The sequence below is a fragment of the uncultured Thiodictyon sp. genome (assembly GCF_903946935.1).
Classification (GTDB): domain Bacteria; phylum Pseudomonadota; class Gammaproteobacteria; order Chromatiales; family Chromatiaceae; genus Thiodictyon.
In genome coordinates, this window is record NZ_CAJAXH010000144.1 from 1 (window position 1) to 40772 (window position 40772).

26 protein-coding genes, 1 tRNA gene and 3 pseudogenes are annotated in these 40772 nt (G+C 62.7%); 19 read left to right on the forward strand and 11 right to left on the reverse strand.

Features of this window, described 5'->3' with window-relative positions; translation table 11 throughout:
* Window positions 1-178 precede the first annotated feature (178 nt).
* The 6 genes and pseudogenes from QZX93_RS12875 to QZX93_RS12895 form a co-directional block, all read right to left on the reverse strand.
* The gene (locus QZX93_RS12875; RefSeq protein ID WP_295388572.1) at window positions 179-814 is read right to left on the reverse strand and encodes a hypothetical protein; all 636 of its coding nucleotides are present in this window, start codon (window positions 812-814) and stop codon (window positions 179-181) included.
* Window positions 811-3501 (reverse strand): DUF927 domain-containing protein, encoded by a 2691-nt coding sequence (locus QZX93_RS12880; protein WP_295394647.1) that lies wholly within the window; start codon window positions 3499-3501, stop codon window positions 811-813. Before QZX93_RS12880 ends, QZX93_RS12875 begins: the two co-directional genes overlap by 4 nt.
* A gap of 114 nt (window positions 3502-3615) precedes the next feature.
* A pseudogene (locus QZX93_RS27365) lies at window positions 3616-4095 on the reverse strand (CHC2 zinc finger domain-containing protein); the annotation flags it as partial.
* 9 nt (window positions 4096-4104) lie between these two features.
* Window positions 4105-4353: an AlpA family phage regulatory protein gene (locus QZX93_RS12885; protein ID WP_295392848.1), complete on the reverse strand. Its 249-nt coding sequence runs from the start codon at window positions 4351-4353 to the stop codon at window positions 4105-4107.
* Window positions 4354-4702: 349 nt separating this feature from the next.
* The gene (locus QZX93_RS12890; RefSeq protein WP_295392847.1) at window positions 4703-5914 is read right to left on the reverse strand and encodes an integrase arm-type DNA-binding domain-containing protein; all 1212 of its coding nucleotides are present in this window, start codon (window positions 5912-5914) and stop codon (window positions 4703-4705) included.
* 162 nt (window positions 5915-6076) lie between these two features.
* Window positions 6077-6153 (reverse strand) — tRNA-Arg (locus QZX93_RS12895).
* Window positions 6154-6307: 154 nt separating this feature from the next.
* Here QZX93_RS12895 and QZX93_RS12900 point away from each other — a divergent pair.
* Together QZX93_RS12900 and QZX93_RS12905 are read left to right on the forward strand one after the other, a co-directional pair.
* Complete coding sequence (locus tag QZX93_RS12900; protein WP_295392846.1) at window positions 6308-6721, forward strand: DUF2177 family protein; 414 nt, start codon at window positions 6308-6310, stop codon at window positions 6719-6721.
* Between the two features lie 83 nt (window positions 6722-6804).
* Window positions 6805-7872: an SPOR domain-containing protein gene (locus QZX93_RS12905; protein ID WP_295392845.1), complete on the forward strand. Its 1068-nt coding sequence runs from the start codon at window positions 6805-6807 to the stop codon at window positions 7870-7872.
* Window positions 7873-7951: 79 nt separating this feature from the next.
* Here the strand turns inward: QZX93_RS12905 and QZX93_RS12910 are convergent, their stop codons facing one another.
* Window positions 7952-8662, reverse strand: coding sequence for an SDR family NAD(P)-dependent oxidoreductase (locus QZX93_RS12910; protein ID WP_295392844.1), 711 nt, complete (start codon window positions 8660-8662; stop codon window positions 7952-7954).
* Window positions 8663-8860: 198 nt separating this feature from the next.
* Here QZX93_RS12910 and QZX93_RS12915 point away from each other — a divergent pair, with 198 nt between their 5' ends.
* The 17 genes from QZX93_RS12915 (at window position 8861) to QZX93_RS12995 (ending at window position 34748) form a co-directional block, all read left to right on the forward strand.
* Window positions 8861-12151, forward strand: coding sequence for a DEAD/DEAH box helicase (locus tag QZX93_RS12915; RefSeq protein WP_295392843.1), 3291 nt, complete (start codon window positions 8861-8863; stop codon window positions 12149-12151).
* 510 nt (window positions 12152-12661) lie between these two features.
* The gene (locus QZX93_RS12920) at window positions 12662-13123 is read left to right on the forward strand and encodes a methylated-DNA--[protein]-cysteine S-methyltransferase (protein ID WP_295392842.1); all 462 of its coding nucleotides are present in this window, start codon (window positions 12662-12664) and stop codon (window positions 13121-13123) included.
* A 73-nt stretch (window positions 13124-13196) separates the two neighbouring features.
* A complete protein-coding gene (xerD, locus tag QZX93_RS12925; RefSeq protein ID WP_295392841.1) occupies window positions 13197-14093 on the forward strand; it encodes a site-specific tyrosine recombinase XerD in 897 nt (298 codons plus the stop codon).
* A complete protein-coding gene (locus QZX93_RS12930) occupies window positions 14068-14280 on the forward strand; it encodes a hypothetical protein (RefSeq protein ID WP_295392840.1) in 213 nt (70 codons plus the stop codon). The genes xerD and QZX93_RS12930 overlap by 26 nt, the downstream gene beginning before the upstream one ends.
* A gap of 19 nt (window positions 14281-14299) precedes the next feature.
* On the forward strand, window positions 14300-14782 hold the full coding sequence (locus QZX93_RS12935) for a YajQ family cyclic di-GMP-binding protein (RefSeq protein ID WP_295392839.1): 483 nt from the start codon (window positions 14300-14302) through the stop codon (window positions 14780-14782).
* A gap of 83 nt (window positions 14783-14865) precedes the next feature.
* The gene (locus QZX93_RS12940; protein ID WP_295392838.1) at window positions 14866-15615 is read left to right on the forward strand and encodes a DsbC family protein; all 750 of its coding nucleotides are present in this window, start codon (window positions 14866-14868) and stop codon (window positions 15613-15615) included.
* A gap of 152 nt (window positions 15616-15767) precedes the next feature.
* Window positions 15768-18359: a hypothetical protein gene (locus tag QZX93_RS12945; protein ID WP_295392837.1), complete on the forward strand. Its 2592-nt coding sequence runs from the start codon at window positions 15768-15770 to the stop codon at window positions 18357-18359.
* 27 nt (window positions 18360-18386) lie between these two features.
* Window positions 18387-19616, forward strand: coding sequence for a hypothetical protein (locus QZX93_RS12950; RefSeq protein ID WP_295392836.1), 1230 nt, complete (start codon window positions 18387-18389; stop codon window positions 19614-19616).
* Between the two features lie 120 nt (window positions 19617-19736).
* A complete protein-coding gene (locus tag QZX93_RS12955; RefSeq protein ID WP_295392835.1) occupies window positions 19737-21509 on the forward strand; it encodes a glycosyltransferase in 1773 nt (590 codons plus the stop codon).
* A gap of 195 nt (window positions 21510-21704) precedes the next feature.
* A complete protein-coding gene (locus QZX93_RS12960; protein WP_295392834.1) occupies window positions 21705-23639 on the forward strand; it encodes a glycosyltransferase in 1935 nt (644 codons plus the stop codon).
* A 20-nt stretch (window positions 23640-23659) separates the two neighbouring features.
* Window positions 23660-24424, forward strand: a complete 765-nt coding sequence (locus QZX93_RS12965) for a class I SAM-dependent methyltransferase (protein ID WP_295392833.1) — start codon at window positions 23660-23662, stop codon at window positions 24422-24424.
* 45 nt (window positions 24425-24469) lie between these two features.
* Window positions 24470-26332, forward strand: coding sequence for an asparagine synthase (glutamine-hydrolyzing) (asnB, locus tag QZX93_RS12970; protein WP_295392832.1), 1863 nt, complete (start codon window positions 24470-24472; stop codon window positions 26330-26332).
* A 228-nt stretch (window positions 26333-26560) separates the two neighbouring features.
* On the forward strand, window positions 26561-27439 hold the full coding sequence (locus QZX93_RS12975; RefSeq protein WP_295392831.1) for an ABC transporter permease: 879 nt from the start codon (window positions 26561-26563) through the stop codon (window positions 27437-27439).
* Window positions 27429-28790, forward strand: a complete 1362-nt coding sequence (locus QZX93_RS12980; protein ID WP_295392830.1) for an ABC transporter ATP-binding protein — start codon at window positions 27429-27431, stop codon at window positions 28788-28790. The genes QZX93_RS12975 and QZX93_RS12980 overlap by 11 nt, the downstream gene beginning before the upstream one ends.
* Window positions 28791-28828: 38 nt before the next feature.
* Window positions 28829-32875 carry a class I SAM-dependent methyltransferase gene (locus tag QZX93_RS12985; RefSeq protein WP_295394650.1) on the forward strand — a complete coding sequence of 1349 codons (4047 nt, stop codon included), beginning with the start codon at window positions 28829-28831 and terminating at the stop codon, window positions 32873-32875.
* Window positions 32872-33954, forward strand: a complete 1083-nt coding sequence (locus QZX93_RS12990; RefSeq protein ID WP_295394652.1) for a methyltransferase domain-containing protein — start codon at window positions 32872-32874, stop codon at window positions 33952-33954. Before QZX93_RS12985 ends, QZX93_RS12990 begins: the two co-directional genes overlap by 4 nt.
* A gap of 71 nt (window positions 33955-34025) precedes the next feature.
* Window positions 34026-34748 carry a class I SAM-dependent methyltransferase gene (locus QZX93_RS12995; RefSeq protein WP_295394654.1) on the forward strand — a complete coding sequence of 241 codons (723 nt, stop codon included), beginning with the start codon at window positions 34026-34028 and terminating at the stop codon, window positions 34746-34748.
* A 724-nt stretch (window positions 34749-35472) separates the two neighbouring features.
* On the opposite strand, the gene QZX93_RS13000 is transcribed toward QZX93_RS12995, so the two are convergent.
* From QZX93_RS13000 to QZX93_RS13015, 4 genes and pseudogenes are all read right to left on the reverse strand, one after another.
* The gene (locus tag QZX93_RS13000) at window positions 35473-37005 is read right to left on the reverse strand and encodes a hypothetical protein (protein WP_295394657.1); all 1533 of its coding nucleotides are present in this window, start codon (window positions 37003-37005) and stop codon (window positions 35473-35475) included.
* 11 nt (window positions 37006-37016) lie between these two features.
* On the reverse strand, window positions 37017-38558 hold the full coding sequence (locus tag QZX93_RS13005) for an MBOAT family protein (RefSeq protein ID WP_295394660.1): 1542 nt from the start codon (window positions 38556-38558) through the stop codon (window positions 37017-37019).
* 524 nt (window positions 38559-39082) lie between these two features.
* Window positions 39083-39232: pseudogene (locus tag QZX93_RS13010) on the reverse strand (IS3 family transposase); the annotation flags it as partial.
* A 714-nt stretch (window positions 39233-39946) separates the two neighbouring features.
* A pseudogene (locus tag QZX93_RS13015) lies at window positions 39947-40273 on the reverse strand (DUF6399 domain-containing protein).
* Window positions 40274-40772: the final 499 nt, after the last annotated feature.

Genomic DNA, 40772 nt, shown 5'->3' on the forward strand with positions numbered 1-40772 from the left:
AATCTCAGGTCTTCGATTTGCGTGGGAAGCAAAGGCAGCACAACCGTTTCGGTCTCGGATAACATAGATGCACTTGGTGGGTCGATCTGTTGGGAACATTGCTATTCTAGCAGGGAAACTATTATATGGAAATCGCCTAAGCCGGACTTGCGCGCGGCGTCCAGCACGGCGGCGGCGTTCACGATTTCACCCCGGGCCGCGGCGTCAGGGCGCCGGAAAGCTCGACTTCAAACCGCCAGGGCCGCTTGCCGGTCTTGGGTGATGCAATGACCAACCCCCAAGCGCCCGCGCACGCGCGGTAGCCGGTGGGTAACTCAACGCTTCCAGCGCAATCGGCCAGGTCCACGTCAGGGAATCGCTTGATGTCGTTGCGGTGCCGCTCCTTGGCCCACCACAGGACGGCCAGCTCGGGATGGGTGAGTAGCTTCTTGGCTCGCAGTGCTGGCAGCGCGGCCAACACCAGCGGCTCAGGATCAACAGGCAGTGCCCAGCGCTCGGCGTAGACCAGCAGGACGGCTACCTGTACCGCGGTCAGTCCGTCCCCGCCCCATGTGTTGCGTGCGGATGCGCTCGGGCGCCAGTACAGGGTATGGACAGGGATTTGGGCCAGCAGCGCCAAGTCCCTGCACCCGACGTGACCGATGTCGAGGGCATAAAGCAGGTCGTCCACAACATGCACCATCGCCCCGCCGTTCTTGATGATGTCTGCCGTGTTCGCTGAGACACCCCGCGGGCGTGGCGATGCACCCCGGTCGGCCACTTCCCGGATCGCGCTCCACAGGTGGCGGGCGGCGGTTTCTTTGGCAGGGGTCACAGGTCCACCTCCGCATAGGCGGTTTCCGTCTCGAAAAGTTGGCTGTCTCTGTTTTTTGCCTGGACACCCTGGACACCCTGGACAGAGCTAGCAACCACGCGGGTTTGTGCCTGTCCAGGTGCCCTATGCCCTACCTGGACAGCCTGGACACAACCGGAATAAACGGGCGGCTTTTCCTGCCCTGTCCAGGTGTCCTGTCCAGGCTGTCCAGGTTGCATTTCGTCTACCTGGACAGGCTCAGAGCCAGCAACGGCGCGGGTTTGTCCAGGCTGTCCAGGTTGTCCAGGCGTTTTAGAGAGACAGCCAGCTTTTTTTTCGTCCAGGATGTCCCCGCGAACGGCGTATAGCCGCTGGCGACCCTCTGCGCCTCCGGTGCTGAGTCGTGCCTTAAGCGATCCGGTCTTTGCATCGTCATTGCAGAACAGGTATCCAGCCGCCCGTAAAACCCGCGCAACCGCGGTCTTATCGTTGCCGGGCGCGGCTTCGGTCAGTCCGGCGTCGGTGAACATCCAAAGGTCCTCGGCCTTGCTCCGCCACCCTGCACGGTTAGGCACCGGCTCCGGCTCCAGCGTCGGCTGAAACCGGGCCTCATGCTTCTGAATGAAACCGCGAACGCTGGCGATGATGCGCAAATCGTCGGTTTCGGCGCCTGCTACGAGCCAGGTGCTCACGACTGCGCGGGTCGCTTCCCGTACATTTTCGGCGGTGGTAGGGATTAACCCGTGGTCGGCTGCAAACTCGCCTGCAAGGCAAATAAGGGCGAAGCGCCGGACGGCGCGCGCAGTCTCAATCGGTAGGGCCTCATTGGTGAGTGTCGGCATAATGGCCTTGACCTGATCCCGTGCGTAAGCGCGGACCTCGGCAGCCGATCCGAAGCGCTCAATCATCACCCGAATAAGCTCAGGTCCAGCCGTCCCGTAATAGCGAGCGCAAGCCGTCTTGATGCCAGACACAACCGCCTCCCGGTCGGCCTCTGGCGCCCCCTTGGCAATGTCGGTCAACTCCACATCGAGGGCGCGATGCGTCAACCCGCCCTTTACCGTGCGGGTGTGTATTCCGTCCCCGTCCGGGTCGCTCATGCGGGCGTGAATGGATAGCTCGCCGGTCGATATGGCGATGGTCCGCCAGGCGCGCGGCTCTTTCATTTCGCGGGCGCTATTCAGAGCGGTCTTTCCCTGCCCTCCAGATAGCTGGTAGATCAGCGGACGAATGTCCCCGCCCGTGTGCGCCCCCAGCTCATCGAGCACCAAGGGCATATCACTGTGCGCCTCGGCCAGTCCCTCAAGTCCGTTGCCGGTCAGGTTCCAGCGCCGAACAAAGGTCAGGCTCGGTGCGTCGTTCGGATCGGCAGCACAGCCCCATGGTGACGCGGCCACCTGTCCGAGCGTGGTCTTGCCGCGGGAAGTCTTACCCCAAAAGTGAATGATGAAGCTGTCGGCGGCCTCAGCGAAGGCCAGGAACGCGGGCGCCAGTCCAGCGCACAGCGCGAACAGCATAGCCGGGTGCTCGCAGACAGATGCCGCAACGTGGGTATTCCACTCAGCAATCGATCCGCAGGAATGGACGGTCTTGATGGTGGGTGAGAACCGTTCGGGCTGAAATACAACCTCTTTTGTCCCGTCGCGTGCTATTACCCGATCAGGCATAACGAACGATAAGGCTCCGGTCTTATCTTCCAACCATCCAAGCCGCTTTGCAGAAAGGATGCGGTTATCGACCTCCCAGGCGTCCAAGTATTCGAGCATCCGCTTTTCTTTGCCAGGGACTACCCGCAAGCCTTGGGTCGCCAATTCCCGAGCGAGTGCGGTAGCGTCCTCATGCAGTCGGCTAGCCGGTATTGCCGCGCGCCGCTCCTGTTTGTCGTGGTCCTTGAAGGCGAGCATCAGCCCCCAATCGCCATGGGGGCCGGTGGTCCGTCCGATAATCCACAGTGCCCCGCAGATGGGGATGTATTCGTTGTCCTTGTCCTTCTCCTTGACCTGAAATACCTTGCTCTTGGTCAAGCTCCACCCGGCGGGGGCTACGATCTTCGCGGGGTTGGCCTCTTGGTCGTCCGGGATGATGTCATCAAGGGATGCGGCGGGGCCTGTCTCGGGATCTCCAATCCAGCGCGCTTCGGCCTCCACCAACTCAGCGGACCAACTGTCATCTACCGCGTCGGCTGCGTCCCAACCCTTGGGCAGTTCGTGGGGCTCTCCGGTGCCTGGGTCAACCGCCAGGCTGGCCAGGTCCAGGACATCGACCGAGACAGCGCCGGCAGCAAGGGCCAGCTCCCGCACCGTGCGGGCATACGTTGCCCCGGGCTCGTCGTGGTCGGGCCAGATGCGGACGTGCCGACCGGCCAGGGGAGACAGGTCCGACTTACCCGGGCTCTGCGACCCGTTCGACGTGGTGCAGGTTACCCAGTCAGGCATCAACACGGCTGCGGCATCGGCGGCCTTTTCGCCCTCGCAGACCAGCACCGGGGCATCGGGCCGGGCCGCCAGCAGGTCCAGATGGTAGAGCGGGCGGGGCACGGCGGGAGCCTTCCAGTTCCAGCGGGTGCCGTCCCAGGTTTGGGGCCGGAACTCCTTACCGCCTTCGGGGCGGTCGAACCGCAGGACATAGGCCACGGGCCGCCCGTCGGCGTCGCGGTACTCCCAGGTAGCGGACGGCTCACCGAGCTTGCCGGCCGTGGTTGGGCGCATCGCCAGCGCCTCAGCCGGTATCGGCGCCAGTACCGCGGGGGTGGACTCCGGGGCCGGTGCCGTTGGCTCGGTGGCCCTGGAGCGGGACTTGGCGGGGGACGGCTCGCACTGGACGCCATAACGCTCGGACAGTGCCGCACGGGCTTGGTCCAGGTCCAAGCGGTCATAGGCCATCGCAAAATCAATCACGCTCCCGCCCTGGGCCCCGCAGCCAAAGCAGTGATAGGCGCCGGTCCTGGCACTCACGGCAAAAGAACCGTCATGGTCGGTATGCAGGGGGCACGGGAAAAGCTGCGACCATCCCTTGTCGTTGACCTTAAGGGTGGGGGCGTGCTCGATCTCCCGCGCGTAAAACGCAAACGGGTCGATGGCGGCCTTGATGGTTCGCGGGGTGGGTGCGCGGGCAGGGCGCGCGATGGTGGCGGCGGCGGGTTCAGGTAGGGGGACCGTCGTCGGTGTATAATCGCCTTGCTGATTATTTCCTTGCCCCTCGATTGCCGCGGTCGCCCCCGCGGCTTTCGTTTGTGTGGGGTCTGGATTTTGGGCGAGTTCACCCGTCCCGGCGGTGCCGGGGGTCTTGCTGTAAGTTTCCATGTGTCACCCCTAAGCCGCAACGGCGGGGGCGTTGGCGTTGCAGGTCCGCACACCGACGGGGCGCGCTGCAATCCAGGCGTCCACCTCGTCAAGGCGCCATGCGACGCGGCGCTTGCCGATCTGGATAGGTGCCGGAAAGCCCTCGTCTTTGATCGCGCGATAGATCCCGGTACGGGACTTTTTGACGCGGGCTTCGACCTCAGGGCGAAGGGCCAGGACCGCAGGGGTGGGGGCGGTGGTGCTGGGGATGGTTTTCATCGTGGCGCATATCTCAAAGAGTGTGCGCCGGGTACGGCTGGGCATTCGGGACTGTACACGCCGACAACCAAAGATAGTAACCAAAGGTTGTCAGACTGTCCCGAAATGTCCCATACTGAACTTTAGCAATCGCTATCAGCGGACAACCAAATTCAGCCGCAACCGGCAGTTCCCCCGGATGCGCACTTGCGAAGGCGCCCACCCGAGCCATGATCGGGAACCCGACCCCCTTGAAGCCTGCAAGCTTCAAGGGGGTCACCTATTTTCCCCGACTGTTTCTTAGTGTACCAGCGGGTCACAGTTGAGGCCCAACCTTTCCCAATTAATGGGGTCAAGTTGGTCAGCACAATCACGCGGCCACCTTGCGCAGTTGCACCACGTCGGCGCCGTTCTTCAGCCGGTCCAGGTAGTCACTCCAGCTTTGCATCATCGCCCGGCGTCCCTCCAGATGGGCGGTGCGGTTGTAGGCCCTGCCCAGCGGGTCACGCACGGCATGGGCAAGTTGTTGCTCTATCCACTCGGGGCGGTAGCCCAAGACCTCATCCAAGATGGTCCGCGCCATGGCCCGGAAGCCGTGTCCACTCATCTCGTCCTTGCCGATCCCCAAGCGCCGAAGGGCCGCCAGGACGGCGTTATCACTCATCGGTCGGCCAGCCGTGCGGGCGCTCGGGAACACGAACTCACCCCGGCCGGTCAGGGGGTGCAGTTCGCGCAGGATCGCAACCGCCTGGGAGGATAGCGGGACGATGTGCGGATTCTTCTTCTTGGATGCCACATACCGCCATTCGCCCGCGTCCAAGTCGAAGTCTGTCCATCTGGCCGTGCGCAGCTCGCCCGGTCGCACGAACACCAGGGGGGCTAACCGCAGGGCGCAGAACACGGGCAGCGTGCCGCTGTAGCCGTCCAGGGCGCGCAGCAGGTCCCCGACCTTGGCGGGCTCAGTGACTGCGGCAAAGTGGCCTTTCGTCATGGGGGTAAGGGCTCCCCGCAGGTCCCCGGTGGGGTCGCGCTCCGCCCGGCCGGTGGCGACCGCGTAGCGGAATACCTGCCCACAGGACTGCAAGGCGCGATGGGCGGTTTCCAGAGCTCCGCGGGCCTCAATGCGCCGGACCACGGCCAGCAGGGCGGGGGCGGTAATCTCACCAATCGGCCGGGCGCCGATCCAGGGGAACACGTCTACCTCGAACCGTCGGATGATCTTATCGGCATGGGCCGGTGCCCACGTCGGCGAGTTGCGCCCGAACCACTCACGGGCGATGGGCTCAAAGCCGTTTTCGTTTCCGGCCTGGCACGCCTTGTGCGACTTGCGTACTGCGCTGGGGTCGATGCCTGCGGAAAGCTGCGCGCGGGTGGCTTCTCGCAGGTCCCGTGCAGCCTTTAAGCTCACGTCGGGATAGACCCCGAGCGACAAGAGCTTTTCCTTGCCTGCCAGGCGGTACTTGAAGCGCCACCACTTGCCGCCGGTTGGGTTGACCAATAGATAGAGCCCCCGGCCGTCCGCTAGTTTGTAGGGTTTGGCGGTAGGCTTGGCGGCGCGGATGGTGGCATCTGTCAGGGGCACGGGGTAACCCTCCGGGCCGGTGTCCGGGCAACCCCCTCGGTTACCCCCGAATACACCGGGCTCTTATGGGACTACCTTAGACGTTCTGAGTCCTCAGAGCAACAAAAAAGCCCGCAGTTACGCGAGCTTCGGTACTTCCTGGGACGGTCTGAACCGGCGATGTGGTGCCCTCGGCGGGATTTGAACCCACGACCTATCGCTTAGGAGGCGATCGCTCTATCCAGCTGAGCTACGAGGGCGGACGGGCGTGACCTGAGGTAAACTCTTGCGGCGGGCCACGCACCGGGCCGTTAGTGTACCGCATCGCGGAACCACCGAGCGACCGCGACCGTAGCGCCGGCCACCGCGAGCGTCCCCACCACCCACCCCAGCGGCACGCGCCAGGAACATCACATGAAAGCCGTCGGCTATCTCAAGCTCTATCTACTCACCGTCCCGATCTTTCTGGCCATCGATATGGTCTGGCTCGGGTTCGTCTCCCGGGATTACTACCAGCAGAAGCTGGGATACATCCTGAGCCCCACCGTCAACTGGCCCCCCGCCATCCTGTTCTACCTGCTGTTCGTGGTCGGGATCATCTATTTCGCGGTGGCACCGGCCCTGGCCCAGCGCTCTCTCTGGCGGGCGATGGGCAACGGGCTGCTGTTCGGTCTCTTCACCTACATGACCTATGACCTGACCAATCTGGCTACCCTGCCCAACTGGCCGCTCGACATCGTGCTGATCGACACCCTGTGGGGCATGGGGTTGTGTGCGACCGTGGCGACCCTGAGCTATCTGCTCGGACGCTGGCTCAAGGGCGCCTGACCGCGCGGGCGTCGCAAGTATTTGCAACCCCGGCAGAGATCCGGGATCATGGGTAACCACCACTGAATGGCGCAGGAACGACCATGGCCGAGCCCCGGAGACCCGAAGTCCGCGAGGACCCCTTCGCAGCCGATTTATCGCTTGAAGAGCGCCTGCACGCACTGGAAGCGGCCGGGGGGGAGCCCCTGTCCGGCCAAGGCGGAATGTCCCAGCGCCTCGCCGAGCAGGCGGCGTTCCTGGAGGCGCTGGCCGCCGAGGTGGCGGCCCAGCGCGAGCGCTTGCGGGACCAGGAAAAGTCGCTGGTGGAGCGGATCGCCGACGTGGATGACGACCGCCGCCTCAGCAATACCCAATTGCAGCGGGTGTGGCAGTCTGGCCGCGAGGAGCTCGAGGCCCGGTTGAGCCGCCACGGTCGGGTCACGCTCGTGGCGCTGTTTCTGGCCCTGGCCGGTAGCGGCCTGGTCGCCCTGTATGCGCACTGGCGGACACCGGCGGCGGGTCTCGCCGCTGAGGTCGCAACCCTGCGTGAAGACGTGCAGCGGTTGTCCGGCGTCGCGCGGCAGGATACTGAGCTCCAGGAGCGGTTGGCGGCCATCGCCGCCGCGCTGGGTGAGGTCTCGGGTAGTGCGGCGGACGGCCCGGCCCTGGCCGCCCGGCTGGACCAATTGGCGGCCGAGCAGCGCCGCCAGGAAAGCGCACTGGCGGCGCTGCAACGCAGCCTCCAACCAGGCGTCGCCGCGACGCCCTCTGGGCCTGCGTCGAGCGCCGCGCCGCCCCCGGCGACCGCGTCGCAGCCGCTCAAGCCAGTCGCCCCGGAACCGGCCCCGAAAGCGGCCCAGGCCCCGGCCCCGCCGGGTATGCACCAGTTGACCGTCACCGACCGCCCCTTCGCCCTGCAACTCAGCGGCGGTCGCAACCGGGACAAGATCCTTGAAATGGCCGCTCGGCCGGACCTGCCAGCCCGGGTTTATGTGTATGAAGATACCCGCCGGGGGCGCCCCTGGTTCGTGCTGATCCACAGCCTCTATAAGAGCAGGGCGGAGGCCCAGGCAGCCGTCGCGCAGTTACCCCCGAAGGTGCGTCCCTGGATCCGCTCCCTGCCGTCGGGGGCTCAACTGGAGATGATCCAACCGCGGGCCGGTCGCGACTGAGCGGTGGCCGCGTCGCGGCTCAAGCCGCTTCCACTGGCGCCTTTCGTCTCCTGGGGCGGCTGGTTTGCTGCGATGGCCGTTACCAGGGGATCGGCTGGCCGTGTCGGAAGAAGCCGCCGCTGGGGCCGTCCTCCGGTAGGGTGGCGGCCCAGACGATGCCCGCGGCCCCTTCTTCCACCGACAGCGGTGCGTCCGCGCCGCCCATCGCGGTGCGGGCCCAACCCGGGCACACTGAGTTGATCTTGACGCCGGTGTCGCGCAATTCGTCGGCAAAGATGCGCGTCACGGCGTTGAGTGCGACCTTGGACAGCCGGTATCCGGGGCAGCCCCCGTTCATCTCCTGTAACTGGCCCATGCCGGAGGAGACATTGACCACCCGCCCCCGGCCCTGCATCAGCGGGATCAGGACCTGACAGAGTCGCAGGGGGGCTAGGGTGTTGGTCTCGATGGAGCGACGTACCGTCTCCGCCTCGGCCTCAAAAATACTGCCCCCGGGCGTCCCCGGGCCGGGGTCCAGGAAGAGGCCGGCATTGTTGACCAAGACGTCGAGCCGGCCCAGCCCGCGAATGAACTCGGCCAGCGCCTGGATGGACGACTCATCGGTCACGTCCAGCGCGTGGAACGACACCGCGTGTCCCTGATTCGCCAAGGACTGGGCGGCGGCCTGGCCTTGCGCCTCCTGCCGGGCGGTGAGGATGACCCGGTAGCCCAAGTCCGCCAGCCGGCGGCTGGTCTCCAGACCCAGGCCACGATAGGCCCCGGTAACGACGGCGATCGATGGTTCGGACATGCTGGTCTCTCGTGGCTGGTCGGCGGTCGGCGGTAGCCGACCTGGATGGGTGTCGCACACCCGATTGTGCTCAGGCGCTCAAAACTGGGGCCAAGCGGCGCCGTTCCAAGCCGAATCATTCTGTTTCGCCCATGGGCAAGCGCCCCGGAACAGGCGACAATGGACGGTCGCTTTTGACGCCTGATCTACTTAAGCCCCATGCCCCGCCCCCTGACCCGAGACGACATCCGCCACGCGATCGACCTGAGTTCATTCAACCGGGGTTTAGGCTATTTCCGACAAGGCATGGTGATCGATCTGGCGGAGGAGCGGCGCGACAGCGACGGAATCAGCCTCCAGACACGGGTGCGCGGCAGTGGCGGGCGCGTCTATCGCCAGTCCATCTTCATCCCTGCGGACCCCGACCGGCGTGACATCACTGGCTCCTGCGGCTGCCCGGTGGGCTATAACTGCAAGCACGTGGCCGCCGCCTGTCTCGCCTTCGAGGAGCGTGAGCGCCAGTTCCAACCCACCGACGGCAGCGCCGCCACCGACTTTCTCAAGCGCTGGCTCACCCGGGTGGTCGCGGCCGGCCAGACCCCGGCCACGCTCGCGGACGCGGATCGCCTGATCTATGTGCTCTTGCCGAGCCCCACCGACACCCAGGGGATCGTGGTGGAACTGCGGGTCGCCAAGCCACTGCGACGCGGCGGGCTCTCCAAGGGGCGCCTGGCGAACCTCTATAACCTGCTGCACGGGTTCTCCACCCCTGACTATCTGGTTGCGGTGGACCACGACATCCTGGGCATCCTGCGCGCCGCCGCCGCCGGTCAGTGGATCACCAGCGTGCCGCTCGCCGGACTGAACGGCCAGTTGGCCCTGTTGCGGATGGTCGAGACCGGGCGCTGCCATTGGCAGGCCAGTGAGGCACCGCCCTTGGGGTTGGGGGCGCCGCGCGACCTCCACATCGTCTGGCGGGAGGGCGCCGACGGGCTCCTGAGCCTGGTGCTGGCCGTGACCCCGGCGGCCCGACTGCTGCTGCTGGACCCGCCGTTGTATCTGGACGGCACCGAGCACCTGGTGGGCGCGGTGCAGACCCAGGGCCTGGGCGTTGCCCAACTGCGCGAACTCCTGGCCGCCCCGCGCCTGCGTGCGACCCAGGCGGAGGCCATCGCCCGGACCCTGGTGCTGGAGTTCCCCCAACTGCCCCTGCCGCCCCCGGTGCCGGTGACGGTGGCCGAGGTCGCGGCGGCCCCGGCCGTCCCCTGGTTGACCCTGATCTGCGAGCCGCTCGCCGACACCGACACCGACCTGTTGAGCCTGGATTTCGACTACGCCGGTCATCGCGTCCCCGGCCTGCCGGCGGTGTCGCACAGCGTACTGGCCGCCGGCGGCGCGACGGTGCGCATCCACCGCGACCCGGCGGCGGAACAGGCCGCCCTGGACACCCTGGAGGGGCTGGGTTTCGTCCCGGCCGAGCCCGGTCGCCCGCAGCCGGGCGGTCACCGGCTGCTGCCCGCCGCCGCCAACCCCATCGAGCGCGCCGGGCACTGGTCCGCACTGTTGCGCGATGGCCTGCCGGCCCTGGAGGCGGCCGGCTGGCGGGTGGACATCGCCCCGAGCTTCCGGCTGCGCTTCGAGACGGCCGACTGGGACCTGGAGGTGGACGACGACACGCCGGCCGGGGGTAACGACTGGTTCGGCCTGCGCTTCGACCTGGATCTCGGTGGGCGGCGCGTCCCCCTGCTGCCGATTATCGCCCCCCTGTTGGAGCTGGGGATCGATGCCGAATTGCCGCAGATCATCAGCCTGCCGCTGGACCCCACGGGGACGGACCCGACGGCGGCCCACCGCTATGTCGATCTGCCGGCGACGCGTCTGCTGCCCTTCATCGCGATCCTGCGGGAGCTTTTCGACCGGACCCTGACCGGGGCGGACGGGCAGTTGCGGATCTCGCGCTTCGACGCGGCGGCGCTGGCCGAGCTGGAGGCCCAGGGTTACGCGATCCGCGGGGCCGAGCGGCTGCGCGAACTGGCGCGTCGCCTCAAGGACTTCACCGGCATCGAGTCGGTCGCCCCGCCCGCCGGGCTGACCGTCGAGCTGCGTCCCTACCAGCGGCGCGGGCTCGACTGGCTCCAGTTCCTGCGCGCCTGGGACCTGGCCGGTATCCTGGCGGACGACATGGGGCTCGGCAAGACCATCCAGGCCTTGGCGCACCTGCTGCTCGAAAAGGAGGCCGGGCGACTCGACCGACCCGCCCTGGTGGTCGCCCCGACCAGCCTGATGGGCAACTGGCGACGGGAGGCCGCGCGCTTCACCCCGGGCCTGCGGACCCTGGTGCTACACGGGTCCGATCGGCATGGCTCATTCGAGCGCATCCCGGACTATGACCTGGTGCTGACCACCTACCCCTTGTTGTCGCGCGACCAGGAGCACCTGCAGGAACAATCCTTCCACTCGCTGATCCTCGACGAGGCCCAGTCGGTCAAGAACCCCAAGTCACAGGCCGCGGTGGTGGTGCGCGCACTCCAGGCCGACCATCGACTGTGTCTCACCGGCACCCCGATGGAGAACCATCTGGGTGAGCTGTGGACCCAGTTCGATTTTCTGCTGCCCGGTTTCCTGGGCGACCAGGCCAGTTTCAAGCGCCACTGGCGCACCCCGATCGAGCAGCACCGGGACCAGGAGCGCCACGCCCGCCTGGCCCGGCGGGTGGCCCCCTTCATGCTGCGTCGACGCAAGCAGGACGTGGCGACCGAACTGCCGCCCAAGACCGAGATCGTCAAGAGCGTCACCCTGGGCGAGGCCCAGGCGGCGCTCTATGAGGGCATCCGGCTCTCCATGGAGAAGCGGGTGCGCGACGCCATCGCCGCCCAGGGCCTGGCGCGCAGCCATATCACCATCCTGGATGCGCTGCTGAAGCTGCGCCAGACCTGCTGCGACCCGCGCCTGCTCAAGCTGCCGGCCGCCGCCCGGGTCAAGGAGTCCGCCAAGCTGGAGCTCCTGATGGACCTGGTGCCGGAGCAATTGGAGGAGGGCCGGCGCATCCTGTTGTTCTCCCAGTTCACCAGCATGCTCGCGCTGATCGAGACCGAACTGGACGACCGCGGTATCCCCTATGCCAAGCTCACCGGCCAGACCCGCAAGCGCGACGAGGCCATCGACGCCTTTCGCTCGGGGGCGGTGAGCCTGTTCTTGATCAGCCTCAAGGCGGGTGGCGTCGGGCTCAATCTCACCGAGGCGGACACCGTGATCCTCTACGACCCCTGGTGGAACCCGGCGGTCGAGTCCCAGGCGGCGGATCGGGCGCATCGCATCGGCCAGGACAAGCCGGTCTTCGTCTACAAACTGGTGACTGAGCAGACGGTGGAGGAGCGCATCCTGACCATGCAGGAGCGCAAACGCGCACTGGCCGCCGGGGTCTATCAGGAGTCGTCGGGGGAGCCGGACCTGGGCTTCAACGGGGCGGACCTCCAGGCCCTGTTCGCGCCCCTGGGGACTACGGACTGAAGGGGCGGCGAAGATCCCGGACTTGACAAATCCCGCCGCCCGGCGTTGCGGCCCGGCCGCTTGTGCACACCCGCCGCCGTCGGCAAAAGTCTGACAAAACGGCGCGGCGGCAGCGGATAAGCGCTTGACATTTTACCGTAACCGATTGTTATTGCTATTTACTTTTCGCTGAAGGCGTCCGGCCCCTAAAGAAAATGAGGTCGGAAATGAGCGACTTGCCGAGGGGGCGCGGGTATTCGTCCACAGAGTTATCCACAGGTTTTGCGTCTCGGCCCGAGGTCTGGTGTGGTGGCCTTGGCGATCTTGGCGTTGGCGCCTGCGCATGGCACTTTCTAGCAGCCTGTCGGACTTGATGGCGTAACCGATTGATTAAACAGGAAAACGACTTTTTGGCGCAAAAGAGGAAACTCTTTGCATTCAATCGGTTGCATCACTAAGTCCGACAGCCTGCTAGGCCGGCGGTTCTCCGTTACCCTGCACCGGTCGCCGACGCTTCGACCGAGATACCACATGCAACAGACCGTGCTTGCTACCCCCATGGGCCCCATCGGTCTGCACTGGACGGGGGAGACCCTGACCGGGGTGGACCTGGAGCCGTTACCCGCGGCGGGCGGCGCCGATGTGGCTCCGCCGACGCTGAGGCGCCAACTGGAGGCCTATTTTGCGGACGGCACTGCGGTCTTTGATCTGCCCCTGGAACTGGGTGGTACACCCTTTCAGCGGCGGGTGTGGGCGGCCATCCGTGCCATCCCGGCGGGGGCGACCCGCACCTATCGGGATGTGGCTCGCGAGCTGGGCAGCGCGCCGCGGGCCGTGGGGCAGGCGTGCCGGGCCAATCCCTGTCCCATCGTGGTGCCTTGCCACCGCGTGGTGGCGGAGACTGGATTGGGCGGTTTTGCCGGCGATAGCACTGGGCGCAAGCTGGCGTTCAAGCGTTGGCTGCTGCGGCATGAGGGGGTGGCGGTCGACTGAACCCGATGGTCGTTCTTGGCGATCTTGGCGCCTTGGCGTGGGCAATTTCCGAGTTTAGGCTGAAGGGGGCGCGATGGCGGATGACCGGGCGGTGATCGAGGGTTTTGCCGATAATCTCTGGATGGAGCGGGGTTTGAGTCAGAACACGCTGGCGGCCTACCAGTCGGATCTGCGCGCCTTCGCGCTCTGGATCGAGCGTGAGCGCGGGCACTGCCTGCTCCAGGCCGATCGCCTGGACCTGCTCGATTATCTGGCGGTCCTGTCGGTGGCGGGGCGCAAACCGCGTTCCGCGGCCCGCCTGCTGTCGTGCCTGCGCCAGTTCTATCAGCACCAGGTGCGCCAGGGCCTGCTCCAGGAGGACCCGAGCGCGCGGGTGGATGCCCCCAAATTGGGCCGGCCCTTGCCCAAGAGCCTCACCGAGGCGGAGGTGGAGGCCCTGCTGGCGGCACCGGACCCCGCGGACTCGCGCGGCCATCGCGACCGCACCATGCTCGAGGTGCTCTATGCCGGGGGGCTGCGGGTGACCGAACTGGTAACCCTCACCTCCGGCCAGGTGAGCCTGACCCAGGGGGTGGTGCGCGTCACTGGTAAGGGCAGCAAGGAGCGGCTGGTGCCGCTCGGGGAGGACGCCGTGGACTGGCTCGCGCGGTTCGTGCGTGGGCCACGCCAGGACCTGCTGGGCGGGCGCACCAGCGATTTCCTGTTTCCGACCAGCCGCAGCGACTGCATGACCCGTCAGGCCTTTTGGCAGCTCATCAAGCGTTACGCCATCCAGGCCGGGGTGGTGAAGCCACTGTCGCCCCACACCCTGAGGCACGCCTTTGCCACCCACTTGTTGAACCATGGGGCGGACCTGCGCGTGGTGCAGATGCTGCTGGGACACAGCAGCCTGTCGACTACCCAGATATATACACACGTTGCTCGGGAGCGGTTGAAACAACTGCATGCGCGGCACCATCCACGTGGGTGAGTTTGGTCAAGGAACAGGTCTCACGCCAAGACGCCAAGACGCCAAGGTTATTGAGCGTTATCAGCGTCCGGCGGTTTATCTGGTGGGGGAGCGCAACGCTTTTTTCTTGGCGTCGTGGCGCCTTGGCGTGAGAAAATGCCCGATCCGGCTTGCCAGCGCCCTTGTTCGGCGTTTAGATATCAAATAGATGTAAGGACTTAACTACAATGCCCTCGTTTGACATCGTCTCCGAGACCGACCTGCAAGAGGTCCGCAACGCGGTCGATCAAGCCAATCGGGAGACCTCCACCCGTTTCGACTTCAAGGGTGTCAAGGCCACCTTCGAGCTCGTCGACGGTAAGGTCTTGCTGGTCGCCGAGCAGGAATTCCAACTGCAACAGATGATGGACATCCTGCGCCAGAAGCTCGTTAAGCGCGCGGTCGACCTCCAGGCCCTGGACCCCCAGGCGCCGGCGATTACGCTCAACGCCGCGCGTCAGGAGGTGTTGCTCAAGCAAGGGGTGGATAGCGACACCGCCAAGTCCATGGTCAAGCGGGTCAAGGGCAGCAAGCTCAAGGTCCAGGCGCAGATTCAGGGCGACCAGGTCCGGATCGCCGGCAAGAACCGCGACGACCTCCAGGAGGCCATCGCCCTGTTGCGCGGCGAGGACTGGGGGCTCCCGCTCAAATTCAGCAACTTCCGGGACTGAGCGCCCCCATCTATCCCAAGGCACGGGCACGGCGTCGCCGCGTCCCCCATATTCAACCCCTTCCTTGAGACCGAGAAACCATTATGTATTTTCGCCGCTCGCTCGCCGCCGCCACCCTGATGCTCGTCACCGGTGCCCTTTTTGCCGCTGCCCCCGAGGACGCCACCATCCGCGCGGCCCTGGTCAAGGCCGTCCCAGACATCAAGATCGACAGTATCCAGCCGTCCCCGATCAAGGGGCTCTACGAGGTGATGGTCGGCAGCGAGATCATGTATGTCACCGCCGATGGCCGTTACTACGTGGATGGCCGCATCGTCGACCTCAACAAGCGGGAGGACCTGACCGAGCCGCGCTTGAACGGCGTGCGCAAGCGCCTGTTGGACGGCCTCGGTGAGTCCCAGATGGTCATCTTCGATCCCCCGGGGGAGACGAAACACACGATCACGGTCTTTACTGATATCGACTGTGGTTATTGCCGCAAGCTCCACAGCCAGATCGCGGACTATGGCAAGGAGGGTATCCGCGTACGCTATGTCTTCTTTCCGCGCGCCGGTAAGGGCAGCCCGGCCTACAAGGAGGCAATCTCGGTCTGGTGCGCCGGTGACGCGGCGGCGCGCCGCACCGCCTTGACCGATGCCAAGGCCGGCAAGCCCATCGCGGAGAAAACCTGTGACAACCCGGTGGATGCCGAGATGGCGTTGGGGGAGAAGCTCGGTGTGCGCGGCACCCCGGCCATCGTCACCGAAACCGGCGAGATGATCGGCGGTTATGTGGAGCCCACGCGGCTGGCGGCCAAGTTGGCGGGCGACGCCGCGGGCGCTCCGGCGCGTTGAGCCGCGGCGGGGGGGGCTGCCGAAACCCGGTCCGATAGCGACCGGGAGCGGGTAGCGATCTGGATGCATCCAGGTGGCCATGTCCTAAAAACCCACGGGCGGGGGCGATGACAGCTTGGTTGAACCGCTTGACCCTAGTTGCCGGCCACTGGATGCCACCGCTACTTGAACGACTGGAGCCTGGACGCCGCGCCGCGGCCCTGTGGTCGGCCTTGGCGCTGGCCCTCGCCCTGGCGATCGCCGGACTCTCGGCCGCGGCCCCGACGATCGAGAAGCGACTCGATTCCGGTCGGCTGACGGCGCGTGGCGGTCAGGGATTCGAGATGGCGCTGGGCTCGCTGGCAGCCGCTCCATTCAGCGTCCCCGGCGACGCGGTCGGCGATAGCCACGAGCAACAGTCCCGGCTGGAGTTGTTCGAGGATGGCCGCCCCCTGGGTCCGGCACACAGTCTCCACCAGGACGTCGATAGCGTCGGCAGTGGCGCTTATTCCCATTGGGGCAAGGCGCTGCTGCTGTCCACCTCGGACGGCACCGACCCCCGAGCCAACGGGCGCGAGTACCGTATTCGCGTGCAGGCGGGCGTTCATCCCACACTCTGGTGGCTGTTCCTGATTGCCACGGTGGCCGCTGTCTATCTGATCGTGCGCCAGAGCGACCCGCGGCACTTTCGCATCGTTTTCCTCCGGCTCGATGATGGCTGGGGCTGGTCGGCCGCCTTTGTGATCGCCTGCGTCGCTGCCGCCCTCTTACTGTTGCTCCGCGATTGGGCGACGGCGCGTACCGTCTCACTCTCGGCCGCCGGGCTCCTGCCATTCAGCGACGCCCTCGGCTATTGGAGCTGCGCCGCCGAGATCGCCGGCACGGGCGACCTCACGCAGCTCGCAGACTGGTGCGGAAAACGATTGCCGTACACCACCTTTCTGGCCGCAGCGATGGGGCTGACAAACTGGCATCCGCACCTGATCTACGCGGTCCAAGCGCTGGTCATCGCCTTGGCGGTGGCCGCTCTGGCCCTGCAGGCGGCACGCCTTACCGGCCTGATCGGGGGTGCGCTGGTCGCGCTGCTGCTGTTGGCGTATGCCAATGAACATGCGCTGGGAACGACCATGACCGAGGTGGCTGGACTCACGGCCGGCGCCGCGGGTTTGGCCCTGCTGCTCCAAGGTTCCGAGCGTGCTAGGCCGTTCGTGCTGGCGGCCGGTCTCGCCCTGTTGAGCATCGCCCAGGTGAGTCGCTCGGGGGCCATGCTGATCCTTCCCTCCGTCTTGCTGTGGACCGTCTTGGTCGCCCCCCGGTTGGGCCTGCGGCGCTGGAGCGCCACCGGCATGGCCATCCTCGCGCTGTCATCGGGATTCGTCCTACAGCAAGGTCTGGCGCAGTCGCTGCACGTAAAATCCGGCGCCTCTTTCGGCAATTTCTCGCTGACCCTCTATGGCTTGTCGGTCGGCGGCAAGGGCTGGGCCCAGGCTTATCAAGACTTCCCTGAGTTATTCAACACGGTTGCCGACTCAAGCCGCAACCCGCAAGCCTCATCGGTGGGACCCGGGGAAGCGCTGCTGGAACACGCGACACCGGTAACGGCCATGGCGCCCGCACCACCCCGCCAGATGAAAGTGGCGGGCGCCGGCCGTTCCCCCACCCCGCCCACACCCACGAGGGGGGAGGGAGACTTGGAGCGCGCTCCCGGCGCGACTTTTACGGTAAAGGACCTGGGCAGCGCCTATACAGCGGTCTACGCCTTGGCCCTCTCCAACATCCGTCGCGCGCCGGACGTATTTCTGGGTGCATGCCTGCGCGCGCTCGCGTACTACCCCAGATACCTGTTCGACTTTGCTCCCTGGACGCCCCACTCTTGGCAGTATCTTAAGGGGTTGTTAATCTTGGGGTTGGCTTGGTGTCTGTACCATTGGCGCTCGCCGGTCGGCCTGTTGCTACTGGTCATGATTATCGGTGAGGCAGCGTCTGCGCCGCTGATCATTACTGACGGTGGCGTCCGATTATTCGCGGGTTCGATCAGGGTCCGGGTGCTGTTGGCGGCCTTGGGTTTGCGGGTGATCGCGGCGCTGTTGTGGCCGCGCCAAACGGCATTGGGGAATGCGGTGACGCCGCGGCAGGCGCGGGGTGCGCCCACAGTAGCCGTTACCGCCGGTGCGCTGCTGGTCGGGCTCTCGATATTGCCGGCCACGGGGCTGCTGGACTTTGCCCGGCTCCCGGCGGTCACGGCACCGGCCTGCCCCGCGGGCGAGGAGCCAGTGGTCGCTCGCTTCGACCGGGAGTCGCCGACGCTCGCCTTGGCGATGGACGGGCAGGCGGGCACGATTTTTCCGCTGGTGGTGAGTCAGAAGCGGCTCCTGGCGGGCATGGACGGGCTTTGGTTCGCCGAAGGCTTCGGGGCGTTAAGACCCGGCGCGACCATGGTGAGCGCCTTTCGTCGCGAGTCGGACAACCTCGCGCATGGGTGCGGGTTGTTCCTGGAGCAACGGCCTGCCTGGTTGACGCCCGGAACCTTGGTGCGCGCTTGCGTTGCGCCGAACGACTATGTGACTATCGCCGACCGGCCCTACCTGCGAGTGCGCTCGTTGGCGCCGGTGCAGACTTCGGGTAGCGGCGGTCGTAGCCAAGAGAGCGGCCCCGCCGGCAGTCCTCCTGAACCACGGCGGGCGGAACGGCTTGCGAGTGACGCGGACGTGGCGGGGCAGTCGACATTTCGACTCGGAGCCGCACCTGGCGATTCAATAAAATGATGTTTTGCAACAAAAGAGATCATTGATATGACAGTGATCGCTGGCCGGTTATCCGCAAGACACTCGGTCATCGCCGCGGCACTACTTATCGCGGCATTGCTCTTAGTCTATGCGGTCAGCGATCGAAGTAAAGCCGCCAATGCCTCCGCGCCACCGGCATTGCGGGGAGATTGGGGCGGGTCGTTCGGTTTTAGCGGAAAAAAGTATCCGATCCTATACAATCATGAGTCGATGTCCTTGCCTGGGAATGTCAAAAACCATGGATTTTTTCTGCCCACATTTTCGCCTGATCGACCTGAAGTAAATCCCGGGTCGCCGCGTATCGTGGCCGCTGGCGAAAACACCCTTGTGTCTTTCGATGTGCCCGGGGAGTATTACCTGATCTTCAGTGAGGTTGCGAAGCTAAAGGTTCTGGTATTGGACCGAGATGCGGCGATTTCAGCGAACGTACTCAGGTTGTTTGATTTCTTGACGGCAAATCTTGTAGTCACCAATGGTAATGACCGAGACTTTTATGAAAACAGGGAGCAATTCACGGTCGATTTTTTTAAGAGCAGCGGCCCGAAGTTATTGTTCTGCGGCCCGACGCTGCTGCTCTTTGAGGCGCTCATAAGGGATCGCTTTAATCTTCCCGCCCGGGACGTGAGCTTGACCGGCGTATTCCTGGAGGAGGGGCAGCTTAGGTACTCTACCCACAACGTGCTGGAAATTTTCTTGCCGGATAAGGGGCGCTGGGTGCTGTTTGACGTGAATAATGGGCTTGTCATAAAATGGCTAGATAGCTTTGAAATCACAGAGAAAATACGGCGGGCATCGAAAACCAAACAGACCATCGCCAAGGACGAGTTCGAGTCTATCGATTTCGACTTCCACTATGTGGTCGATGCCAAGCATAGCGTCAACTTCTTTGACCCGCGGAGCGCCTTTGCTCCCGACATGATCTCCCAGGAGAGCGTGCGCGCCGGCTGGCCGGGGGTGGCCAAGATGTTCTTAGGCGGGCCCGGGTATTGGGGCGGGCCGCGATTCGGCCACCGGGGATTACCGCCGGACTATGAGCTCTATTTAAGTTGGTACCATGAGGACCCGTTTCTATTGACCGCGCAACTGAAATGGCAGGAAAGTTGGGGTGTAAGGGTGCGTCACGTTCCACGGCTGGAGCTTAAGCGAATGCTGAACCAAGCGTATGCAAAACAAATTGCCGAAAAGGCCTGGTTGCCTTATCTGCCTCAACCGAATCAAAATGCGACTGCCCCTTAACTCAGACCTGGCCTTGACACTGTGAGCGCCACTCCCGGCCGGGAAGCGGGGCGCGCACCCTTGGCGTCGGCGAACGATCCACGCGTTGCCTCCGCGCTGGCCTGGTGCAGCCTTCGGGGCGTGCGCAGGCCGACCGTCGCCGTGCCCTTCACCATGGAGATCGGTGCCGCCCACGCGCTCTTTGCGTTGCTGGAACAGGGCGAGTTGAGCAGCTTGGTGCTGTCCCCGAGCGACTCGGGGACGGTTCAGGCCGAGGCGGTCGGTGCCTTCACGCCGACCACCTACTCTTGGCGTCTGCCGCGCCGCCTGGGGCGTTGCATCCTGTTTATGGGCACCCGCAACGCACTGACCGCGCCGATGATGGCGGCGGCCTTGCGGCGCGGCGTCCTGTCCATCGTGTACTGGGACGTGAGTCGCTGGCGGCGCTCACTGCTCGCCGTCCTGGCGCTCGATAAGCTCTTCGGTAAGGCGCTGGGTGCGTGCGAGCGCGTGCAGGTAATGGGACACAGCCCGTGCCGTACCTTCATGGACTGGCTGTATGCCGCGCATATCGGCGGCGGGCTGGCCGCCGCCCCCCTCCTCGCCAAGGCGCACCTTACACCCGTCGCCTCGCGCATCGTCCTGGCCTGCCCGACCTTGGTGGCCGGGGGCGCCGAACGCCAGATCGTCAACACCGCACTCGGGCTACGCACGCAGGGGCTGACCGACGTGACCGTCCTGGTAGCCAATCTGCACACCCCGCCAGGCAACGATTTTTTCCTCGCCAGGCTCGAAGCTGGGGGTGTCGTGGTGAGGGACACTGCCGCCGCAGCCGATGGGCTGCTCGGCTGGGAGCAACTAGCCCATGGTCCCTGGTCCAGCCCCGACGGCGAGGTTGCACTGAGCCACCTGAAGCGGCTCCCGTCGGCGCTGATTCAAGACGTGGTCGATTTATGTACCCTTTTTATGGATCTGCGCCCGGCGGTGGTGCACTGCTGGCTGGACTACAGCAACATCCGGGCCGGCCTCGCGGCCGTGGCGGCCGGGGTGCCACGTGTCATTTTGTCCGGGCGCAATGTCAGCCCGATCCACTTTCCGTACATCCATGAGCCCTTCATGCGCGCCGCCTATCGACTCCTGGTCGCACAGCCGGGCGTGCGGCTCATCAATAACAGCCGCGGTGGCGCGGACGACTACGCCGCCTGGCTCGGGCTGCCGGCCCACCAGATCCGCGTGATCTACAACGGCGCCGATCTCGACGGGTTGCGGCGCGCGACGCCCGCGGCGACCCGCGCCTTGCGGCAGCGTCATGGCCTCCCCGACCAGGCACCACTGGTGGGTGGCCTGTTCCGTTTCTCGGACGAGAAGCGCCCGTTGCTATGGCTGGAGACGGCCGCGCGGGTGGCCAAGTCCATTCCCGACGCCTGCTTCCTGGTCTTCGGCGCCGGTCCCCGGCAACCCGACATGGAGCGATTCATCGTCGAGCGCGGGCTTGGGGGACGCGTCAAACTTGCCCCGCCGACCCCCGATAGTGCCTTGGCCCTCTCGGCGTTCGACCTGTTGCTCCTCACCTCGCAGTGGGAGGGGACGCCGAACGTGGCGCTGGAGGCCCAAGCGGTCGGGACGCCGGTGGTCGTCTGCGGCGGCGGGGGAGCGCGGGAGGCACTGCACCCGGGGGTCACCGGACTCTATGTCGATGACGGGGATGCCGCGAGGCTCGCTGCGGCGGTGTGCGGCTTGCTGGGCAATGCCCTGCGACGGGCGGCGATGACCGCAGCGGCTCCCGGGTTCGTGCGGTCGCGTTTTTCCATGGGGCGCATGCTGACCGACACGATCGCCAGCTACGGCTTGACCGCGGGAGGCACGCGCGTCTCCGACGCGGCGGCCTCGGGCAACCGTCCGGGCCGGCCATAAGCCACGCGGGGGATCGCTGCGCAGGGAGCGCCGCAGCGCCGCCGCGCCCTGGTCAGAGGCATGATGTACTTCAATTTTCACTCAGGGTATCATGTGCGGGAATTCGCGACTGGCTCAGTAGTTCGCAAGGTCGTCGTCCATCACATCGAGTTGTCCGTGCCAGAGTCTTTAGACGCACCCATCCCGCACCGAGTTATGCGCGGTAGCGCAGATTTCAAACGTATCCAAAGGGTCCTCGACGGTATCCAGTCCGATGGTGGCCAGGCCGGCTTGGTCGCGGTTGCGTTTCATACCCAACCGTCCCCCGCTACGCTGCGGGAACTGCGCGGCGACCCGCGGATTGGCATCATCCTGACTCCAGACGCGGCGCCTACGCCAGATGCCGCCGTCCTGCCGTTCGCCAGCGTGGGGCAGCAAACGGACGGGCAGTTGCCGCCGCACTTGGTGCTGCCCCCGGACCTCATCTATGTCGGACCGGCGCAGGACGGTCCGCGACTGCGGTTGAGCCGTGCCTTACGCCGCGCCGGCACCCGCCGCTTGTGGTTCGTCGCCGCGCCCTGGTCGAGCGGCGACTGGGAGCGCGTGGCCTGGCTGCGCGCACTCGATTACCGGCTGCGTCAGGCGCCCAAGCTTGCTTGGTCACTCGTCGCGTGGTCGCTGCGTCAGGGGTGGCGCGTCCTGTTCGCCCTCGGGCGCCGAGTGCTGCCCCCGGCGTGGCTCGAATACCTGGGCGCGTGGCTACAACGCCCGCGGCAGTTCTACCGAGCGGTGCGCGACCGCCATGCCGAACGCCGGTTTGCGGCGGCCGCCGCTCAAGGGCCGACCCTGGGTGCGGTCCCCCCCGCGTTGCCGCCCGCCGCCTTTGTCGGGGGCCCCGTGGTATTGGTCAACAATGCCCTGGCCTGGGGCGGTGTGGAGCGTCAGGTTGTCTATGTGCTCAAAGGGTTGACGCGCGCCGTGCAGCGACCGCTCGCCTTGCGCTGTCTGCGGCTGCAAGACGGCGACGATTATCGCTTTTTCTTGCCGGCGCTGGCGGGCGAGGCGGTGAGCGTCCGCGACATCCGGGCGGCGGCGTGGGCCGAGGGTCGTCTCGCGCAAGGACTCTCGGAGCAACAGTTGGTCGGCTTGGCGGCCACCATCGCCGCGTTTCCCGACGACATGCAAACCGAAGTGCGCCGCTTCCTGGCCGAGTTCCTCGATACGCGCCCGGAGGTGGTCCATGCTTGGCAAGACTCGGCGAGCCTCGCGGCCGGGTATGCGGCTGTGCTCGCGGGCGTACCGCGGGTTATCCTGTCGAGTCGCAACATGAGACCAAGCAATTTCACCTACTACCGCCCCCACATGGCCCATGCCTACCGGTGTCTGGCCGGTGTGCCCGGGGTGGTTCTGATCAACAACAGTGAGGCCGGGGCGGCCGATTATGCCGACTGGCTCGGGGTTGGGCGGGAGCGCTTCGCGGTCAAACGCAACGGCATCGATGCGGCGCTGTTTCGGCGTCCAGGCGACCCGGAGATCGGCCGGTTCAGGGCCGCGCTGGGGGTCCCGGAGGGTGCCCCGCTGGTCGGTTCGGTGTTCCGTTTGTATGACGAAAAGCGCCCGCTCCTGTGGGTCGAAATGGCCGCGCTGGTCGCGCGCAGCCACCCCGCGGCCCACTTCGTGGTGTTCGGCACCGGCCCGCTCCAGGCCCGCGCCCGCGCCTTAGGGAACCGCCGCGGCCTCGGCGAGCGCCTGCATCTGCCCGGCACCACCCAGGAGCCCCAACTGGCCATGAGTGCGATGGATCTCTTCGTGCTCACGTCCAGCTTCGAGGGCACGCCCAACGTCGTGCTGGAGGCGCAACTCCTGGGCGTGCCGGTGGTCGCGACGGAGGCGGGCGGGACCCGCGAGGCACTCGACCAAGGTCGCACCGGCTGGTTGGTGGAACAGCCGACCCCGGCGGCCTTGGCCGAACGCGTGCTGGCGGTGCTCGCGGACCCGACCTGGCGGGAGCGCGCACGGACCGAGGCCCCGCGCTTCGTGGCCACACGCTTCGGCCTCCAACGTATGATCGATGAGACCCTCGGGCTCTACGGACTGCATTCGGACTTGCCGGATCCGGCTGGATCGGCCAGTTCCGGGATCGACCGCTGATATGGCAACAGAGGCCAGGCATGTTTTCCATCGAGCACCTGCATACCCTTCGCGCCCACGAGCTCGAACAGATCGTCGCCCAATTCCCCCCGGGAGCTAACATCCTGGAGATCGGTGCCGGGACTGGCGCGCAGGCCCAGGAGCTGTCCAGGCGCGGTTTCCAGGTCACGGCCATCGACCTGCCTCAGTCCAGGTACAGTGCGGATCGGGTCTATCCCGTGATCGACTACGACGGCCGCTCGCTGCCATGCGCCGACGCGAGTTTCGACGTGGTGTTCTCATCCAATGTGCTGGAGCACGTACCCGACCTGGCCCCGCTCCAACAGGAGATCAAACGGGTGCTCAAACCCGCCGGCTATTGCGTCCACGTCCTTCCCACCACGAGTTGGCGCTTCTGGACCTCGCTCGCCGCCTTCGCGGATGCCTGGTCCAGGATCAGGCCCCGGCTGCACGAACTGCTGCCGCAGCGGTGGCGCCGCGGCGAGGTGAGCCGGCTGCACATTGTGTGGGCCGAGGTTGGGCGAGATGTGCGTGAGCCCTTTACCCCAAAACCCCATGGGGAGATCGGTAACGCCGTCACTGAACTCTGGACCTTCAGTCGCACCCGGTGGGTGCGCGAGTTCCGCCGGCAGGGTTTCGTGGTCGAGGCGGCGCAACCCATGGGGCTCTTCTATACCGGCTATATGGTTTTCGGGGCACGTTGGGACCTGCCGCGGCGCCAGCGCCTGGCGCCCTGGCTGGGGAGCGCCTGCTGCATCTATCGTCTGCGACCAGCGATGCGGTAACGGTCGCCCTCGTCGCGCCAAGACTTAAGGAGTATCTTCAATATTATGTGTGGTATCGCTGGCCTGATCGATCTTGGCGGCGGGTTCGGACCCGATGGTTTGGCACGCATCGTCACCGCGATGCGCGACACCATGGTCCACCGCGGGCCTGACGCCGCCGGGGTCTGGGTCGATCCGGACGGCCGCTGCGCCCTGGCACATCGCCGTCTGTCCATCATCGACCTCTCCGCGGACGGCCGTCAGCCGATGGGCAACGCCGACGGCTCGGTGCAGGTCACCTTCAACGGTGAAATCTACAACTTCCAGGGGCTGCGCGACGACCTCATCGCCGGCGGCCACCAATTCCACTCGCACACCGATACCGAGGTCATCCCGCACCTCTTCGAGTCATTCGATCCCGACCAGGTCAAGCAGTTGGACGGGATGTTTGCCTTCGGTGTCTGGCACCGCGCGACCCGCCGCCTGCTCCTGGCCCGGGACCCCTTCGGCAAAAAGCCACTGTACTACGCCCAGGGGCCAGGCTGGTTCGCCTTCGCCTCAGAGCTGCAGGCGCTGACGCGGGTCCCGGGATTCGACGCCACCATCGACCAGGATGCACTGGCCTATTACCTGCTGCTCCAGTATGTGCCGGCGCCCGTCAGCATCTACCGCTCGGTCCGCAAGCTGCTGCCCGGCTCCACCCTGGTGGTGACGACCGACACCGACACGATCCGTGTCCATGAGCCGCAACGCTACTTCCGCTTCACGCCCATTGAGCCGCCGGGCCGCGGCGGCCCCTCGTTCGCCGAGCGCGAGGAGGAGTTACGTCTGCGCGTGCGCGAGGCGGTGCGCAAACGCCTGATGAGCGACGTGCCGCTCGGCGCCTTCCTCTCCGGCGGGGTGGACTCGGCGCTGGTCGTCGCCATGGTGACGCAAGAACTGGGTCGCCCCTTGAGCACCTTCTCCATCGGCTTTGGCGGGACCACGGAGACCGAACACGAGTATGCCCGCGAGGTCGCGCAGCACCTCGGCACCGATCACCACGAGGCGATCCTGGAGCCCGATGCACTGCAACTCGTCCATGAGATCGCCGACCGGCTGGACGAACCCAATGGGGACTCCTCCTGCCTGCCGACCTACCTGCTCTCGCGCTATACCCGCGAACACGTCACGGTGGCCCTCTCCGGGGACGGCGGCGATGAGCTCTTCGGCGGCTACGGACGCTATCGCGACACCATCATGGAGCAGGGCAGCCACCTCCAGCGCCTGGTGCGTACCCTGCGCAACCGGCGCGGCTACACCCCGGCGGACGGTTATCTGTCGCCACGCTGGCTGACCTTTCAGCCCGAACAGGTCGGTTCGCTCACCGGCGGGCTGCCCGCCGCCGTCGTGCAGTCACTGGCGCAGTGGCGCACCGCGCTCAATGATCCCGCGCAGCCCCTGATGCACCGGATGCGCGCACTCGACGCCGAGACCTACCTGCCCGGGGCGGTCTTGCCCAAGGTCGACCGGATGAGCATGCAGGTCTCGCTGGAGGTCCGCTGCCCCCTGCTCGACCGGGACCTGGCCGAACTGGCGCAGGGGATGCCCCTGTCAGCCCTCTGGCAGCCGCCCGCCGAAACCAAGCGCATCCTCAAACAGCTCGCCATCCGCTACCTGCCGGCGGACTGGATGAAGCGGCGCAAGATGGGATTCGGACTACCTTCCAGCGCCTGGTCCCAGGAGGCCACGCTCGCGCTCGCCCGCGACCTGCTGCTGGCACCGTCCAGCCAACTCGGCGGGCTGCTTGATGCGGCGCCGCTCAAGGGGTTGGTGGAGCATCAGGCGCGCCCCGGCGGCTTCTCGGTCTATCAGGTCTGGCCCTTGCTGATCCTGGAACTGTGGCTGCGCCGGGCCGCCGACCACGCAACCGCGGTTGACACGGCCTGAGTCGGATCGGCCAGACGGTCGGACGAGCGCGCCGCAGCAGAGCCGCACCGGTCACCTGACCCCGCGTAGCCGGGAACAAGAGGCACCGAACGTGTATATTCCGGTAGACGTTACGTCGCCGCTGATGGCCGCCAAGTCGAGCGCGACGCATCTGCAGGCAAGCGTTCCACCATCAAAAAAAAATGACTCTTCCGCAGGCTACCGTTTACACTACTGAGCTTCTAACGCGTGAAGACGATTATGGTCCGCGCGTTCCCCAAGCGAGCCCTGACGTCAATGAATCCTCACCAGGAACACCCTGCGACCGGTCGTGCTTTAGTTTTGAGTCTTTGGCGCAACCGTAGCCTGATCAACCAACTGGTCCGCCGTGAAGTCATAGGACGCTATCGCGGCTCTCTTCTCGGGGTCGCTTGGTCATTCTTCAATCCCATCCTCATGCTCCTCGTGTACACCTTCGTCTTTTCCGTGGTGTTCAAGACCCGATGGGGAGTGGCGGAGAGTGCCAGTCATGCGAGTTTTGCCATTATTTTGTTCGTAGGGCTGATTGTGCATGGGCTCTTCGCCGAGGTTGCCAATCGCGCCCCGCTGCTTATTTTCACTAACGTCAGCTATGTCAAACGCGTTGTCTTTCCGCTCGAAGTATTACCCTGGGTCGCCATGGGGTCGGCGCTGTTCCATGCCGCGATCAGCCTTACGGTACTACTGCTCGTGCAACTCGTAATTATGGATCAGTTACCCTGGACCCTGATACTATTCCCCGTCATCCTCGCACCATTGATACTGACGACCATGGGTTTCGCATGGTTCCTTGCGGCGATCGGCGTTTACGTACGCGACATCGCCCAAACCATGGGCATTATTACCAGCGTGATGTTGTTCATGGCGCCAATTTTCTATCCAATCACTTCGCTTCCGCATCGGATGCAGCTAGTGTTGTATCTCAATCCACTCACTTTCATCATTGAGGAGGGGCGCAACGTGCTATTATTCGGACGGCTGCCTAACTGGGGCGGCTTGATCGTTTACACCGCCGTAAGCATGGTGACTGCGTGGGCCGGATTTTGGTGGTTCCAAAAGACACGCAAGGGGTTTGCCGATGTCGTCTGAACCGATCGTGATCCGCGTCCAGAACCTGGGTAAGTGTTATCAAATATATGACCGGCCGCAGGATCGGCTAAAGCAATCCCTGGTGCCGCGTTTACGGGGCCTACTAGGCAAATCAGCCCCTAACTACTACCGCGAGTTTTGGGCACTGCGCGACGTATCCTTTGAGGTACGCAAGGGGGAGACCGTCGGCATCATCGGTCGCAACGGCTCGGGAAAGTCGACCCTCTTGCAGATCCTCTGCGGGACCCTGAACCCCACGACCGGGACCGTGGAGACCACCGGCCGCGTCGCGGCGCTGCTGGAGCTCGGCGCCGGCTTCAATCCCGAGTTCACCGGGCGCGAAAATGTCTATCTGAACGGCAGCGTGCTGGGTTTGAGCCAGCAGGAGATCGACGAACGCATCGCGGCCATCGCCGCCTTCGCGGATATCGGCGCATTTCTTGACCAGCCGGTGAAGACTTATTCCAGCGGAATGTACGTCCGGTTGGCATTTGCCGTCATTGCCCACGTCGATGCAGACATACTGGTCATCGATGAAGCATTGGCGGTGGGTGACGTATTCTTTGCCCAAAAATGTATGCGGTTCCTGCGCTCATTCATGGCGCATGGTACTGTGATATTCGTAAGTCACGACACGGCCGCCGTGCAGAACCTGTGCCAACAGGCCATCTGGATCGACTGCGGTATTATCAAGTTTATCGGCTCGGCAAAGGATGCAGCAACGAGATACCTAGAGGCGATATACGAGTCGCAACAGGGCGAAAGTAAATTGACCGCCGCGGCGGTTGCGACGACGGAACCCAAGAGCACTCCGAGCCCCCGGGACATGCGGTTGGATTTCCTTAATCAGACGCAGTTCAGAAACGATATCGAGCTATTCAGTTTCGATCCCGACGCACCAGCGTTCGGCAAAGGTCAGATACGCGTCACATCTGCCGCATTGCTTGATCCAGAGGGCAAGCCGTATTCTTGGGTGGTCGGTGGCGAAGAGGTCATCCTGGAAATCCGATGTGTGGCACTCACAGCAATCCCTGCGCTGATTGTCGGATTCCTCGTGAAAGACCGCCTGGGTCAACCCTTGTTTGGCGACAACACGTATCTGACCTATCGAAACGCCCCGTGTAATCTTGGCCCCGGCGAGAAAATAACAGCGCGTTTTGCGTTTCGCATGCCGGTCTTGCCGGTTGGAGATTTCAGCGTGACGATAGCGGTGGCCGAAGGTAGCCAGCAAGATCATATCCAACACCAATGGATACACGACGCGCTGACTTTCAAGTCGCACACCACCAGCGTCTGCCAGGGCTTAATCGGCATTCCCATGAAGAAAATAGAACTGACTCCTGCAATTTGACTTGCACAGATACAGACATTCTGAGGCTCTTAACCCCCATGGAATACCCAACACTTGCCCGCGCGGCAATCGTAAGACCTGATCGACTCGGCCGCCCCAGCACATGGAACGGCCACGTTCCCTTTGCGATCTGGTTAGTTGAGTCACTTAAGCCAAAGGTCATCGTTGAGCTTGGCACACATTATGGTATTTCCTATTTCAATTTTTGCCGCGCCGTAAAGGCCGCCGGTTTAACTACAAAATGCTATGCGATAGACACTTGGGAGGGTGATGAACATGCCGGACATTACGGAGAGGCAGTATTTACCGATGTTCATCAGCATAACGAGACAAATTATCCCGATATTTCACGCTTGCTGCGAATGAAATTTGATGAGGCGGTCGACTATTTCTCGGATGGATCAATCGACCTTTTGCATATTGATGGCCTCCATACCTACGACGCAGTCAAGAATGACTTTGAGCGTTGGCTTCCCAAGCTCACGCCTTCTGCAGTCGTGCTGTTTCATGATACCAACGTCAAGGAGCGGGAATTCGGAATTTGGCGGTTCTGGGAGGAACTCGCTCGCAGTTACCCACTCAGCCTCGAATTTGTCCATTCCCATGGCCTGGGCGTGCTGCAACTCACGCAAGGAAGCGATAGCTTTTACCTGGATTGGCTTGCTCCGGAGTCATTAGACAGGCGGCTGCTGGTCGAGTATTTCAGTGCCCGAGGAGCCGAGATAGAGCAGCAGTATACCAATCACCGCCTGCTGGCAGAACGCGACGCAACCATTGCCCAGCTTCAGCATCTGCTGGCAGAACGCGACGCAACCATTGCCCAGCTTCAGCATCTGCTGGCAGAACGCGACGCAACCATTGCCCAGCTTCAGCATCTGCTGGCAGAACGCGACGCAACCATTGCCCAGCCTCAGCATCAGCTAGCGCAGCGCGACAGACAGATAAATGTACTGCAGCAGGGGTTACGCAAGTGCTGGGAAGAAATCGCGGAACTCAATCAGTCGCTCTCCGTGTCGAGCGCGGAGATCGCCAGCCTCACCCAACGGGCAACAGAACGCGACTCAATGGCCAGTTCGACCTCTTGGCGAATGACTCGACCGCTGCGCGCAGCGGTCGGGATTCTACGTGGCGAACCGGCCTACATTGCGAACCTGCGTAACATGCGTAATATGCACAGTCAACCACAGAGCGCAGGGGCGTGTGCGTTGATCGAACCGCAGAGCGAGACTCCTGCTGAGGTCACGTTTGAAGCCCCTGCGGGGACCGCGACTGATGCCCCAACCGGCCTGTCGACGGCCCTTCGCATTGTATACATCAGTGGTGAGGCACATACACCGGGACACTACTACCGGGTCGTTCGCTATGCCGAGTCGGCAAGCGCTGTGGGTGCCGACGTGACAATGATTCGTATTGAAGACAGCGCAGAGCGGATGATCGAAATCGCGACAGCGCAGGTCGTGGTAATCTGGCGCGCCGCCTGGTCGGAGCGAGTCGCCGCTGTGATCGCTACGGCACGCCAAGCCGGAGCACGAATCGTCTTTGATGTGGACGATCTGCTGATCGATCCCGAGCTGGCCCGCCGTGAAGTGGTTGATGGCATCCGCAGCCAGAACTTTGCGGAAGAGCAGGTACGCGAATTGTTTGTTCTGATGCGACGGACCATGATGGAAGCTGATTTATGCACGGTAACCACGGAGGGACTCGCAGCGCACATACGTCGAGTCAATATCCCGACCCTCGTCCTGCCGAACGGCTTCGACGAGGCGACCCTGACGATTGCCAGGCTGGCCGCCCGTAGGCGCGCTGCCGCCCCGAGCGATGGCCTCCTGCGAATCGGCTATGCCAGTGGATCGGCCACCCATCAACACGATTTCGCACTCTGCGCCCCTGCGGTTGCGGAAGCGCTGCGCTTGCGCCCGCACGCGCGGCTTGTGCTGTTTTGGGATAACGAGTGGCACCGGCCGCTCCTCGACATAAAGGAGTTTCCCGAGCTGTTGGGCCTTGATGACCAGATCGAATGGCGCGACCGCGTGCCCCTCGATCGCCTGCCGGAGGAGGTCGCACGTTTCGACGTCAATCTCGCCCCACTTGAGGTTGGCAACCTGTTCTGCGAAGCCAAGAGTGAGCTGAAGTTCTTTGAGGCAGCGCTCTGCGATGTTTGCACCATCGCCTCTCCGACCGAACCCTTCCGGCGTGCCATGCGACATGGAGAAACCGGCTTTTTGGCCGGTACGGTGAATGAGTGGCGCGAGGCCTTGGCGCAGTTGCTTGACGATTCCGGCCTGCGCTCGCGCATGGCACGGGCGGCATATCGCGATACGCTATGGACCTTCGGGCCGGAACGACGGGCAGAACGGGTGGCGTCAATGTTCGACCACCTCCGCGGCGGACGCGCTGCGGCGCGCGCCTTCGCTCTCGACCTTCAGGCCGCACGGCAGCCGGCCCCGCTCTTGTCACTGCCAGAATACGAAACCGTTTTCAGGAGCGACCGGCTGGGCCACGCGGAGGCCACCGTCATCGTTCCGTTGCACAACTATGCACATTACGTCGAAACTGCGCTCGACTCCGTCGCGCAGCAGACCCTGCGCGACCTTGATCTGATCGTGATCGACGACGCCTCGAGCGATGACGGTCTGGGCGTCGCCTGTCGCTGGGCTGAGATCAATTCGGCGCGCTTTAACCGCCTGCTGGTGCTGCGAAATTTATCGAACGCCGGCCTCGGACCGACGCGCAACCTTGGCTTCGACGTAGCGGACACCCCCTTCGTCTTGCCGCTTGATGCCGATAACCGACTCCTGCCGGACTGTCTCACGCGCTGTTTAGCAACAATCCGCACCGCCCGTGCGGCCTACGCCTATCCAGTGATTCGTCAGTTCGGCGCTGCGCAGGACACCATGGGCGTCGCTTCCTTCGATCCGTTGCGCCTCATCGCGGCGAATTTCATCGACGCCATGGCCTTGGTCTCCAAGGCGGCCTGGACGCTGATCGGCGGCTACGACAACGTCCGCTACGGATGGGAGGACTACGATTTCTGGTGCCGACTCGCCGAACATGGTCTAACCGGCGAGGCCGTCGGTGGTGACCCGCTCGCGGAGTACCGGGTACATGGGGCATCAATGTTGCGCACGACCACCGATTCACGGGACAACAAGCGTCGCTTGATTGAGGACTTTGAGCAGCGCCACCCATGGGTCGGTATCATCAACCGGCCCGCATCGCACGAGTCGCGTGCCGTCCCCGCGAACCCCAACGACGGCGCACGCCTTGCTTCTCTGCTGGAGTTGCTACGTTGCCCGGAAACCAGCCAGCCGCTGGAATTCGCAGAAAACGGCGGATTGCGCACGGCAGACGGGGCGAGGCATTGGCCCGTACTCGCTGGTCGGCCAATTCTTTTCCCTGGAGTTGAGGCCCCAAGCGTTCATCCCGCAGACCACATCAGTAACCCGCTACCCCCGCATGTTGTCGACCGTATTCGGGCGACCGATGGCTTAGTGCTGAATCTCTCGGCCGGCGGCACAGCGGAGCGACTGCCGAACGTGATCGAGGTGGAGGCGGCGATCTTTCGCCATACCGACTTGGTGGCCGACGCCCACCATCTGCCCTTCGCCGACCAAGTCTTCGACGGAATCCTCGCACTGAATGCCTTTGAGCACTATGCGGAACCGCAACGTGCCGCCGCAGAGATCCACCGATTACTGAAGCCGGGCGGGTGGGTGCTGATTCAGACGGCGTTCTTGCAGCCCGCACACGAGACTCCCTGGCATTTCTACAACTGTACGAAGCACGGGCTGCTACATTGGTTTGCAGATTTCGCAGTCGAGCAGATCCATGTCTCCGAGAACTTCAATCCAGTGTATGCCATCGCCTGGCTGGCGTCGGAGTGCGAATCCGCCTTGCGACTGGATATTTCCCCCATCGCTGCGGATGGCTTCCAGTCGACGCCGATTGGCGCTCTGGTCGCCGCTTGGCGCGACGCAGGGCAACGCAGCGGTCAGGTCTGGGACAGTTTCCACAGTTTGTCCCAATCAACCCAAGACGCGATTGCCGCAGGGTTTGAATTCGTCGGACGGAGGGTAGAGAAATGAGCGACCGGAGCGAGCAACTTCTATGCGGGCTAACCAAGACCGATCGAATTATTGAAATTGGGCCGCTGCACGCGCCAATTGCCCCAAAAGCGGAGGGTTGGGCAACGACTGTGGTCGATCACGCGCCGCGTGAAGAACTGCTTGCGAAATATATGGGGCATGAGCACGTCGATCCAGAACTTATCCAAGAAGTGGATGTCATCTGGTGCGGAGGGACGTTGCATGATGCATTCCCCGCCGAAGAGCAAGGCGGCTACCACGCACTCATCGCCAGCCATGTCATCGAACACGTACCCGACGTCATCGGCTTTCTCGACTCGGCCTCAAGGCTGCTGGATCCACAGCAAGGTGTTGTGGTCCTTGCCATCCCCGATAAACGCTGGTGCTTCGATCTCTTCAAGCCAGTCAGCACCACTGGACAGATGTTGGCGGCGCATCGCACTCGTTTGGTGCGACATTCTCCCGATAAACTGTTTGACCATGCAGCCTACTCTGCCTCTAACCGTGGTGTCGACTGCTGGGGGCGGGCTAAGTTGTCCGATGTCCGCTTCTACGTGCGACTGGAAGATGCGAAGTTGGCCTTTGACGCCTGGAGTGACGCTCCCGACGCCCCCTATGTCGACAGCCACGCGTGGCAGTTCACCCCGTCGAGCTTCGAACTGCTGATCCTCGAGCTCGGCGAGGTTGGAGCGGCGGATTGGCGGATCGATTGGATAGCAGAGCAGCCAAACGCTGAATTTTCGCTACATCTGCGTCGTGGACGCCAGCGATTCGCCAGCCTGAAAGAGCGTGATGCTCGACGGATCGAACTTCTCAAAGGAATTGCGCGCGAGTTACGGGAACAGGCCAATTGGCAACTCGAAGACCCGATCGCATCCGATGCCGATGCAGTCGCATCGGATAGTGTTGGTACCGTGCCCGACAGCAGTGCATCCGTTGTTGCTGCGACCGCCGCACGACTCAACCAAATCGAGGCTGACCTCGGCAGGTTGCACGAGAGCTTACGTCCGGTACATTCCCTGCTGTCGACACTGCTACCCATGCGACGCATAGTCGCCCGCTTACGCGGTCGCGTTTGAAGTTAACGGCAGACGGACTCCGGGGAGTTCCTGAGCAAAATCGATTTTGGCAACTAGGTAGCGGAGAACACATGAACGCAAAAATGAAATTTTACGCAGAAAGACTTTATTTTAGAATCATAGATGGCTTGCATTACCCATTTATTAGGCGTGGCGCCGATGATCCATATCACGCGGCTTTGAATGAATTTATTTCTCTAACCAAAGGCGTACCCTCCCCATCAATTTTGGAAATAGGGTCAAGAGATGTCACTGGCATTACGCGAAAGAACCTTTTCCCTCATTGCGCCGAATATATTGGCTTCGATATATTTGCCGGGAATGGTGTAGATGTCGTTGGTGATGCCCATAAGATATCCGATCGATTTCCCTTGGGGCATTTTGATTTCGTTTATTCAATATCAGTATTTGAACACCTTTTGTTTCCTTGGAAGGTCGTTCTGGAAATCAATAAGGTAGTGAAGGTAGGAGGATATGTGTTTTTGTCAACTCATCCCGTATGGCCAGCACACGAACTGCCTTGGGATTTCTGGCGTTTTCCGCGCAACGGCTTTCACGCGCTATTCAACAAGTACACCGGATTTAGGATAGTCTCTCTTACCGAGGGGTTGCCTTGCAAGACTTACTCACTCGTCGATGACGCTGCAACACGAGGTAATTGTTTCGAGACAATGAATCAAGGGGTTGCATTGATTGCCGAGAAGATAGGTGACTATCGCAGTGACTTATTGAAATGGGATATAGACGTGTCTGACGTTGTAGATACTATGTATCCGAGTAAGCGCCCCGGCTAACCAGAGGGTCTAGGGAACCGCTGATTAGTGCCACTCTTTCAGCCGCATCCTCGTCCGCGAGCGATTTTTTTGATAAATTAGGCTGATTTATCGGCTTTTTTTGATGATTGCTGCGCTTCCCGCCTATGTAACAGGTCACGTCGCCGTGCCAGAGTTCGTCGCGCTTGTCCGCACCGACGTAGCCGGCATCGGCATAGCGCTCCTGCTTCCTGCCGTGCGGCAGGTTCGCGCCGTCTCGGTGACGTAAGCGACTTTCGCTACGGTCCAGGTGACGGTGTGCACCAGCCCGGAATCGCCGTCGCCACTCATGTGTGGCGGTCGCCTGGCGCTCCGGCCGGAGTTGGGATAGTAGTTGGGGGGCCTGCATCGTCAGCAGCAGTGCCCATGCCCACCCGCTCCATCTCCGCCAGGAAGCGACCGGCGCGTACGGTTGCGCTTGGCCAGGTACTCGGCGTCGGCGAAACTCATTTGATGGGGTGTGGCGCGGGCACTCCGGGGCGGGGTGGCTGGCACTATGCAATCATGAAGACGGATCCGTGTCGGCAGTAGAGATCATGGGCATGAGGCCCGGTGTAATGACAGCATAAGTTGGATGGAAGGCCCCATGAACCACGCGAGATCCGGTCAGAATTATATCTGGCTCACTATCGATTTCCGAGCCTGACTCACTGTAAACTTGGCGTAAGCGCAAACTCAGCCCCAATTGCTTCCACGCCTTACCTACTCACCGCATCTCCACGAGAGTTGGATCACTTAGGTTGAAGTCCAAGCATACATTAGTTGAGTCAATATCTAATCGCAGACGGCGAACACTCCCCTTCTCAGTCCATCCCGGTATCGTATGCAAATCAATCAGACGCACCCCAGGATCAAGGACAAATTTGACGCTGCGTTCCTCGTCGAAATAGGGCTTTTCGTCGCTTAGCCAAAACAACTGTATCGGCACCTTACCTGCATTGTCACCGCAACTCAGACCAACGCTCAGAAAAGATGCCTCCCGCGCTAAGATTGGGGCAGCAAGCTCGTACACGACAAATGGATCCGGTCCCGTCGATCGGTATTCACCAGGCGCGCTTCCGTGGCTAACACCATGCAACTCTACGGGTATCGTCGTGCGGACAAGCGTGAAGCCTGGCCGTTGCTCAATGACGCTTACCGGCGGATAGGCAGCAAAAAACTTATATCTCGATAAACGCTCTACGACGGTAACAAACACGTAGTCGGGTTTCCATTTTTCGACCAACTCAGCGAACCGCCCGCCGGGCTTCAACGCCGCCAACCAATGGAGTTGAAGAGTTTCCGAAAACGTGGCTGCCATCATAGGTGAAAGCGAGACCCCAAATGAGTCGCGTAGCCACAGCACTCGATTATTGTTGAGGGCACCCACCGAGGAGACCAAGAGTGGTTTATCCGGTGAACCAACTGGGGGATTTCCGCCTCTGCTGATAATTACTCCGCTATCAAAATCAGATTGCGTAGTCTCAATCGCCAACTCTGGCGCGACCACGGAAGGCTCTAAATCCTGCAGATAGTCTGCCATTCGCAGAAAATTCGCAAGGTCGCCACCTTTACGTTGCGCAAACCCTTTTACCTCAATAGCCGAGTCGGTGGGCCAGCGAAGCTCTGGCAATGAACGCCCCACTTCCCGCGCAAAGGCCCGGAAGGCAATCGCTGCCGCTAGCGAATTCCAGTGATGATCCACATGATAATAAAGTTCGTCCCGGTTGGACGTCTTAGCGGATAGCAATGCGGGGCGTAGATCGATCCAGCGCTCTGTTCCCGTCCCGGCAAGCAAAGCATCAGTGGCCGTTGGCCTAGCCAGTGAAGGCTTGGCCCAGGCGGGCAAATACTCTGGATAAATCGTCTCCTTATTCGGTGCGATCATTACTCGAAACAGCCGGACCCCCTTGCCCGCCAACCAGCGTTCCCATGCCAAAGTGGCCGCCCCAATTCGCTGGCCCGCGTCCACCTCCGCAGGTGTCTGACCACGCCGAGTCACCGTGCGTGATTCCTCATACTGATCCCCCAAGTAGAGCCAGCCCTCGCGACCGACGACGACCTGCTCCGGGTCGGTGCTGATACCTATCGGATAAAGAGCCCGACTCAGCCACCGCGACATAAAGTCCATGTTGTAAAGAAACTGTCTTTTCCACCAATGTTTTCCATCCAATCCCTGAGTCGACAACACATTGGCGATCGGCACAAGAGTCAGGCAGCATAGAACCACCGACAGCATAATGAAGACGCGTCTTTTCAAGATAAACAGACTCAGAAATTAAAGTAAAGGAATACGGAACTCGTTTCCGAAAGGGTGAAATACATCGCCATACTGAACAGCAGGCTTCCGAACAATACCTTGCCCATACCAAGGTCCCCTTGCGACATTTCAAGTGAATTCTTCTGACGCAAGACCACGAATGCGGCAATGATTGCAAGGTAAGTGATTGTATGCGGCACGAGGCTGGCCGGCAGGAAACGCAGCAACGTGTCCGACATCCATCCACCCCAAGCCAGCCCGGCAGTGGGAGTCTCAGCTACGGTCTGTCCTAGAGCGCCACGGATGTCGACCATGCCATGCAACACTCGCATTGCATCGGTCATAGTCTTGGCACGAAAGAACACCCACGCAACATTCACGAACACAAACGTCATAGTCCAGGCCAGCAGCAGCGGCATTGGACGCCCAAACCGCTGCCAAAGGCGGTGCACCACAAGCGCGGTACCATGTAGAGCACCCCAGATCACGAACATCCAGGTCGCACCATGCCAGAGGCCGCCAAGGACAAAAGTGGCGATAAGATTAAGGTATGTACGAAATACAGATGAACGATTACCACCCAATGGGATATAGAGGTAATCACGGAGGAATTTGCTCAGCGTGATATGCCAACGACGCCAAAAATCCTGAATATTTCGCGCTTTATAGGGAGAGTTAAAATTGATTGGCAGCCAAATATTGAAGAGCAGCGATGCACCGATCGCCATGTCGCAGTAGCCGCTAAAGTCAAAGTATAACTGAAAGGTATATGAAACACTGGTAGCCCAGGCAGCAAAAAAACCGAGGGGTTGCCCGCCGTCAAATCCCGCGCTTGCCCATACTGCAAAGGTATCGGCGATGACAACTTTCTTGAATAGCCCAATAGCGAAGATAAACAGACCTTTTAGGATATTCGAATAACGTAGCGCTAACGTCCAGCGTGACCCGAACTGCGACATGATGTCACGGTGATGAACAATCGGGCCGGCTATCAAATGTGGAAAAAATGTTACGAACAGAGAATAGTTCAGCAAATCATATTCCGCCGTTTCCCCACGATAGCTGTCGACCAGATAAGCGATCTGGGTGAAGGTAAAAAAACTGATCGCAAGCGGCAATACGATGTGATGAAGAGGGTAACCAGCCCCGAATAGTACATTGATATTCGTAATCAAAAAATCGGTATACTTGTAATACCCAAGAAGCACGAGATTTGCCAAGATGCCTGTCGCCAATACTACTTTTCTGTTCAAATCATGATGGCGCACAGGCAGCGGCCGCAGAATTTCCCGGTACCCCTGCGCGAGACCACTGCCGATGGCAAAATTCAATAATATCGACGCCAAGATCAGCGGCACATAACTAACATCCCAATAAGCGTAGAAATACAAGCTGGCCGCTACTAGCCACACCTTTCCAGCAACAATCATTCTCCTGCCATTTAGCCAAAAATAGACGAAGAACGAGATCGGTAAGAACGCGAGAATGAATTGCCATGTACTAAAGAGCATCGTTGCTTGGTACTGATGAAATGAATGGACGGCGTTTGCCAAAACGAAATACGAGTGGGCACTAAAGACAACTGAAGTTTCCGGCTTTTCCAGGGGGGATACCAGAAAGGCGGGGGTTACGCTGGGTGGATTTTCGAGGGGTTTGCCCAGATCCAGCCAAACCCTGCGAAAACTCCCGGCCCCAAGTGCCTGGCCTTGGGCGGTTTTCAGAACCCGGAAACTTCAGTAAAGACAATTAGGTACGTAACTCAGCGATTTCAACCATTTTATGGTTGAATATTACCGGCTCGACCAAAAAATAGCAAGGCTGCGGCATCACCTGAGACATTTGCGCTGGGGCGGTTTTCGGTAAGTGTCAAGGCAGTTGAAGTTTCCGGCTTTTCCAGGGGGGTACCAGAGGGGCGGGGGGTTACACTGGGGGGATTTTCGAGGGGTTTGCGCAGATCCAGACAAAACTCCCGATGGAGGCGGTAGTTTATACCGTACACTCAAAGCTGTGTGTAATCGGATAGCTCGAAGCCCTGCGCCCAGCGGCGGGTTTCCCCCAGTCCCTCGAAGGGTTGGCCCGGGAAGCTGGGGCGGCCTTTTCGTGTACTGAACAGGGGCTCGGAGTGCGGGTTATCGTTGCTCACCGCGGGTCGACTGAAGGAGCGAATGACGCCCAGGCGTTGCAGGGTCGCACCCTTCACGGGCGCGCCGTTGTCGGAGTGCAGGACCGGGGAGTCGGCGTATGCACTTTCGTGCAGGTGGGCCTTGCAGGTGGGCGGATTTATGATCAAGGCCGGGACGATGGTACACTGGCGCCAGCAGGTTACGCTAGGGTCCCGAGCGAAAATCTCAGATGAGACGAGTATAGCCAGGATGCGGTGAGGGAGAAACCGCATCCGGCGGTCCAGTAAACCCGCCAGCGAGCGACTGGAGGCGCTCTCCGAAATTTGTACAGGTCAGCGAAACCTCGACTTTGGCCAATTTTAGCCTGAAGGGAGATCCTACGCAGGCTGGGCCAAGCGGATGGCGCGGTAGCGCAAAGTCACCATAAAAGTTGGCGGCAGGCGGTGTCGTCTGAATCCGGCTAAGGGCCAGGGCGGAGCTTGGTCCGCGGCCCCCCAATCTTTCACGGTAAACACCAGACGTACCCCCTTTGCCTCCGCTGCCGACGGCGATTGTAGATCGTATTGGTGCCGCCCGCCTGCCCCCCTGCTGTTTGCGGTGGACGAGACGCTGGAGCGACGCAAGGGGGAGCGCATTGCCGCCAAAGGGAGGCATCGCGCGTTGCATCTTTCCGGCCACCCCCGCTACGCCGTCACCAGCGGGGGCAGCTTGGGCGGACGCGGTCTTCGGCGCGCTGGCGCCGGGGCAACGGCATCCGCTGGAGTACCCGCGCGAACAGCGTTTCGTGGGCACGGCCGAAGAAGCGTTCGGCGGCGGTGTTACCATTCGGCCCGGCGGATATGGAAATTATGCACGGCGCCCAGTGCCGCGAGCTTACGGTCGCTCAAGCGATGCCGGCCATGATGATGCAGGGACATTTGGCCGTTGCGCCCCTCCACGCTGGAACTGCTGCGCTGGAACAGGTCCGCGCAGTCGCCAGCGACCTATGCGAGGCGCGCGAGTTCGTCCGCCGTAAGGGTTTGCAGCGGATGATCGGGTTGGCGTAGCGGTTCGAGCAGCTGGCGGCTCAAGGCGCGCAGCCGGCGGCGCGCTTCGGCGTGGGTGCTACGCGCGGCGACGCGCTCCAGGTAGAGCGCCGGAATCAACTGCGTGAGCAGGGCGAGGTCCAGGGCGGGCGGCAGATTCAGCGCCTCGACCTTGGCCTCGACAGTTGCGAAGAAAAAGGTAATAGTGGCAATGAACTGGCTGGTCAGGCGCGCGTTGGCAGCTCGACCACGTCGGCCAGCTGTTGCAGCCGCGTCCAGACGTCGGCCAAGCGTTGTGCGATGCGCTCCATGGGCTGTGCCTGTCCCTGCTCCAGGTCATAGGGGTGATAGAGGATCCCAGCTCACGCACCAGTTCGCGGGCTTCGGCCGGGCGCGCCTGCACCTGCGCGTGGTCGGCTTCGGCCTGCACCACGACCGCCGGGGCGGCGTCCGCCTGTTTCATCTGGCGGGCCAGGTACAGGCTAGTACCGCAGGATGAAAATCCTAATACCGTTTCTGAAGAGCGCGTTGTAAGATGCAAACTTCGTGATCTACTCTGGTTTTTTCGATGCCCTTGCTTCGTCCTGCGCCTGTCCTCGTAACCGATCGCGAGCGTCAA

Excerpts from the sequence above, each read along its gene's own strand:
- QZX93_RS12905 (WP_295392845.1), top strand. The coding sequence starts at position 6,805 with ATGGCCGAGCCCCGGAGACCCGAAGTCCGCGAGGACCCCTTCGCAGCC.
- QZX93_RS12990 (WP_295394652.1), top strand. The coding sequence starts at position 32,872 with ATGAGCGACCGGAGCGAGCAACTTCTATGCGGGCTAACCAAGACCGAT.
- QZX93_RS12950 (WP_295392836.1), top strand. The coding sequence starts at position 18,387 with ATGACAGTGATCGCTGGCCGGTTATCCGCAAGACACTCGGTCATCGCC.
- QZX93_RS12900 (WP_295392846.1), top strand. The coding sequence starts at position 6,308 with ATGAAAGCCGTCGGCTATCTCAAGCTCTATCTACTCACCGTCCCGATC.
- QZX93_RS12985 (WP_295394650.1), top strand. The coding sequence starts at position 28,829 with ATGGAATACCCAACACTTGCCCGCGCGGCAATCGTAAGACCTGATCGA.
- QZX93_RS12940 (WP_295392838.1), top strand. The coding sequence starts at position 14,866 with ATGTATTTTCGCCGCTCGCTCGCCGCCGCCACCCTGATGCTCGTCACC.
- QZX93_RS12945 (WP_295392837.1), top strand. The coding sequence starts at position 15,768 with ATGCCACCGCTACTTGAACGACTGGAGCCTGGACGCCGCGCCGCGGCC.
- QZX93_RS12915 (WP_295392843.1), top strand. The coding sequence starts at position 8,861 with ATGCCCCGCCCCCTGACCCGAGACGACATCCGCCACGCGATCGACCTG.
- xerD (WP_295392841.1), top strand. The coding sequence starts at position 13,197 with ATGGCGGATGACCGGGCGGTGATCGAGGGTTTTGCCGATAATCTCTGG.
- QZX93_RS12995 (WP_295394654.1), top strand. The coding sequence starts at position 34,026 with ATGAACGCAAAAATGAAATTTTACGCAGAAAGACTTTATTTTAGAATC.
- QZX93_RS12920 (WP_295392842.1), top strand. The coding sequence starts at position 12,662 with ATGCAACAGACCGTGCTTGCTACCCCCATGGGCCCCATCGGTCTGCAC.
- QZX93_RS12930 (WP_295392840.1), top strand. The coding sequence starts at position 14,068 with ATGCGCGGCACCATCCACGTGGGTGAGTTTGGTCAAGGAACAGGTCTC.
- asnB (WP_295392832.1), top strand. The coding sequence starts at position 24,470 with ATGTGTGGTATCGCTGGCCTGATCGATCTTGGCGGCGGGTTCGGACCC.
- QZX93_RS12885 (WP_295392848.1), bottom strand. The coding sequence starts at position 4,353 with ATGAAAACCATCCCCAGCACCACCGCCCCCACCCCTGCGGTCCTGGCC.
- QZX93_RS12880 (WP_295394647.1), bottom strand. The coding sequence starts at position 3,501 with ATGCGCCCAACCACGGCCGGCAAGCTCGGTGAGCCGTCCGCTACCTGG.
- QZX93_RS12935 (WP_295392839.1), top strand. The coding sequence starts at position 14,300 with ATGCCCTCGTTTGACATCGTCTCCGAGACCGACCTGCAAGAGGTCCGC.
- QZX93_RS12910 (WP_295392844.1), bottom strand. The coding sequence starts at position 8,662 with ATGTCCGAACCATCGATCGCCGTCGTTACCGGGGCCTATCGTGGCCTG.
- QZX93_RS12980 (WP_295392830.1), top strand. The coding sequence starts at position 27,429 with ATGTCGTCTGAACCGATCGTGATCCGCGTCCAGAACCTGGGTAAGTGT.
- QZX93_RS12965 (WP_295392833.1), top strand. The coding sequence starts at position 23,660 with ATGTTTTCCATCGAGCACCTGCATACCCTTCGCGCCCACGAGCTCGAA.
- QZX93_RS12960 (WP_295392834.1), top strand. The coding sequence starts at position 21,705 with ATGCGCGGTAGCGCAGATTTCAAACGTATCCAAAGGGTCCTCGACGGT.